We start from the raw sequence: 54,050 nt of genomic DNA, 5'->3' as shown, positions 1-54,050 counted from the left end.
GGCCCGACAACATGTTGCTCAACCTCAACGTGCCCGCCCGGCCCCCCGAGGCGATCGGGCCGTTGCGCTGGTGTCGCTCGGCGGTGCGCCGCTACACCGACCAGTTCGAGCAGCGGGTGGACCCCCGCGGGCACACCTACTACTGGCTGGCAGGGGAGGTGGTCAATGACCTCGAAGCCCAGGTTTCCGGGCCAGAAAGCTGGCCCACCGATGTTGCCCAGATCAATACCGGTGCCCCTTCGCTGACCCCGCTCCAACCCGACATCTTCTGGCGTGGGGTGACCCGCGACCTGCCGGATCTGAGTGGTCTGCTGGCTCAGGTGGAGCGGTAAACCCGCTGCAGCAGCCAGAGGCTGATCCACAGCCCAATCAGATGGGCAAACAGCACCTGGGTGTTGCCCAGTACGGACAGCATCTCGATCGAGGTGATCGGCAGCCCCACCACCCGGCCGGCGGTACCGGGGGCCGCCTGGATCTGGGCACCAAAGAACCCCGGCACCTGCTGGGAGGCTTGCACAAACAAGCTGCCGGCCAGGGACTGATAGCCAATCACCGCCAGGCTCAGACCGACCAAATCGGCGAGCAGGCCCCGTTTGATCAGTTTTGCCGTTTCGCCCTTGCTGGGCCGCACCGGAGAATTCAGGGCCCGGCCGCAGCGCACGATCAGCCCGCTCTGCCAGATGCACCAGAGCAGCAGCAGAAAGGCCAGGGTTGTCAGCGAAATTCCAGGCCCCAGGCCCAGGGCCCGGGAGGAATTGGCTGCCAAGCGGCCGCCAATGTTGTTGAACAGCAGGACGCCGACCACCACCACGGCCAGCACGACCTGGGCCCAGAGGCGTACCCAGCCCATGCGCCGCAGGGCTGCAGCGATCAGCTGTAGGTCGAGGCGGTCAGCCATGCAGCCAGTGCCGGTTTGTGCCCCAAAGGTGCCATGGGAAGATCGATTTGGCTTCCGTTGCCGTTGGTTTCCGTAGCGTTGATACCCCTGCGATCCCCCCAGGAAGCCCGCCGGCCGACAGCCATTGCCCTGGGCAGCTTTGATGGCCTGCACCAGGGCCACCGAAGGGTGATTGCCTCGGTCACGGATCTGCCCGCTCCCGCGCCCTCTTCCGTGCCTGCTCCCGTGCCCACTCCCGTCCCAACGGTGGTGAGTTTCTGGCCCCATCCGCGCGAAGTGCTGCACGGGGAGGCGCGGCTGCCCCTGGATCTGCCCGCTGAGAAGCTGCACCTGCTGGAGCCGCTCGGCATTCAGCAGCTGGTGCTGGTGCCCTTTACCCAGGAGTTGGCCGCCCTCAGCCCGGAGGCGTTTGTTCAGCAGGTGCTGTTGGACCAGCTGGGGGCCAGGCGGATTGCCGTGGGGGATAACTTCCGCTTCGGGGCCGGCCGCTGCGGCGACAGCCAGACCCTGGCGGCCATCGGCCAGCGCCATGGCATCGATGTGAAAGTGCTGCCCATGCTCTGGGATGGCACGGAGAGGGTGAGCAGCAGCCGCATCCGTCGGGCGCTGGCCGAGGGGGATGTGGCGGAGGCGCACCGGCTTCTCGAGCGGCCCTATCGCTTCCGAGGCCTGGTGGTGCCAGGGCGGGGACTGGGCAAAACCCTCGGTTGGCCCACCGCCAATCTGCAGGTGGACGGGCGCAAATTTCTCCCCCTCGAGGGGGTGTACGCCGCCGCGGTGTCAGTGGCGGGGGGGCCGATGCTGCCGGCGGTGATGAATCTCGGCCCCCAGCCAACGGTGGATCCGATGGCCCCCTCGGCGGTGGAGGTTCACCTGCTCGATCGCCGCCTGGAGCTTGTGGGTATGGAGCTGCAGGTGCAGCCGCTGCAGCTGCTGCGTCGCCAGCAGACGTTTGCCAGTTTCGAAGACCTCAGCAGCCAGATTGCGGCCGACGCCGACCGGGCCCGCGCCCTATGGGGCGGGGTAGGCGTGGGTGAGGCCCCAGCCGATGAAGGTGGCAATCCCGCCGAGCAGCAGAATCCCTGAGATCAGCACCAGCATCGGGTTGTCGGAATTGGCCTTGTCCACTCCGCCCGGCTCGCCTGCCATTGGCCCCTGCGCGATGGATTCCACCCTAGACAGCTTTGACCGTTCCGCCCGGGATCGTCTACTCGACGCCAACCTGGACCGGGCCCGGGAGGGCCTGCGGGTGCTGGAGGACTGGGCCCGTTTTGGCCTCGACCGGGGCGATCTGGTGGCCCGCACCAAGGACATGCGCCAGCGGCTGGGCCGGCTGCACCGGGATGCCTACAAATTTGCTCGCCATACGGCCACCGATCCGGCCGCTGGCCTGGGCCACCCGGCCCAGGCGGAGCGCCGCAGCCCCAGTGCCGTGGTGGGTGCCAATGCGGGCCGGGTGCAGGAGGCTTTGCGGGTGCTGGAGGAATTTGGCCGCAGCAGCGATCCAGATCTGGCAAAGGAGGCCGCCACCCTGCGCTACCTCCTCTACGACCTGGAAGTCGATCTGCTGCAGGCCTGTCGCCTCGCCGCCACTGGCGGGGGGGGGCGGCGCCAGGCGTTGGCCAGCTGCCGGCTCTATCTGGTCACCTCGCCGGTGGCCGATCTGGAGGGGGTGGTGGCCGCCGCCCTCGGGGCCGGAGTGCGCCTGGTGCAATACCGGGCCAAGGAGGCCGCCGGCCTCGACGACCTGCAGAAGCTCCGCCAGGCCCGCGCCCTGCGCCAGCTCTGCACCGCCCACGGCGCCCTGTTTCTGGTCAATGACCGGATCGACATCGCCCTGGCGGTGGAGGCCGACGGGGTGCACCTGGGCCAGGGGGACCTGCCACCGGCCATTGCCCGCCAGCTGCTCGGCCCCGATCGCCTGATCGGCCGCAGCACCCATGCCCTGGCCCAGCTGCAGCAGGCGGTGAGCGAGGGCTGTGACTACGTGGGGGTGGGCCCCGTGCATGCCACTCCCACCAAGCCGGGCCGGGAGCCCGTGGGCCTCGATTACGTGCGCCAGGCCGCGGCGGCCAGCCCGATTCCCTTTTTCGCTATCGGTGGGGTGGATGCCAGCAACCTGGCGGCCGTGCGGGCCGCTGGCGGCACCCGGGTGGCGGTGGTGCGGGCGATCACCGAAGCGGCCGATCCCGCGGCGGCCGCTGCCGGCCTGTTGGCAGAGCTCGAGGCCAGGGGATGATCACGCTGGTGGTGAATGGCGAAGCGCGCCGCTGTGCCGCCGGTCTCAACCTGGAGCAGGCCCTCGGGCAGCTGGGTTACCAGCCCCGGCTTGTGGTGGTGGAGTTCAACGGCACGATCCTGCCCCGCTCGGCCTGGACCGGGCAGCTGGTGGTGGAATCCGACGTACTGGAGGTGGTCACCATCGTCGGTGGTGGTTCCTAGATTCCTTCCATCTGCTTAAAGCGCCTTGGCGCGTTCCACCCCCCTCCTGCTGCGGCGCTGCGCCAGCCTGCTGGTTGTACCCGTGTTGGCCCTCACCCTCCTGCTGGCCCATCCCAGCCCCAGTTGGGCGGCCAGCGGCGGCCGGATCGGTGGCGGCAGCTTCCGCTCGGCACCCTCCATGCCCCGCAGCTATGGCGGGGGCGGCTATGGGGGTGGGGGTGGTTTTAACGGGGGCTACCGGGGCGGCTATGGCGGCGGTGGCATTGGCTTCCCCTTCCTGATTCCCCTCTTCGGTTTCGGCGGCGGCGGCCTGTTTGGCTTCCTGGTGCTGATGGCTGTTGTGGGCCTGCTGCTCAATGCCATCAAAGGCGGTGGCGGCCAGGCTGGGCCCCTTCCCTCTGGCCGCGGCTCCGAGCTCGCCTATGGCAGGCCGGATGGCCCCGTGACGATCAGCCAGCTGCAGGTTGGTCTTCTGGCCTCGGCCCGGGAGCTCCAACGGGACCTGCGACGGCTGGCAGGTAGCGCCGACACCGGGCGTGCGGCAGGCCTGCAGGCGTTATTGCAGGAGACCACCCTGGCCATGTTGCGCCACCCCGATCTCTGGGTGTATGCCAATGCCGAAGTGGGCCAGGTGCCCTTCGCCAGTGCCGAAGCCACCTTCAACCGTCTCTCGATGGGCGAACGCAGCAAGCTGCAGCGCGAGGTGACCAGCAATGTCTCCGGCCAGCGTTTCAGCGATGCCAGCGTTGTTTCAGGTGAGAGCGACGCCAGCAGCGATTTCATCGCCATCACCCTGCTGGTGGCCAGTCGCAACCGCCTCAATATCAAGGGGGCTGGCAGCGCCGATCAACTGCGGGATGCACTCCAGCAACTAGGCGCGGTCGGCGCAGATGACCTGATTGCGATTGAGGTGATCTGGCAACCAGAGGGTGCAGGTGAGGTGCTCAGCACCGAAGAACTGCTCACCGCCTACCCCCAGCTGCAACACCTTTAAATTCCTCTGATAAGTTACACGGATTGATGAGCCAACAGCTAGCCCATTGGGGCCTGGCTGTTGAGGATGCGTAGGGCCGCCATCGCTGCCCCGTAGCCATTGTCGATGTTCATCACCATCAACCCTGGGGCGCAGCTGGCCAGCATGCCGCTGAGGGCTGCCTGGCCGCCGGCGCTGACGCCGTAGCCCACCGACACCGGCACGCCGATCACCGGTTGGGGCAGGAGGCCGGCCAGCACCGTGGGCAGGGCCCCTTCCATCCCGGCGCAGGCAATCAGCACAGGGCAGCTGCGCAGCTCCTCCAAGCGATCGAGCAGGCGGTGCAGCCCGGCGACGCCCACATCCAGCACCAGCTGGACGGCAATTCCATGGCAGGCGAGGGCCAGCTGGGCCTCCGCCGCCACCGGTAGATCGCTGGTGCCGCCGCCCAGCACCGCCACCCGGCCCCGGCTGGGATCGGGGCTCGGCAGGCTGCCGGCCGTGAGGCAGCGGGCCTGCAGGTGTTGCTGCAACTGCAGCTCCCCCGCCAGGTTGGGCCCCAGCTCGAGGGCCACGGCATGGGCTTTTGCGGGCTCGATGCGGGTGGCGAGCGCCAGTTCACCGGCGGCGTGGGTGGCGATCAGGATCCGGGTGATCTGGTCGGCGCTCTTGTTTTCGCCCCAGATCGCCTCCACCATCCCCAGCCGCTGGCGACGGCCCAGATCCAGGCGGTGCTCGCTGCTCATGGCGCTGCTCATGGAGCTACTCATGGCGGTAGCAGTTCCCCTTCAAACACCAGGGGGAAGGGATTGCCCTGGCGCCTACCTGTGGCCTGGCGGGCCGCCTGCTCGAAGCGCTCCTGCACCGCATCCAACTCAGCCGGTGGGATTGCTTTCCACTGCTCCCGGCTGGCCCAGCGAATCAGCAGGGTGCCTTCCTCGGTGGCGGGGTCCCACAGCAACTGGCGATCGAGGAATCCTTTCTGTTGGGCCAGCCAGGGCTCCCAGCTGTTCGCTTCGGCGGCGATCCAGGCCTGGCGCGCTTCAGCCGGCACCTTCACGCGCAGGTGCTCGACCACGGCCACCTCAAAGCCGCCGTCGGGGCCATCCCGCCCGGCGATCGCCCTGTCGGGATGGCCTGCCAGCAGCATGGCCAGGCACAGCCCAAGGGCCAGCAACCTCGCCACCCCCCCAATCATTTCTGCAACAGGGCCACGGCGTGGCATGAGATCCCTTCCTCCCGTCCTTCAGCGCCCAGTTTTTCGTTGGTGGTGGCCTTGACGCCCACCTGGTCGGCCGAGAGCCCCATGCGGGCGGCGATCGCGGCGCCCATGGCCCCGATGTGGGGCTTGAGCCTGGGGCGCTCGGCCACGATCACGCTGTCGATATTCACCACGCTCCAGCCCCGCTCTGCCACCAGGGCCCCCACCTGCTCCAGCAGCACCAGGCTGTCGGCCCCCTGCCACTGGGGGTCTTCTGGCGGGAAATACAGGCCGATGTCGCCCAGGGAAAGGGCCCCCAGCAGGGCATCCATGATCGCGTGCACCAGCACGTCTGCATCGCTGTGGCCGTCAAGCCCCAGGCCGGCTGGATGATCCAGCCGCTGGCCACCCAGGATCAGCGCCCGACCCGGCACGAGGCGGTGGATGTCGTAGCCGTTGCCGATGCGTAGCTGCATGGGCCGCAGTGGGAGCGGCTTCAAACCCTATCGCCCAGAACCTGTAGGCGGTTACCTTCTCGGCCCATCACCTGCACGCCCTCGCCGAGTTGCAGTTGCCGTTCCGGCTCAAGGTTGATGGCTGCCCAGCTCTGCCCCTGCCAGCGCACCCGCCCAGCCTCTTCCCCCGGGCTGAAGCCGCTGATCACGCTGGCCCGATCGCTGCTGCCGCCTGGTGGAATCGCCCGCGTTCGGCGCTGCCTCGACCAGCCCTGCAGAGAGGGCAGCAGGGCCAGGGTCAGCCCTGCGAACACCCCTAGCTGGGCCAGCGGGCCAAGGGCCGGTACGGCGGCCAGCAGTAAGGAAAGCCCCAGGGCGGCCAGAACGGCGGGCAGCAGTCCGTCGAAATCGACCCCGAGCCAGCTGACGCCCAGCAGGATCAACGCCAGCAAAAACCAGGTCAGCGCGGCCATGGCAGGGGCGGGAGGGGCAGCCCGACCATGGTGCCTAGCCTGAAGCCAGTGCGAGGCCATTTCCATGGAAGCCCTGTTCGGTCTGCCCGCCCTGGTGCTGATGGCCCTGCTCGGGATCAACAGCGTCAAGGTCACCAGCGGCGGCCAGTCGCGGCTGGTGGAGCGCCTCGGCAAATACGACCGCCAGCTGCAGCCTGGCCTGTCGCTGGTGTTGCCGGTGCTCGAAAAGGTGGTGAGCCACGAATCGCTCAAGGAGCGGGTGCTTGACATCCCGCCCCAGCAGTGCATCACCTGCGACAACGTGGCGATCGAGGTAGATGCGGTGGTGTATTGGCAGCTGCTGGAGCACGCCCGCGCCTACTACGCCGTCGACAACCTGCAGGCGGCGATGGTGAACCTGGTGCTCACCCAGATCCGCGCCGAGATGGGCAAGCTCGACTTGGATCAAACCTTCACCACCCGCCAGGAGGTGAATGAGGTGCTGCTCAAGGAGCTGGATCAGGCCACCGATCCCTGGGGCGTGAAGGTGACCCGGGTGGAGTTGCGCGATATCCAGCCCTCCCGTGGGGTGCAGCAGGCGATGGAGCAACAGATGACCGCCGAGCGGGAGAAGCGGGCCGTCATCCTGCGCTCCGAGGGCGAGCGCGAATCCCAGCTCAATGCCGCCCGTGGTCGAGCCGAGGCGCTGGTGCTCGATGCCAGGGCCAAGCAGGAGGCACTGCTGCTGGAGGCCCAGGCCCAGGCCCAGCAGCAGACCCTGTTCGCCCAGGCCAGGGCCGACGCCGCCACCCGGCTGGCCGAGGCAATCCAGGCCAACCCTCAAGCCGCTGAGGCGATGCGGTTGCTACTGGCCGGCGACTGGATGGCCATGGGCGAGCAGATGGCCCATGCCCCCGGCGGCAGCGTGCTGATGGTGGATCCCCAGAGCCCGGCAGCCCTGCTCACGGCGTTGCGGGGTCTGCAGCAGGGCCAGAGCTGAGTGACACACAGCCAGCGGCAGCGGCGATGGTGGAAGAGCTCTTCTGGTTCGTAAAGATCAGGCACCAACAGCCCGTCCATGCCGATCCACGCTCACCTGGAGGTGACTGCCGGGAGTCAGTCCCAGGGACTCACGCAGCTGCCGGGGGATCGTCAGCTGACCCTTTGAGCTGAGCGTGATCATTCTCATTGTTCAACAGGAAGGCAGATTGCCTTACATGGGGTCGCTTCTCATCGGCGCCCTGGATGTAACCCAGTGCGCGTCGGCTACTGCTGGGGCTGCTGCTCCTGCCAGCGCGCATAAAGATCCGGCCGTCGCTCGCGGGTGCGCTGCTGCTGCTGCTCGAAGCGCCAGCGGGCGATGGCGCCATGGTCGCCGCTGCGCAGCACCGCCGGCACCTCCCGCTCCCGGAAGCTGGCCGGACGGGTGTAGTGGGGGTGCTCCAGCAGCAGGGCGCTGTGGCTTTCCTCCTCCAGGCTGGCCTGGCTTCCCACGGTGCCCGGCAGCAGCCGCACCACGCCGTTGATGATCACCGCCGCCGGCAATTCGCCGCCGGTGAGCACGAAATCGCCGATCGACACCTCCTCATCGGCCAGGGCACGGATGCGCTCATCGAAGCCCTCGTAGTGGCCGCAGATCAGCACCAGCTGGTCGTATTCAGTGGCCCAGCGGCGCAGGTCGGCCTGCTGCAGGGGTTTGCCCTGGGGGCTCATCAGCAGCACCCGCCGCCGCGGCAACACCGGAATCGCCTCCACCGCTGCAAACACCGGCTCGGGCTTGAGCACCATGCCCGCTCCGCCGCCGTAGGGCTCATCGTCGACCTTGCGGTACTTGTCGGGGGCGAAGTCGCGCGGGTTGTGGGTGTGCAGTGCTGCGATGCCGGCGCTAAAGGCGCGGCCGATCACCCCCAGGGCCAGCAGCGGAGCAAAGGCTTCAGGCGCCAGGCTCACCACATCCAGGCGCATGGGGCTCAGCTCACCGGGGCGGTGGGGCGACTCACCCGGCGGATCTCGGAGCTGAAGCTGGCCCGGCCCGGGCTGCCGTCGGCGCTGCTCTCCACGGTGCTGCGCAGCCGCAGGTTGGGCTTGGTGAACCAGATGCGCTCCCGCACCTCGGTGTCATTGGAGCGGATCGTGAGCTCCAGGCTGCCGTCGGGCCAGAGCTGCCAGCTGCCCTGCTGATCGCCGCTGCGGAAGTTGCCGTCAGCGCTGAAGTGCAGCTGCTGGGCCACGCCATCCTTGGGGCAGACCCGCAGGCCGCCGGCGCCGCCCGGAGCCTCGGGTTCCAGAAAGGACACCACCAGTTCGCCGCGCTCGCTGCTGTGCCAGGCGTCGCCGTCTTCCGTGTCGAGCTCAGCTGCGGCGCCCACCGCCGCCAGGGCGAACTGGCTGCGCAGGCCCATCCATTCGCCGGCGCAGTGGCGCAGAAAGCCGCCGATCTCCTCGGGAGGGAAGGGGGCGGTGTCGGTGAGTGACTCGGTGCTGGGCTCGCTCATGGCTGCGATTCTCTCAGCTGCCTGGGGCGGGTCTGGGGGGCAGCTCGGGGTATGGGTCCTCGGCGTTGAACATCGCCCAACATCGCCTCGATGTCATCGTCAAAGTCAGCCTTGAAATCGCAAGCCAGAACGGCTTCGGCAAGGACGACCGGCTCCGAATCGTCAGCCTGATTTGCGTGCATCGGTTCAGCGGTCAAGGTTGAGCCTCAGTCCCCCCGGTAGCCCAGTTCGCTCAGGCGGGCGGCGCTGCGGCGCCAGCCCGGCACCACCTTGACGAACAGTTCCAGGTACACAGGCCCCTCAAATATCTTCTCCATCTGCAGCCGTGCCCCCTGGCCGATGGTTTTGAGCATGCTTCCCCCCTTGCCGATCAGGATGCCCTTCTGGCTGGAGCGCTCCACCAGCACCGTGGCCAGTACGGCGGTGCGGGGGCCGTCGTCGACCACCCGCTCGATGCTCACCGCCACGGAGTGGGGCACCTCCTCGCGGGTCTGGTGCAGTACCTGCTCGCGGATCAGCTCGGCCATCAGCAGCTGCTCGGGCTGGTCGCTGACCGCATCGGCCGGATAGAGATGGGGCCCCTCGGGCAGCTCGGCGCTCAGGGCTGCTACCAGGGCCCCGGTGCCTTCGCCGCTGAGGGCGCTCACCGGGTGTAGGGGCCAGTCGCCCGCCAGCTCCCGGTAGCTGGCGGCCAGCGGCTCGGCCTGCTCCGGATCCACCAGGTCGTTCTTGTTGAGGGCCACGTGCACCGGCGCCCGGCAGTGCTTCAGCAGCTCCACGATGAAGCCGTCGCCCCGGCCCGCCGGCTCGCTGCCATCCACCAGCAGCAACACCACATCCACCTCGCCGATCGCCCCCCGGGCGCTCTGCACCAGGCGCTCCCCCAGCAGGTGGTGGGGCTTGTGGATGCCAGGGGTGTCGAGCAGCACTAGTTGGGCCGCCTCGGTGGTGAGGATCGCCCGCAGCCGGTTGCGGGTGGTCTGGGCCACCGGCGAGGTGATTGCCACCTTTTCGCCCACCAGCTGGTTGAGCAGGGTGGATTTGCCCACGTTTGGCCGGCCGATCAGGGCCACGAAGCCAGAGCGGAAGCCCTCTGGGCTGGTGGGCAGGGCCGGGATGGTCGCGGGGAACTCCATGGCTCCAGCCTCGCAGCCGGCAGCACCTGGCTGGCGATCTCGCCCATAGGCTGGAGCTGCGTGCTGCATCTCCGCCCAGAGATCTCCCCAGCGATGGCTCCAGCCCCGTCAGATGACTCCGCTGCTCCCCTCCAGCCCAGCTTCCAGCAGGCCATGGAGATCACGGCCCAGTGGCTGGCCCTCTGGGAGAACGGCGAACTCAGCGATGAGGTTCTGGCAGATCGGGTGGCTGAGTTGGTGGCCAGTCGGGATGGGGCCCGCGGCTTTTTCGTGGTGAGCCTGGCCGGTGACGGCCCCCTGATGGACCGGCTGCCTGAAGGCCTGTTGCTGCAACTGCGCCAGGCTGGCGCGGGCGTGGTGGATCTCTCGGTCCGCAACCTGGCGATGAGCACCGCCATGGCCTTGCACCACCAGCGGGCGGGGGATGGGGGGCAGCAGGCGGCGTCAGAGCGGGTGCGGGCGCGCTGCACCGAATTGCTGCGTGGCCTGGAGCCCCTGGCCGTCAAGCAGAGGCTGGAGATTCTGCTGGCTGCAACGGCAGGGGAGGGCGACGACGTGGCCTTCCTGGAACGCTGGGGGTACGACAGCGAGCAGAGAGCCGCCATTGCTGCCGCGATTGAGGCGGTAGCCGAGGCCTGAGCTGGGCCAGGATGACTGCTCCTTGGCTTGTCTCGATGGCCGCGTCCCGGCTGGTTCGTGCTTTGGCCATGGGGCTTTGCTCCGCTGCGCTGCTGGCCCCGCCAGCGGCCAGATCAATTGAAACCATCCGGTTGCGGTTGCCCCTGCTGGAGACCGACTTCCTCATCCGGGTTTCCGAATTGCGCAGCCCGGCGGCCCTGCTTGCTGGCGATAGCGATTTGGCCGAACTCGACCGGGCCACCAACGGGGTGATCGGTCAGAAGCTCAAAGCGGTGCTGCAGTCCAACCTGCCCCTGGAGCTGAAGGCCGTATTGCTCAATGCCAACGGATCGCCCCTGCTGGAGCAGGTGCTGCTGTTGGTGGGAGCCCTCGGAGACATCGACGGCCTGCCTGAGCCAATTGAGCCGGCCCAGTTTCACCGGGCACTGGAGCTGGCGGCCGCCAAAGGGGGGATCAGTTTGCTGGATGTGCTGGAGAATCTTCCTGGCGAGAGCGTCACGGTGGAGCTGGGCCGGCTGGGCTATTCGCTGCAGAGATTCCGGGCCCAACGCCGTCAGGCCGAACAGTTGATTGCCGCCTTGCCAGCGGTGAGCAGCAAGGGGCCCTGGCTGGAGGCCGGGAAGTTCGCCAGCGCGAGCCGGGAGCTCAAAATTGACGTGGCCCACCGTCCCGAGCCCCTGGCGGTGGTGATCTGGGAGCCGGCCGCCGGCGCAGCTGCCCCAGATCGCCTGGTGGTGATTTCCCACGGCCTCTGGGATGACCCCAGAAATTTCGAGGGCTGGGCTGCACACCTGGCTAGCCATGGCTACACGGTGGCGCTGCCGCGCCATCCCGGCAGCGATCAGAGCCAGCAGCGGGCCATGCTCTCAGGCAAGCAGCCGCCACCGAAACCGGCAGAACTGGCGCTGAGGCCCAAGGATGTGTCGGCGGTGATCGATGCGGCGGCCCAGGGTCAATTGAACTTCCGCCGGCCGGTGAACACCAAGGCGGTGCTGGTGGCTGGCCATTCCTGGGGGGCGACGACGGCCCTGCAATTGGCCGGGGCCAGGCCGACCTCCACCAGGATGCGGAAGCTGTGCGACGACCTGCGCCATCCCTGGCGCAATCTCAGCTGGGTGTTGCAGTGCAATTTTGTTGGTTCAGCCGACAGTGCCGCGCTTGCCGATCCCCGGGTGGTTGCTGCCGTGGCGGTGAGTCCGCCGATGCGGCTGTTGTTCGATGTTGACTCCGCCAAGGGGATGGGTGCCCCCGTGCTGGTGGTGAGCGGCAGCAACGACTGGGTTGTTCCCCCTGGTCCGGAAGCGATTGAGCCAGTGGGTCGGGCTGTGCGAACAACCAGTGAGGGCCACCGACTCGTGCTGGTCGAGGGGGGGACCCACTTCAATCTGCGTTCCTCCCTTACCACTGGCGGGGGGCCTTTGCGGGGTTTGATCCTGGCTTGGTTTAGTGCGGCCAGCCAGGCCCCAGCAGGAAGTCCGCCCCAGTTGCCCCCCGATGGCTGGGGGAGCAGCACCATGCCCCTGCGGGATGTCACCAAGCACCTGCCTGAGCCTGCCAACCAGCCATAAAAAAGCGCCCTTTACGGGCGCTGGAGGCTTGCTGCTTGAAGCAGGAAGCTTGTCTCAATCGCGCCGGCCGCCGCCGTTGAGGGCAATGATCAGCCGCAGGATAAAGATGAACAGGTTGATGTAGGTGAGATACATGCCCAGGGCGCCGGCCAGATACTGGTCGTCGCTATAGGTGCGGGGCATGGTGTAAAAGTCGACGAAGGCGGCCCCGACGAACAGCACGGTGCCGAAGCCGGCGATCAACAGCTCAAACGTGCCCCCGCTGAAGACTCCCGGAGCAAAAATACTGCCGACGATCTGCACCACCATGGCGATCAGCAGGCCGAGGATGCCCAGTCCCACCACGCCACTTAGGGCCTGGCCGACGTTGTCGCTCATGCGCCGACCAACCACTGATGCCACCACAAAGGTGATGCCGGTGGCCAAGGTGGCGGTGCCAATGGCGCCTACGCCAGCAGCGCTGACGGCGTAGGCCACGATGCCGCTCAGGGTGAAGCCGGTGATCAGGCTGTAGGTGGCCAGGATCGGCAGGGCGGTGCCGTTGTTCCCCTTCATGGCGGCGTTCTGGGCCACGAAGAAGAGGATGAAGTTGCCGATCAGGGCCACCCAGAACAGGGGCATGAAGATCGGGCTGCCGATCATCGAGAGGCCACCGACCACGCCAGCGGCGGTGAGCACCATGCCTCCGCCCACGTAGGGCAAGGCCTTGTTGACCACATTGGGCCCCACCAGGGCACTCGACTGGGCCTCGCGGATGGCTTGTTGGAAATTGCTGCTGGCCGGCATGGCGCACCAGAGGGAGGAAACTTCCATCATCCTGACAGCGCCCTGCAGGCAACGGGAGGCCCCGGGGGCCGAGGTTGGTGCGGATCTCCCTATCGAATCTGGTATTCCTACTCGATCTGGCGCCGCGAGCCGGGCCAGACCAGCACCGCGAGCACCGCCACACCGGTGCCGATGCAGGATTCGGCGAAGCGCAGCAGGGCATTCAGCCCCGGACTCAGCTTTGGATCGAGGCTGCTGGTGGCCTGGGTAACCACAATCGCGGAGATCGCCGACCAGAGCCCGCCAATCTTGGGCAGATAGCCAGGGAACAGACCGGTAAACCAGGTGACGAGCCCGTAGGCCACCAGGGCGGCCAGGGCAATTTCGGCGGGGATGGGCAGGCGCTCAGCCCTGTTCCTAGCTGGTGGCCAGTCCAGCCTTCAAAGAAGTGCTCAGGCTTCAGGGGCAGATTCTTCAGGGGCAGCAGCAGCTGCTGCTTCAGCTTCAGCCGCGGCGGCAGCAGCAGCTTCGGCGGCCTTGGCGGCAGCGGCGGCCTTGGTGGCGGCTTCGCGCGCTTCGGCCTGTTTCAGCTTGCCGACCACTTCGGCGGCACGCACGGTCTTAGCGACCAGCCCGCCCTTCTCCAGCAGGGAACGGACGGTGTCGGTGGGCTGGGCGCCCTGGCTCAGGCGGGCCCTGATCGCCTCGGTATCGAGACGGGTTTCCTTGGTGCGTGGGTTATAGATGCCCAGCTCCTCCAGCGGACGGCCATCGCGGCGGGAGGTGCTGTTGGTGGCCACGAGGCGGAAACTCGCTTCCCGCTTCTTACCAAACCGCTTCAGGCGGAGCTTAATCATCGATGCTTTGCCGCTAGGTGACCAAACAACCAATGTACCCGCTCGAGTGCTCAGAGCTGCCCGAACCCCTTGCGTTTCTTGGCTGGTTTGGTGGCAACTCGCCCTGGGGAGCCGGCTGCGGGCATGCCACCCATCGGGCCGGGCATTCCAGGCATCCCCGGCATCCCCGGCATCCCCGGCATGCCGCCGCCCCGGGTCATCTGTTGCATGAAGCCCCGCATCTTCTGGAAGTCGGCCAGCACCTTGTCGACATCGGCTGGTTTGTGGCCACTGCCTGCGGCGATGCGGCGCCGGCGCGAGGGCTGGGATGCCAGCAGTTCCGGCTGCTGGCGTTCGACCTCCGTCATCGAGCCGATCATCGCTTCGATCTTCTTGAGCTGCTCCTCCCCCTGCTTGAGCATGCCGTCGTCAATCTTGTTCATGCCGGGGATCAGCTTGATCAGTCCTCCGAGCGAGCCCATGCGCCTGATCATGCGCATCTGCTGGAGGAAGTCTGAGAAGTCGAAGCTGGCCTCCTGCAGCTTCTGCTGCATCTTGGCCACATCGGCCAGCTCCACCTCCTTGGTGGCCTTTTCCACCAGGGTGAGCACATCGCCCATGCCGAGGATGCGGCTGGCCATCCGTTCCGGGTGGAAGGGCTGCAGCGCCTCCACCTTCTCGCCGGTGCCGATGAACTTGATCGGCGCGCCGCTCACCTTGCGGATTGAAAGGGCGGCGCCACCGCGGGAGTCGCCATCGAGCTTGGTGAGCACGGCGCCGGTGATGCCCACTTGCTGGTGGAAGGCCCGGGTGAGCTCGGCCGCCTCCTGGCCGATCATCGAATCCACCACCAGCAGCACCTCGTCGGGCTGGCAGGCCTGGCGGATGCGGACCATCTCCTCCATCATCGACTGGTCGATCTGGAGGCGCCCGGCGGTGTCCACCAGCACGGTGTCGAAGCCTTCGGCCCTGGCCTTGTCAATGCCGGCCGCGGCGATGTCTTCAGGTTTGGCCTCGGTGCCAAGGCTGAACACCTCCACGCCGATCTGGGCGCCGAGGGTTTTGAGCTGCTCGATGGCCGCCGGCCGGTATACATCTGCTCCCACCAGCAGGGCCTTGCGCCCCTGTTCTTTGAGGTGCAGGCCGAGCTTGGCGGTGGCGGTGGTCTTGCCGGCGCCTTGCAGGCCAGCCATCAGCACCACCGAGGGGGCTCCGGCCTGGCCGCCGGCGGCCAGGGGGGCGTTCTCGCCGCCCATGGTGTCCACCAGCTGCTCGTGCACCAGCTGGATGAACTTCTGATCCGGGCTGACGCCGCGCACCACCTCGGCCCCGACAGCTTTGCGCCGCACCTCCTCAACGAAGTCCTCCACCACCGGCAGGCTCACGTCGGCCTCAAGCAGGGCCCGGCGCACCTGCTTGAGCGCCCCCTGCACGTTGGTTTCGGTGATTGAGGCCTGCCCCTTCAGGCTCTTGACCGCGTCCTCAAATCGCTGGGATAGCTCTTCAAACATTTAGTTGCCGCTCGGGGGGCAGAAGTGGGGGCCAGGCCCCGGAATTCAGATGATCGTAAAAACCGGGCTGCCCCCGGCAGCGATGGCTCAGGGGGCCTTGCTGAAGCTGGCAACGCGCCAGATGCCCCCCTCCCGGCCGAACACATAGCGGTTGCGCAGCTGCAGTTTGGTGGGCTCTCCCTCCGGATCGCCCTTGGCATTGAGGCGTTGGTCCGAGTAACTCAGGATCACCGTGGCGGCGATTCTGTTGGTGTCCCGCTCCTCAATCGTCAGTCCGGTGATGCTGGTGCTGATGGTCTGGGTTTCACCGCGGGCCTGGTCGGAGGCGCGCTCCGCTTCGAGCCGCCCCACCAGGCTTGCGCGGGCCAGGCCCTCCACGGGCATGCGGCTGTCCTTGCCGGCCAGGATGGCCGCCTTGGCATCCAGCCAGGCTTCCAGCAGGGCCTGTACCTGGGCTTCGCTCGGAGAGTCGACCCGCAGGGGGAGCTCTGCTGAAGCGGGGGCAGCAGCTGGGGCCGGCACCGGGGCTGGTGGAGCTGGCACCGGGGCGGGCAGGGGCGGCGGGGCAGGCTCGACAGCGATTGGGGTTCGGCTGGCACCGGGGGCCTGGGGCCGTAACCGCATCACCGCCGCGAGGGTCACAAGTGCCACGCCGACGCATACCGCCAGGAAGAGGCGCGATGGTCGCTGCAGTTGGGGCCAGCGCCAGCCAGCCAGCCAGGGCTCTTCTTCCCCGTCATCTTCATCTTCGTCTTGATCAAAACTCTGTGACCCGGCCGCCGCTGGTGAGCCGATGCCCCCAATGGAGGCCTGTGGATCAAGCAGGGGCTTGTCCCAGCTGTGGGGCCGGGTGGTGAAGGTCAGGGCGGGGGGGGTAGCAGCAGGACTGGTCGGCCGGTCCTGCTGCTCCACATAGGCCTGCACATCGCGATCGGCGAAGTAAGCCTCCAGATCCGGATCGGCCTCCAGATCGCGGTAGCCAGGCAGTACGTCCCGGCTGAGCCAGTCGCGGCAGTAAGCACACAGCTGGGCCAGGGGATCGGGGCTCTGCAGTTCGGCCCAGCGCTTGAGCTCCGGTGGGGCTGCCTGCTTGAAGGTGGCCTGGGCCCTTTCAACTTCCCCCAGCAGCAGCAACTGGCAGGCGATCAGCGGCTGGAGACCCTCCTGGCTGCTGGCTTCGAGCCGTTGGCGGGCGGCCGCAATCCGCTCCGGTTTGCGCTGGGCAAATCCGGAGGCGGTCAGGGCTGTGCTGGCGAGAAAATCAGCGGCGGCGGAGCTCGGCGCCCAGCGACTGAAGATATCGATCTGCTCCTGGACGGTGAGGAAGGCGCGGATCTGCTTGAAAAAGGCCTGGAATTCCTCCGGTCCCATGCTCGGGTCTCCGAATCCCTCGAGGCCGCCGCGGCGCTTGACCAGCTCCTCCAGCAGGGCCAGCCCCTCGGCCCGCTCGGCCTGGGCCGTCAGGTTGCGGCTGAGCAGGTCAAGTACCCGGTAGGGGCGCAGGTTATCGAGCTTGTCTTCCAGCTGCTGGCGAATGGCCGGTTGCTGGCCCATGCGCTGCAGAAGCTGCAGGCCCTTTTGCAGGATCTGGGCAGCCCCTTCATAACGACGTTGCCGGTGCAGGTCGGCGGCAGCGGCAAGACAGGCCTGTCCCGCCAGGATGGTGAGGTCGGCATCGCGGCTATTGCCGAGAATGGGTGCCTGGGGTGGCTCCAGGGCAGCGCAGACCAGCTCGAAGCACTCCAGGGCCTGGCCCGCTTCGAGCAGCAGCAGCAGACCAGCCACTTCCATGCCGGGCGAGATATCGAGGGCTGGCAGCACGGATTGGCCGCTGCTGGCAAGGGCCGTCAGGTCAGATTCGTAGGTCTGGCGCCTGCTCCCATCGCTGAGCAGGTCGGCACTGGCCCTGAGCAGCTCTTCCCTGGCCCTCAAGGTGTCCTGGGTCAATCCATGCTCTGGGGGGCGGTCGATCCGCTGCTGCAGGGTGAGCAGCAGCGACTGCAGGTCGCTGGTCGGGCTTACTCCGAGCAACCGGAAATGATCGATCGGCAGTTCCAATCCGGGCCCGTCGCTGGTGGGTGACTTTAGGCAGGGCAGGCGCTTATGACGCCAATTGTCAGGCCTGATGCAGCAGCACCTCTTAGAGTCGTCAGCAAGACGCAGGCGCACATGGGCAACGACATCGCTGCTGTACCTGGAGCCCCATCACCTGGATTTACAGCCAGTGGTGCTCCCGCCTGTTCTGCAGACGACACCAGTCTGGTCGGAGCCCATGCCGAGCGCCTGGAGAATCTCTACCCGTCGGTGCCCGCCAAGGTGACGCGCGACGAGGGTCTGATGCTCTACCGCGACATGACCCTGGGCCGGCGTTTTGAGGACAAGTGCGCGGAGATGTATTACCGCGGCAAGATGTTTGGCTTCGTGCACCTCTACAACGGCCAAGAGGCCGTAAGCACGGGCGTGATCAAGGCGATGAAGTTGCAGCACGACTGGTTTTGCAGCACCTACCGCGACCACGTGCACGCCCTCAGCTGCGGCGTGCCGGCCCGGGAGGTGATGAGTGAGCTGTTCGGTAAGGAAACCGGCTGCAGCAAGGGCCGCGGCGGCTCCATGCACCTTTTTTCCAAGGAGCACCACCTGCTGGGGGGCTATGCCTTCATCGGCGAGGGCATTCCGGTGGCCCTCGGCGCAGCCTTCACCAGCCGCTACAAGCGCGACGCCCTAGGGGATGCCTCCAGCGACTCCGTCACAGCCGCCTTCTTCGGTGATGGCACCTGCAACATCGGTCAGTTCTATGAGTGCCTGAACATGGCAGCCCTCTGGAAGTTGCCGATCCTGTTTGTGGTGGAGAACAACAAGTGGGCCATTGGTATGGACCACAACCGTGCCACGAGTGATCCTGAGATCTGGCGCAAGGCGGCGGCCTTCGGCATGGCCGGCGAAGAGGTGGACGGCATGGACGTGTTGGCGGTGCGGGCTGCCGCCCAGCGCGCCATCGAGCGGGCCCGGGCCGGCGAGGGCCCCACCCTGCTCGAGTGCCTCACTTACCGCTTCCGCGGCCACTCCCTGGCCGATCCCGACGAGCTGCGCGCCCAAGCGGAGAAGGAGTTCTGGGCGAAACGGGATCCGATCAAGGCCCTGGCTGTCCGCCTGATCGAGCAGAACCTCGCCTCAGCCGAGGAGCTCAAGGCGATCGAGCAGGAGATCGATGCCGAAGTGGCCGACTGCGTCGAGTTCGCCCTGGCGGCTCCCGAGCCCAAGCCCGCAGAACTTACCCGCTACATCTGGGCGGAAGACTGATCAATCTGTTTGATCAGTCTCTCTGATCAGCTTCTCAAAGTGTGGCGGGAATGCGCCGGGTCATGTTGCGCAGTTTGCGCAAGGCCTTGAGTTCCACCTGGCGAACCCGTTCACGGGACACATCCAATTGACGGCCGATTTCGGCCAGGGTGTGGCGCTCTTGGCCCTCGAGCCCAAAGCGCAGCTGAAGCACCTGGCGCTCCTGGTCGCTGAGCTGGCTCAACCAGCGCCCTAGCTGCTCTTGGTGCATCCCCCGCTCTACCCGATCCAGCGGCTCCTCCCCTGAGGAGTCGGCAATCAGATCCCCCAGGAAGCTGCGGCCCTCATCGCCGTTCACCGGCGCATCCAGGCTGGAGGTGGTAAGTGACTGGCGCAGCAGGCCGTCGAGCTCCTCGATTGGCATGGCCATCGCCTCGGCAATTTCCTGGCGGTTGGGCATGGCGCCCAGTTTGTGGGCCAGATCCAGGCTGACCTTGCGAATCGCTGTGAGCCTTTCACTCAGGTGCACGGGCAAGCGGATCGTGCGGGATTGGCAGGCGATCGCCCGGGTCATGCTCTGGCGAATCCACCAGAAGGCATAGGTGGAAAATTTATAGCCCCGGGTGGGATCAAACTTCTCCACGGCCCGCTCGAGCCCGAGGGATCCTTCCTGGATTAGGTCGAGTAATTCAAGGCCCTTGCCTTGATACTTTTTGGCCACACTGACGACTAAGCGCAAATTCGCCTTCATCATGCGTTGCTTGGCCCGCTTACCAATGCGAATCAGCTTATTTTCGTGATCAGTGAATTCTCTGGCAATCTCTCCAGCTTCTTCCTCTAGCAGGCGCATCATTGTTTGCACCTGATTGCCCAGTTCTATTTCTTCGGCCGCGGTCAACAGCGGCTCGCGGCCGATGGTCGCCAGATACCAGGTGATGGGGTCGCTACTTCGTCGCCGGGTGCCTTCGCTGGCCCTCTGGAGCGATGTGGTCATTAGAGCGCTGAGAGGGAGGATCCATTGAATATCTAACCAAATTCGCCGGGAGCAGTGTATTTTCGGTAACCCTTTAGCTTTCAATCGCAAAACAACACATGCTCCCTGGTGTTGTATTCAGCACAATCGGGCCAGCTGCTGCGCTACTGCCAAGGGGTTGGCGGCACCGTTCTGCCCGGCTGGGCTGAGTTGGCGCCCCGCCTGGGCGTGGGCCAGGGTTGCGGCCGCCAGCCAAACAGCATCGGCGGCGCCCGTGGCCGCCATGGCCATGGCCCCCACCCCGGCGACATGGCCGGCGAGCACGTCCCCCAGGCCTGCCCGGGCGCTGCTGGGGCTGGCCTCCAGCAGCTGCCAGCGGCGGCCATCGGGGGCGGCCACCACGCTGCGGGCTTCCTTCAGCAGCACACAGGCGCCACTGGTCCTGGCCGCTTCGCCAGCAGCGTCGAGGCAAACAGGGGCTGGGTTGCCGCTGAGCTCGGGAAACAGGCGGCTGAATTCGCCGGGGTGGGGCGTGATCCAGGTGGGCCCCTGGCGCTGCTGCAGCCAAGCGCAGGCATTGAGGCCCAGCCCCAGGATGGCCGGGCCACTCAGCCGGTTGAGGCCGTCGGCGTCGAGCACCAGCAGCCCCGGCCAGGCGAGCAAGTTGCGCCAAAAGGCACCTTCCTGCGACTCGGCGCCAGGGCCGATGCCGGGACCGACCAGCAGGGCGTCAAGCCGCTGGCGGTTGAGCTCGATGGGCCGATCCAGGCGCAGGTTGCCCTGGCCATCGCAGGGGAGGCTCTGGTCAAGCACCACGTGGGGGTATTGCTGCCAGAGGTCGGCTGCCAGGCAGGCGGGCAAGGCAGCGTGCAGGCTGCCGCAACCGCTGCTGCTGGCCCCGGCCAGGGCCAGGCTGGCGGCTCCCCGGAAGGCCTCGCTGCCGGCCAGCAGCAGCAGTCGGCCCCGCTGATATTTGCTGGCGGCCGGATCTAGGGGTGGCCTGGGCCGTTCGGCCAAATCCCGCTCGCCCAGCCCCAGCGGGGTGTGGTTTGGCAGGGCATGCAGCAGGCCCCCGGGCAGCCCCAGGTCGATTCGCTCCAGTTCCCCCACCGCCGCCAGGGCCTGGTCCTGCACCAGCCCGCTCTTGATCAATCCAATGGTGAAAGTGGTGACAGCCTGGGGCCGCATCGGGCCGGTGGCCCTGCCGCTGTCGGCGCAGAGGCCCGTGGGCACATCCACAGCCACCAGGGCCCCAGGCCGTTGCCGCTGGCGGGCCTCCAGCAGCACCCGGATCCCCTCGCCGGGGGGGCGTTGTTGGCCGATGCCCAGTAGGGCATCGATCCAGAGTTCGCTGCCGCATGGATCAGGCGCTTGGCTGAGCCGCTGGATGCCCAGCCACAGGCAGTGGCGCAGGTGCGCCTCGGTGAGTGGCTTGTGCCGTTCGAAGGGGCTCCAGATTGCGGTGGCCACTGACGCTAGGTGCAGTTCGCGAGCGATCACCAGCCCATCGCCGCCGTTGTGCCCCGGACCCACCAGCACCAGGGCACCGTGGCGGGCCAGATGGTCGCCATGCCGTTGCAAAAGCCTGCGGCTCAGCGCCAGCGCCGCCTTTTCCATCAGGGCTGCCACCGGCATGCCGCTGTGGAACAGCTGCTCCTCCAGGGCTGCCATCTCGGCACTGGTCACCAGCAGATGGTCGCCATCGCGGCGGGGCCAGGCGGCTTTGGCGGGTGTTGGCACCAACTCCTCAGGGCAGCTGGGTTTCATGATGGAAGCACTACCGCTGGCTGTCTGCCCTGTTGTCTGTCTCCGTTGCCAACTCTGGGAGCCCCGCTCTGGCCTCCACCCCTGCGGGTCGTGCCGCCCTAGAGCGGCTCCGGGCCTGGCCGGGTGAACGCCGGGTGGCGGTGGGTCTTTCCGGCGGTGTGGACAGCTCTCTTACAGCAGCATTGCTGGTGGAAGCGGGTTGGCAGGTGGAGGGGCTCACCCTCTGGTTGATGAGTGGCAAAGGTGCCTGCTGCGCCGAGGGGCTGGTGGATGCGGCGGGGATCTGCGAACAGCTCGCCATCCCCCACCATGTGGTCGACTTTCGCGAGCACTTCCAGGCCCAGATCGTCAATTTTCTGGTGGAGGGCTACGCGGCAGGCGTCACGCCCCTGCCCTGCTCCCGCTGCAACCGGGAGGTGAAATTCGGCCCGATGCTCCAGTGGGCCGAGCAGGAGCGGGGCATTGGCCGCATCGCCACCGGCCACTACGCCCGGGTGCACCACGGCGACCTGAGCGACAACGGCCGCCACCAGCTGCTGCGGGGTCGCGATAGCCATAAAGACCAGAGCTACTTCCTCTACGACCTGCCCCAGGAGGCCCTGGGCCGGTTGGTGTTTCCCCTGGGCGAACTCACCAAGGCCGACACCCGCCTCGAGGCCGAGCGCCATGGCCTGCGCACGGCCAAGAAGCCTGAAAGCCAGGACCTCTGCCTGGCGGATCACCACGGCTCGATGAAGGCCTTCCTGGACGCCTATTTGCCGCCTCGCCCCGGCGAGATTGTGCTGGTGGATGGCACGGTCGTGGGTGAGCACGACGGCATCGAGCACTTCACCATCGGCCAGCGCAAGGGATTGGGGGTGGCGTGGCGCGAGCCCTTGCACGTGGTGAGGCTGGATGGTGCCATGAACCAGGTGGTGGTGGCCCCCCGCGCTGAGGCTGCGCGGGCGGGGGCGGTGGTGGGAGCTGTGAATTGGGTCTCGATTGAGCCCCCGGTGGGTGGCATCGAGGTGGAGGTGCAGGTGCGCTACCGCAGCGCCCCAGAGCGAGCCCTGCTGACCCCCCTGCCCGCCACCGATGCCGACCGGGCGGCCCAGCGGCCCCACCGGGTTCAGCTGACCTTTGCCGAGGAGCAGTTCTCGATCACTCCCGCCCAGGCGGCGGTGTTCTACGACGGTGAGGTGCTGCTGGGCGGCGGCCTGATCCAGGCCGATCCCGCCCCAGCCACGGGATCTCACCAGTAGGGGTCGCTGGCGAGTTCCACGCTGAGTGCACCGCTGCGGCTGGCGGGAACGGTGGCGATGCAGGCACGCACCACCTGGCCGTTCACCTCGATTTCGCAGGCGCCGCAGCTGCCCCCCAGGCAGCCGGTGGGGATGGTGACCCCCGCCGTCTGGGCGGCGAGCAGCCAGTCGCACCCGACCAGGCACTGGCTGGTGTGGCCATTGGGCCAGCGGATAGTGACGGGGGAGGCGGCCATGGGCGGGTGGGTTAGGGGCCAAATAGGGGCTCGAGGTTCACATGGGCCTCAAAGGCATCGGCCAGCCGGTCCAGCAGGGCATCTCGCTGGCGGCTGTGGTGGGGTTGATTCTCCGGCAGCGGCGGCAGCCCGCCGCGCTGGCGCAGCTGGTTGAGCCAGCGGCGACGCCAGGGGCCGCTTTCAAACACGCCGTGCAGATAGGTGCCGGCCACCACGCCGCCCTGGGTGCCGTAGGGCTGCCAATGGCCCAGGTCCGGGTCGCTCGCCAGGGGCTGCAGGCCGCTGGCCGCCACAGGGGTGCTGATGCCGCGGTGCAGCTCGAAGCCCTCCAGGCTGAGGCCCTCCCCTGGCCAGAGTGCCTGGCTGCTGCGCTGGCGCAGGGCCTTGGCACCGCCGAAGCAGGTGTGCAGCGGCAGCAGGTCGAGGCCCGGCACGGGCCCACCCGCTGGGGTGCCGGTGTCGCCGCCCTCCAGGCCCTCGGGATCCCGCAGTTCCCGCCCGAGCAGTTGCAGTCCGCCGCAGATGCCGAACACCTGGCCGCCATCGCCGGCGTAGGCGCGCAGCGCCTCCCCCAGGCCGGAGCGCTGCAGGGCCGCCAGGTCGCGCAAGGTCTGTTTGCTGCCCGGCACGATCACCGCATCGGGGGCCCCCAGCGGCTCCCCCGGCGCCAGCCAGCGCAGCTGGACGCTGGGTTCGGCCTCCAGGGGATCGAGGTCGGAGAAGTTGCTCAGCGACGGCAGCTTCAGCACGACGATCTCCAGCGCGGCGTCCCGCTTGCGGCCGCGGCGCTCCAGCAGATCGAGGGAGTCTTCCGGGGGAAACAGCTCATCGAGCCAGGGCATCACCCCCAGCACGGGCACGCCGGTGTGGGCCTCCAGCCAGCGGCGTCCTTCGTCAAACAGCTCGCGGCGGCCACGGAAGCGGTTGATCAGCAGGCCGCGGATCAAGGGCCGCTCCACCGGGCGCAGCAGGGCCAGGGTGCCCACGATCTGGGCGAACACACCGCCCCGTTCGATGTCGGCCACCAGGAGGCAGCGGGCCCTCAGAAACTGCGCCAGCCGCAGGTTGGTGAGGTCGCGGGATTGCAGGTTCACCTCCACCGGGCTGCCGGCCCCCTCCAGCACCAGGCGCCCCCCCGGATGGGCCGCCTGCAGCTCGCTCAGGCCGGCGCGGATAGCAGCCCAGCCCGGCCGGAACCAGTCGCGGTAGTAGTGCTCGGCGCGGCATTGCCCCACCGACTGGCCCAGATGGATCACTTCGCTGGTGGAATCCCCCTGGGGCTTGAGCAGCACCGGATTCATGCTGTGGTGGGGCTCCAGCCCGGCGGCCCAGGCCTGGAGGGCCTGGGAGTAGGCCATTTCGCCGCCCACCTGATCCACCCAGGCGTTGTTGCTCATGTTCTGCCCCTTGAAGGGCAGTGGCGTTTCACCGCGGCGCCGCAACACCCTGCAGAGGGCGGCCGTCATCAACGACTTGCCGGCACCGCTGCTGGTGCCCAGAACCATGAGGGGGGTGTGGTTCTCGCTCATCAAATCCGGGGCCTGTGCTGCCGAAGCCAGTGCTTGAGGCGCATCAGCACACCTCCGGGCGGGATGTCGTCGCTCCAGGGGGCAATGGTGTTCCGCCCCATCGGGGTGAGGCGCACCCGTTCGGTGAGGCCCTGGCCGTCCACTTCGCGGCGCAGCACACCGAGCTGGATCAGCCAGATCAGGAGGTCTTCGGTGCGGTTGGCGTTCAGGCTGAGGCGGCTGAGTTGCTGCTGGTTGGGGTGGGCAGCGATCTGTGTGCTGCTCAATGCCTGGCCATCCAGCAGTTGATAAAACGACAGCCGAAAGGGGAGGCAGCGCACCGCCTTTCGGGCCCGCTGCAGGGCGCGTTGCTCTTGTTGGCTGGCGGTGCTCACACAACACAGGTGGCTGCTGCCATTCTCATGGCCAGCCCATCCCCTCCGCTGTGCTGCTGCTGGCTTCTGCGTCTCCGGCCCGTCGCCGCCTGCTGGAGCAGGCCGCCATTCCCCACCGCGTGCAGGTGAGTGGTGTGGATGAAGACGCCATCCACCACACCGATCCTGCCCAGCTGGTGCAACTGTTGGCCAAGGCCAAGGCTCAGGCCGTGCGGGAGGCCTGCACGGATAGCTCGATCACGGCGGTGTTGGGCTGCGATTCAGTGCTGGCCTTTGAAGGGGAGGTGTTCGGCAAGCCTCTTCACGCTGCAGAGGCGATCGATCGCTGGCGACGGATGGCTAGTGGTTGGGGTGAGTTGCACACCGGCCACTGTTTGTTGGTGGCCGGTGCGGCGCGGGAGTGTCCAGCTCCGGATATCCATGGATATCCGACCACGGAATGCCTGGCCACCATCACCACCCGCGTGCAGTTCGCGCCGCTCACCGCCGCAGAGATCGAGGCCTACGTGGCCACCGGAGAGCCGCTCCAATGCGCTGGCGGCTTTGCTTTGGAGGGGCGTGGTGGTGCGCTGGTGGAACGGATCGAGGGCTGTTTCTCGAATGTGATCGGGCTGAGCTTGCCGTTGTTGCGGCGCTGGCTCCTGGCGATGGGCGTCAGTTAAGGAGTGTGTTGGCGTGCTTCTGTGGTCAACACCGTTTTCTCGTTGCAAGGCAGCGCAAGGCTCTTCCTAACCCGCGACCGCGAAGCCCGAGCAGAATGGACTGCATGGGGTATTCAATTGGCGATTCCCCACAGCGTGATCCGCAACTGTTCACCGCGACTCGAACCCTCTTTGGTCGCCCTAGCGCCATGACCAGCTCAACGCCCACAACCATTCGCCAGCGGCTTGTGGCCCATAGGCCCGAGGTGCTCGCCCTCGCCCAGCGCCATGGTGCAACCAACCTGAGGGTCTACGGCTCGATCGCTAAAGGGCAGGAGCACCCAGGTAGCGACCTGGATCTTCTGGTCGATCTAGCGGAGGATCAGTCTCTGCTCGGGTTGATCAGTTTCCGGCAAGAGCTTGAAGATCTCCTGGGATGCCTGGTGGATGTCACAGAAGCAGAAACACTGCACCCGTTGATCCGTAATGAAATTCTGGATCAGGCTCAGTTGCTGTGAGCAAAGATCGCCTCTATCCCGAAAGTATTCGTGATTGTTTGGAGCGCATCGCGGATTACACTGCTGCTGGTGAGAGCAGCTTTATGGCCTCTCGTCTGATTCAAGATGGCGTGATTCGCAATCTCGAGGTGATCGGTGAAGCCACCAAGAATCTCAGCCCGGAGCTCCGAGCGGCCAGTCCTGAGATTCCTTGGCGGCAGATAGCCGGCATGAGAGATGTTCTGACTCATGACTATCTCAAGGTCAATCTGGCCCGAGTTTGGCGGACTGTTGATATCGACCTTCCTCCACTTCAGGAGGCAGTCCTGAGGCTGCTCCAGGCATAACGCTTGGCACAACGTCTGGTGGAAGCAGCTGTACGGCTTCGGCGCAATCGCGGCTGACGGCGTAGCTGAACTGCTGAGGCCCGCGAGTCGGCAACGACCAGGTGCCAACCCGTTCCCAGTTCATCCACACCGTCAGGGAGCGCGCCCGCGAAGGTCTACCCATTACCACTCGGCCGGCTCGATGGTGCTCTCTCGCGGCCACACCACCACTTCGAGGTTGAGGGCGGCCAGGAGTAGCAGGAGGCGCTCCACGGTGAGACGACCCGGTTGCAGTTCGAGCTGAGAGAGCCGGGCTTGGCTCATGCCACCGGGTTTGAGAGCTAGCTCTTGCTGGTTCATCCCCTGCTCCAGTCGGGCACCACGGAGCAGCATCCCCAACTGCGCAGGGGCGCGAATCACCTGCTCAACCGCAGCCATGGTTTACACGGATTCTCAATAAACGAATCGCATCAAGATCCTCAATAATTGGCATTTATTGCGAATCCGAGTGAGCGTGGAGGAGCTTGCGCTGTCGGGCTTGCCTGTGTCAGGCGGTTCTGGTTGATGTCCATGGGCGCAGGAATTCCTCCAGTTGCACTTCGCCTGGAGCGGACCAGAACCATCTAGTGCTCATCAACGATTTCAACGTCTTCTGGCCCTGCTTCTGTCCAGACCAAGCAGAGCCTGAGCTGGTGGTTGACGCGGATGTAGTGCTGCTGCTGGCCCTGGTGTCCGACGACAATCAGGTCAAGGCTCAGGCGGTGATCGATGCCTGCACGCATGCCACCATCACCACCCGCGTGCAGTTCGCGCCGCTCAGCCCCGCAGAGATCGAGGCCTACGTGGCCACCGGAGAGCCGCTCCAATGCGCTGGCGGCTTTACTTTGGAGGGGCGCAGTGGTGGGCTGGTGGAACGGATTGAGGGCTGTTTTTCGAATGTGATCGGCCTTAGCTTTCCGCTGCTGCACTGTTGGATGGCCCAGATTCCTGCATGAGGCAACCTTCCACCACGGCTTTTTATCCAGTTGTTCAGAGTTCCAGCTTTGAACATTGGCGCGCTTGCCTGCAGCAGGTGATGGGCGACTGCCGCGTCAGCTGCTTGGATCACGATCGAGATGTGTTTCAGGCCAGCATCCAAGTGGCGGCGGCTGGGCCGCTAACCCTGGTGGAGCTGCGCGGAGAGGGTGGTGGCTTGGAGTTGCTGCGGCGTCAGAACCCGGACATGGCGGTGCTCTGGATTCCGGAACTCGGTTGCATGCTCGAGCGCCAGGCCGACTGTCCTGATGAGTTGATCACCAGCCCGGGTCAGGCCCTTTGGATTGCACCCGGTGCAGAACTGCATGGGCTGAGCTCAGCCAACACCAGTGGTGTTTCCATCATCGTGCCTGTGACGGTGCTGGAAGGGTTGGGTGATCAAGGCGGAGAGACTGCCGTGCTCGATCCCTTTCGCACCAACCGCCAGCCCACGGTCGTGGCCCTGCTGCGCCAAGCACGTGAGTTTATTGATGAGGCGCGTCTGCATCCCCATTGGCTGGATCACAGTGCCGGTGCTTTCTGGCAGGCCTTGATCAATCATCGGCTGGCAGCCGGCTCTGCGTCTCTGATCCCACCACACGATGACCTCACCAACCGCTTCCTGGAATTGGTGCAAAGCCAGCTCACGGAGGAACCTCAACCTCGATTCGCCTTAGGCAAACTTGCACTGGATCTGCACTGTTCAGCGCGAACGCTACAGACCCGGTTACGCTCAGATCTTGATGCCTCACCCCGTGAGGTGTGGACGGCTCTCCTAAACCAGCACCGGTTTAATAGCTGATGCTGGTTCGATCGGACTAGCTTCGGCTGATCAGCAAATCACCAGCGCAGCTTGAGCCCCCCGCCGTAGCTGAGCTCGTTGCCATTGATAGTTCCGGATCCCTTGAGTCTTCCAGCTTGTTCGATGGTTGTATTGGATTGGATGGAGCCATTGATTTCAAGTGTTCCTGACTTGACTGTTGTTAAGCCCGAATACGTGTTGGACCCATTCAGGCGAATGGCTCCGCCCGTGCTGCCTGAATCTGCAATGAGTAGGTTGCCTGGGATGCCATTGGCTGCGTCTGTGAAGGCCCCGCTGAACGTGGCGGTGTTGCCAGCGGAGTCGATTTGATTGGTGTTGGAGTTGTCGACGGTGAAGTCCAGGGAGTAGGTGGGGTTTGTTTCGTCAATCGTGAGGGTTCCGCCTTTGGATGCTGCCACTAGCGTTTTCCCTAGATTGCTGCTCTTGTTATTGGCGTTTCCTGTATCGACATTCCCTGAGCTGATGATAGGGGCTGCTTCAAGTGCCACGTCAACGTGTCGTTGATCAGCTTGCTAATGTTGAAAATGCTGTAAAGCGTTAGTTTTGGTGTGCTGTATGTCACTTGCGATCGCTGCGCGTTGATCCTTTCGACGAGTCCGTTTGTCGATTGAAATGATGTAAAGCTGGCCGCAAAAGCTTTGTTGCTGCCACTGGGTGTGAAGTAAAACTCCTCGCCGCTATCGGGCCCGCTGATCAGTTTCCCCTTGAGGACGCTGGTTGCGTAATCATAGTTGTTCCACCACTTTTGTTTCTCAAGCAGCGTTTTGTATTGGTTGTAGGATCCTGTTGTTGTGGTGATGGTGATTGACCGGTCTTGTGCCTCTCCCGGTGGTCTGTACAAGATTTCGTATTGATCGGCTCCTGCTGGCATGGCGAGCGCAGCAATGAGCACAGGAGTTAGGGAGAGTGCTCTCTGCATTGATGACTTGATTTGGACTTCTTGTTGTTTGATTTTAAAGAGAGAACGAGGCTTGCAACTGAGTCTTGCGTTGTCTCATGAATTGGAAGGCTTCGGTCTTCGCTATCTCGTGAGCTGCTGTTTGCACGCCATCCGTCCATGAAGTGGCCCTTGCAGCTTGATAGCTGCTCAGGGCTTGGCGCAACCTCTTGGATAGGGAAGCCGCGCATGTTTGCCCACGCAGATGCTGTTGAGCCCACCGACTTCATTGAGGGAGCTGAAGCCGTATTCCTTCAGTCCCCACATTGTTCCCGAAGTAATCTCGCGCATCTCTAATCCACCTGATGGGTCACGGGCCTGGCTGATCGGTACCCACTGAAAGATCGGTTGATCACCGTGGGCGAACTACACCTTCAAGCTGTTGGGGATGTTGCCCATTGCGCTAACGGCGCACCAGGAGGGGTAGCCATTGATGGTGCAGGGGGTCTTGTAGTGGCTGCTTCTGACAGCGGGTGCTTCATCCCGTTGTGCATGGGCCGCTGCTGAGATCACCACCATCCCAACCACGATGAGTGCCCGGCACAGCTTGGTGGCATTGCGGTGGGTGTTCGTCATGGCTCGGAGGGCCTGGGCCCAGGCAGCTCTTGGATCCGCTCCATCTCAGCATCAACGCCGCACGGCGGTGCTTAGCGGATCGTGTTGCATCAGATCAGCGCAGCACTGTTGCCATCGCCGCTTGGCCGTGGCTATGGCCTGGATAGTGCTCAAGATCCCCTCCAATGAAGTCTGTTGCGCTGTTGATGGCTGGAAGCCTCCTGGTTGGTAGTGGCTTCAGAATGCATGCCTCGGCCATGGAGCCGATTGTGCTGGCCACCACCACACCAGAGGTGCAGCAGCCTGTGGCTCAAGAACAGAACCACCTGCAGGCCGCGTCATCGGAGATGCGCCAGGGCGTCACGCGTGATGGCGATCTGCCGCTGGAATTCAAGAAGCCCACAGGCCCGAAGGCTCATCACGTGATCAATCTGAGCTTTTAGGCGTTTCATCACTCAGCCCCAGCAGCTGCTGCACGGTTTGAAGAATCTTGCGGCTGCTGCTGGCCACGCGTTCGAGGTCTTGCAGCGTGCTGAGCAATAAGGGCTGGCTCTGTTGCAGGAGTTGCTGAGCCTGGCGGGAGGTTTGCTCGGCGCTGCTGCCGGTTGAACGCAGCTGTTGCAGTGTCTGCCGCAGCTGAGGTGTGGTGATTGCCGTTTCCCGTTCTAGCGTGGAGGCCAGCTTGTTGATCCCGCGAAGGGTGGCGGGGATCTCATGGCTGGTGAGGCTCGTTGTGTTTTTGAGCGTCGCCAGCAGTTCGGTTTGCGTGTCGATCAAGCGATGCATCAGGTTGTTGATCGCTACGGGTTGCACATAGGGCAAGGTGCGCTCTGCCAATTTGGCGCCAGGTTCAGTGGCCTGTGGATCCGCGCTGATGATCACGAAGTGATCACCCACAACGCCTTCTTGGCCAAGGCTGGCCATGCTTTTGGGGCCAATCAGATCAGCATGCTGTTCTTGCACCCGCAGGGTGACTTTCACCTTGGCATTGGGTTCGAGCTGTAGGGCCAGCACCTTGCCCACGGGGATGCCTGAAATGCGCACGTCCTGCCCGGAACGCAGCCCTTCGGCATTGCTGCTCAACAGATGCAACAACACCCAGCGTGTGCCCCATTGCTGTTCGCGTGCCATCCCCACCACCAACGCAACTGCCAGCACCAGGCCGGAACCCAAGAACACATAGCGCTCGCGGAGGCTGTTCGGGGGGATGGTGGGACTCATTGCGGGCTTGCGCTTAGGTGCAAGGGATCGATCACGCTGATCCATAGCAATTTGAGTGATAGCAGCAAGAGAAATCCTTCGGCGAGCTGATCGCTCACCAAGAGGCCTGGATCCTGGCCGCGCAGCAGAGCACGCCGGCTACGCCATTGGCACCACCCACTCATTGCGGCAAGAAACACGCCTGCCCGCAGGCACGAGCGGGCTACATCCGGCAGCAGAACTCCATAGAGCAGATCACGAAATTCACCCACCAGATCGCTACGCGGCGTTCCCAGCACCCCGCCACACATCGCGGCTGCCAGAAACAGCAACTGGAGCAGAGCGCCCGCAAGACCTGCCGCTGCGAGCCGCTCAACGCGGTAGGCGTCTCCCACGACTTGAAGACGCTGGATCCAACGGGGCAGGAGCAGTGCCAGCGCAAACAGCGCCACCATCATGGGCCCCACCAGCTGCAGCACTAGCAGGATTAATAACTCCAGGCTGAAGCGGCTGGTTTGTGCCAGTGGCCCGCTGGCCAGCTGCACAATTCCAAGACCCACCACGAAGCCGGCGACAATCACAGGACCACCGCAACGCTCGCCATAGCGCTCAGCCAGCTTGGCCATCGCGGAGAGGCTCTGAAGGCCAGCCATCGCTTTCATGATTCCCTTGATCATTCCGTGATGTGCGTGCACCAGGCACGGCTTACCGCGAGGGCCAGGGCACGCACGGTTGGCTACTCAATTGCGCTGTGGCCGATGAAGCCGATGTGACGTCCCAGGTCGCTCTTACTGGAAAAGAGTATTGAGCAGGTTGCCGAGGGCATTGCCCACAGCGGCATCGCGGTTGCTAGTGGTGTTGCGGTTGGAATTCTCTTGGGTGGCCACCAGCTTGTAGTTGCTGAAGCGGAAGATACCGGTGTTGCCGTGGTCGATGAAGGTCACCGGCCAGGTGCCACCAAAACCATCACGAGTCTGGAAGCCCCCACCCACTTGCTGGAAGGTGTAGGTGTTGCCGTTCTGAAGTTGCATCTCGTAGCGGTTCTGGCCGCCCTGGCTCACCTGCTTGAGTAGGCAGGGGCCGTCGTAGACGCGTTGGCTACCGCGGCTGAGGCTGCAAAGCCCTGTATCTCGGCTCACCTGGGCCTGGCCGGGCCTGGTGCTGGAGCCGAACAGCTGATTGGTGAGTCCGGCTGCCACGTTGCGTTCACCCCATCCGTCGTTCCAGCAGGTGCGCTTGGCCACGCTGCAGGCCTGGCCAGTGCTCAGGCGGAAGTCGCGGCTGCTGGTTTGGCTGAGGTTTTTGGACAGATGGTTGGCGGCCTTCTTGCCGTACACCTCTGAGGTGATCCCGATGGAGGGCCCGTAGCTATCGTAGCAGGTTTTGCCAACCGAGTCGCACACCACGCCAGGACGCGGGTAGCTGAGGCTGGCGGGTTGGGCGAGGGCGGCGCTGCTGATCACCAAAGGGAGGGCTGCTGCCAGGGTCAGCGTGTGTCGGCGCATGGCGAGCAGATCCTTGAGGTGATTGGCAAACCCTAGTGAGCAAGAGTTTGGTTGTCTTGTCTCCTGCTGAGTCTTGCGCTGACAATCCTGGTTGGTGTCATCACAATGACGCCAACCAGGATCTTGATTACCCAGCTCGCTCCGCGCACCGCGAGCCTGGGCCGTAGACTGGTACGCACATACCAGTTCAGTCATGGCGCGCAACGTCATCCAGTTCCAGAAAGGCCTTTCACTGCCTGACTTCCAGCGGCTCTACGGCACCGAGGTGCAATGTGAGGCTGCTTTGGAGAAGGCGCGCTGGCCCGGTGGGTTCCGCTGTCCCCGCTGCAATGGCCATGAGCATGGGCTGGTCTATGGCCGCAGGCTCAAGCGCTATCAGTGCCGCAGCTGCGGCCATCAGGCCACGCTCACGGCTGGCACGATCATGCAGGCCACGAAATTGCCTCTGACCACCTGGTTTCTGGCCTTTTACATGATCGGGCAGGCCAAAACAGGGATCTCCTCGCTGGAGCTCAGCCGCCACCTGGGCGTGAACTACGACACCGCCTGGCTGCTGCACCACAAGATTCTGCGGGCGATGGCTGATCGGGAGGAGGCTTACCTGCTGCGGGGAAAAGTCCAGATCGATGATTCCTACCTCGGCGGAGAACTGCCGGGCGGCAAGGCAGGTCGGGGTTCAGAGAACAAGATCCCCATCGTCGCGGCCGTCTCCTTGAATGAGGCGGGCCGGCTGATTCACGCCAGGATCACAGCCGTGAGTGGCTTCAGCTCAGAGGCCATCGCTGAGTGGGCCAAGCGCCATCTGGCGCCCGGCAGTCAGGTGCTCTCCGATGGCCTGGCCTGCTTTCGTGCCGTGACCACGGCAGGCTGCAGCCATCACGCCATCGTCACCGGTGGGAAGCACCCAAACGACTTGCCGCAGTTCCGTTGGATCAACACCGTGCTGGGCAACCTCAAGACCGGCTTCAACGGCACCTTCCACGCTTTCAATTTCGACAAGTACGCCAGGCGCTACCTGGGCGGCTTCTGCTTCCGGTTCAACCGGCGCTTCTCGATGGTTGCGATGACTGATCGCATTGCCAATGCGGTCTGTTGCTGCATGCCCTGCACGGAGCGGGATCTCAGGGTTGCGGAGGCTTGTCCGCCGACAATGAAGTTGGCCGGTCGGCGACAAGCTCGTTGGCCGGTGGGGTGAGTGCTGGAGACCCTGGTGCCGATGCGCAGGGACCAGGTGATGCCGGCACCACTGACAAGCCACCAACGCAATCTGTTCATGACGAAACGACGAGGCGGCAGCAGCCAGGAGGCTGCTGCCGCGGCGGCGGGCATCTCAGTGCGCAGTGCTCGCCGGATTGAATGCAATCAGCTGCAGCCGCGGGCGAACCAGCCCCGTGGCCGCACCCGCCCCGATCCGCTGGTAGGGGTATGGGAGGAGGAGCTGGTGCCGTTGCTGCAGCGCTCACCCGCGCTGACGCCGATCACGCTCCTGGAGCATCTGCAGCAGCAGAAACCTGATGTGGACTGGATTCCGCTACAGCGCACCCTGCAGCGCCGGGTGCGGGAGTGGAAGGCACTGCACGGCCCGGCGCCGGAGGTGATCTTCCCTTTGAGCTATGAGCCTGGCGAAATTGCCTTCTGTGACTTCACCCAGCTCAAGGGGGTGGAGGTGACGATCGCCGGCCAGGTGTTCCCCCATCTGCTGTTCCACTACCGCCTGGCCTGGAGCGGCTGGAGCTATGCGCAGGTGGTCCAGGGCGGCGAGAGTTTTGCAGCCCTCTCCGAGGGTCTGCAGAACGCTCTGGCTGCCTGCGGCGGGGTGCCAGGTGAACTGCGCACCGACCGGTTATCAGCAGCGTGCCGTAACCGCAACGGCAGTTTCAGCTCCGACATCACCCGCCGTTATCACGCCCTCTGCAGCCACTACAGCCTGGCCTACAGCCGCAACAACCTGGGGGTGGCGCATGAGAACGGCCGTGTGGAGAGTCCCCATGGCCATCTCAAGCGGCGGATCGAGCAGGCGTTGCTGCTGCGCGGCAGCAGTGATTTCGAGTCGCTGGCTGAATACCAGGCTTTTCTGGCCGCGGTGATTGACCAGTACAACAGGCCGCGCCTGATCCGGCTGGAGCAGGAGCAGGCGGCGCTGCGGCCACTACCGCGGTTTCGTTTTGCCGACTACGACATTGAACAGCTCACGGTGCGGCGCACCAGCACGATCGAGGTACGCAGAGTCGTGTATTCGGTGCCGCCGCGGCTGATCGACCAGCGGCTGACGGTGCGGATCTTCCACGACCGGCTGCAGCTGCTTCTGGGCCGGCAGATCGCCTGCGAACTGGAGCGGCGCCACGGCGGTGTCGAGCGTCATGGGCGGGCGTGGAGCATCGATCTGGAGCACCTGATCGATGCGCTCAGGCGAAAACCCCGGGCATTGCTGCACTGCAGTTACCAGCGGGAGCTGTTCCCCGATGAGCGCTGGTGGCAGCTGTGGCAGCAGCTGCGCAATGGCGGTGACCGTGACGCCGCCGCCCGATTGATGGTCGAGGCGCTGTATGTGGGCTGCCGCCTGGCGGGCTACGAGCCAGTGCTGGTTTGGCTCGAGAAGGCCCATCAACGGCAGGGGCTGTCGCTGGCGGCGCTGCAGCAACGCTTCCGGCTGCCGCCCCATCGCCCCCACCCGCCGCAACGCATTTCCCAACACACGCTGCAGAGCTATGACGACCTCCTTGCCCTCCATCCCGCGGCCCCAGGCGGCGGAAGCCGCCCTGCCGATCCTGCTGCGACAGCTGCGGTTGGCATGGATCCGCTGCCACTGGCAGAGCATCGCCTCGCAGGCTGAGGGCGAGGGCTGGAGCCCCAGTCAGTTTCTCTATGCCCTGTGCGAGCAGGAAATGGAGCAACGCCAGCAGGCCCGCCAGCACCGGCTGCTGCGCGCGGCCCAGCTGCCCTGGAGCAAAGCGCTGGCGGACTACGACCATGGCGGCCGGATCGAGGCGCACCGATGGCAGGAACTGGAGGCCTTGAGCCGCCAGAGCGAGTGGCTGCAGCGGGGCGAGAACGTGCTGCTGTTCGGCCCCAGCGGTGTGGGCAAGACGCACCTGGCGGTCGGCATCGCCTTGGCGCAGATCGGCCTGGATCAGGCCTGCCGCTTCTATCCCGCCACGAGCCTGGTGCAGGAGCTGCAGAAGGCCCGCGCCGAATACAACCTGCCGGCAGCGCTGGAGCGGCTGGATCGCTACCCGCTGCTGCTGATCGATGACATTGGCTATGTGCGGCGGGATGAACAGGAGAGCAGCGTGCTGTTTGAGCTGATCTGCCACCGCTACGAGCGCCGATCGCTGCTGATCACCGCCAATCAGCCGTTCACCGCCTGGGATGAGATCTTCCCCAGCAGCTCAATGACCGTGGCGGCGGTGGACCGGCTGGTGCACCACTGCCACATCGTCGAGATCAGCGGCGACAGCCACCGCCGCGCCCAAGCAAGCCGGCGCAGCGGCAGCAAATAGCCACAGCAGCCGTAGAGAAGCGGAGAACAGCCCGGGAGATTGTCGTCCGGCGACAACCTGGTGCCGATGGTGCCAGACCCCGGCGGGGAGCTCCGCGCTGCCGGCGGACTGTGCGGTCCGCCGGCTCGTGCGCTCCAGGGCAAGGCTCAGCAGAGGTCTCGGCGCCTAACCGGCCAACGTGGTTGTCGCCTGGTGCCGATCAGAGGAAGTCAGTGCTGGCAATGGCTCGGACTGATGTGTGGCTCAGTTTTCGTGTCGCCTCCAGCGTCATCGCCCCCCAGTTGTCGCCGGCGACAACTGGGGGGCGATCAGTTCCCCTCACCGGCCAACTTGATTGACGCCAATCGGCCAAGGGGGTTGACGCGGGACAATCGGTGCGGAAGCTGTCGTAGAAGCGCCAACTGAGTATCTGCTCACGTAGCAGCATCACCTCCGGTTGTTGATCAGGATCAAAGCCGCGTTGAAACAGTGATTGATCGGGATGGTGTTGAGGCCCTGAGCTGCTGAGCACAGCCCTGGGGTGGAATCCCTCGCCCGCCCAGATCCATTCCCCTTTGAGCTGGGGATCAAGGGCAAAGGCGCTCTGTCGTTCCTGTGGGTAACCCAGTTCCACGGCATAGGAGAAGGGCTCGGCCGCAAACCCCAGCCGCAGCCGCACCGCCTGTTGGCGCGGACCTCCTTGAACGGGCTGCTCGCCTTGGCGCATCGCCCGGCTGAGGCGCTCCGGTCCAGCCCACATCACGGCTGGCAGGCCTCCCTCCTGGGCCAACGCTCCCACCATCGTTCCTCGAGCTGCGGCTGTGAGCAATCGCAGGGCCCGGTAGAGGTTCGATTTGCCACTACCGTTGGCGCCGGTGACCAGCGTGAGCTGGCCGAAGGGCACGACCACGTTCTGCAGAGAGCGATAGCCGCTCACGGCGAGACGGTGAATCATCGCGTTTGTTCAGCCTGCACCCTCATCATTCCCTTCTGCTCACACGTTGTCCTCTGGCTGCAGGATCGATCGCAAGGGCCATGCAAGCCACCACTTCCTCGTGCCTGAGATTGTGCGCGCATTGGGCATCAGCAAGGTAGCCGTTGACCAGCTGCGCCGTTTGAAAGATTGAATCATTGATTGCTGAGCAGGGGAATGCTCAAAACATTCCCCTGCAGCTCTCACCAGCGCAGCTTGAGCCCCCGCCATAGCTGAGCTCGTTGCCATTGCTCCAGAAGGCACCACCCACGCCGGCATAGAGGGAAAGGGTTTCAGAGGTTTCGTACTCGAGTGAGAGGCCTACATCAAGGGCATTGGCACCACGGTTCTGACCGAGCACATCAATGGAGCCAAGAGCCGGCACTTCGGCGAAGGAAGCGGTGAGCTGGTGCTCCTCGTTGGAATCACCGTTGAAGTCGCACTCGTAGCCGAGGGAGAGGCGCGGGATCAGGCGTGATGTTTTGCCAGTGACGATTGGCGTCTCGATCTGGAAGCCGATGCCGTAGATGAGGGAATCGGCGGTGTGTGAGTTGAGGGCCAGGTTGAGGGAGTCAGCGCCGGTTCCCGAGAACGCTCCTTGGTTGTGGAGGGCGTAGGAGAAGAAGGTGTTGGGCTTGATGCGCACAGCGGAGCGGCTGGTTTTGTCGGAGGAGAGCACCCAGTCGTATTCGGCTGCCAGAGCTGCGGTAAAGCCATTGCCGCTCCAGTTGGCATTGGCGGTGCGGTTGATCCCCCCGAAGTTGATGTTGCGGTCTGATTCGTACTGGAGGTTCATGTAACCGGCCAGCGCCGTGAACTTCCAGCTCTCGGATGGGCGATAGATGCCCCATGCAGCACCGGAGTAGGTGGAGGATTCGATGCGAACGTCGGCGTATTCGTAGTTGTAGAGGTTGGCACGCCCGTAGCCAAAGGCAGCACCAGCACTCCAGTTGCGATTGAAGTCGTACTGGAGGCCGTAGGAGCTGGAGAAGATGTTGTAGTCGAGGGAAGCGAGATCGTTGGTGCCTTTGAGGGTGGCTTGGGTGTTGGTGCCATCGATCAGGAGCGACCAGGGCGTGAGCCTTTGAACGGTGCGCGGCTTGCAATCGGGCTGGAGCTGCTGGGCTCCATCGGCACGGGGCTCGACGTTGCCATCAACAGTGCAGACCTCTTCTTCTGCAATGAAGGGAATGGCCTTGGTGCCAGAGGTGAGGGCGAGTGTGTTGGCACGAAACTGCTCCATCGCTTCCAGGGCCACCGATTGCATGGAGGCGTAGGGCTCAGCGGAGATGGAGTGGAGGGCTTGGTTGAGCTGTTGCCGGGTGGGAACAGCAAACAGCGCAGCGATCACATTGGCGAAGTCAGGCGTGACGAGCGCTGCACTGGTTTGATTGGTGGTGTAGCCGGTTGTGCCGATTGCCTTGCCACCCGTTACACCAGATGTGACAGCTGCACTGACAGAAGCCCAGCCTGCATCGAGTGCCTTGGCAATAGCCACTGTGTTGTTGTTATTGCCAGAAGCCCCTGTGCCAGGCTTGTTCTGCTGCTGACAAGCCGATGCAGAACCACCGTTGCTGGTGCAGGTGTTGGTGTTGGAGTTGGGATTGCCGGATGAAGCTGTTGTAATTGCCCCACCAGTGTTCTTGACGTTGGCAATGGTTTCCTTTCCGGGCAGCTTGGTGGTATTCGGATTTAGTGGTTGACTGGTTGTGGGATCATTCATTACCCAGGCGAATTGCAGCTTCGTGCAATTCTTTTGAATATTGGGATCCGAGCTGGTGCAGGTGGCGTAGTAGTTGGGATCGATTTTGCCAAAGAGTTTGTCTGTTTCGCGCGCGAAGGTGAAACCAGATGATCCAATAACATTAAGACTGGTTGTCAGGCCAATTTCACCTCCAGTTGAATCGGCACCGGTAACGTCAATAGCGGTATAGATCTTGTTGGCAGAGATGGGTGCACCTTGATAGGAGCTGATGTTCAGCTTGCCTCCCAGGAGTGCAACACGGTTAGGGCCTGTGATCTTCAGCAGGTCAGAGTCTGATCCGTTGACATCGATATTGAGGCTGGCGCTGGGATTTGATATACCCTGGATGTAATCACCATCCACGGTGAGCGTGCCGATACCATTGTCGCCCGGGGATACATTGCCTTCATTCCATACGTTTGCCGTGATCACACCATCGCCACTAACCTGGCCGGTTGATGTGATGGAAAGATTGCCGTTTGCCACATCTAATGCGAAAGGATTAGTTGTATATCGCTTTAGCTTAAAGTCCTTTGAGTTGATTTTGGCCCTTCCCTCGATCTGTAGGTCGGGCGAGGTGGCTGCTCGTTGTTGTGTTGTTGCTGAGCGAAGAAGCACGGATGAAGTGTTGGTGAAGGTTGTTTCGCCGGACCCCCGCAATGTGATTGGCTTGTAATATTTTCCAAAATCGTCAAAATGACTAATTGAGTTTGATGAGCCGTCAAGTCGACCTGCGATCAATGAGTCTCGGTCGATTTCAATGACTGTGGGTGCTAGGAGTTTAATCGTGGAATCTCTAGATCCGTCAATTCTTCCGGCCTTGATATTTAGGGACTCCTGAAAAAGCCAAATCGACTGCAGCGCAGCTTGTTTCAGCGATCTAAATTTGATAAACTGGGCTCGTTCAGGGCAATTGACGATTGCTACAACTGCTGAGCACTGCAGATGTACCAGAAACGCCATAACGGGCAGCTCTCAATCGAGGATTTCCATCTGCCTTTTGGCGGCACGTTGGACACGGACAATCGCTGGGTAATCTTCTCCTCCCTGATGCCATGGGAAGAGTAGGAGGAATCATATGCACCTCAGTTCAATCCCACCACTGGCGCCCCAGCAAAGCCTGTACGGCTGGCATTTGGTGCGCTGTTCATCAAGCAGCGGCTTGGTCTGACCGACGAGGAGACCGTTGAGCAGATCCGAGAAAACGCTTACATGCAGTATTTCCTTGGCTATGCCGGCTATTCCAGCAAGGCACCATTCGACCCATCAATGATGGTTCATTTCCGCAAGCGTTTCTCCGAAGAGGAGCTCACCCGGATCAATGAACTCATTGCCGAGCGGGGCAAGGCCATGCTGATGGAGGTTGTGGCGTCACAACAAGATGACGACGACACTAACGATCCAAGTGCCTATGCTGACAACCAGCTCTCACTTGACGACTTTGTGAAGCCGGCCGATTGGCCAGAAGGCAAGAATTGGGGAACACTCAGCATTGACGCCTCGTGCACACCAGCCGACATTACCTATCCAACTGATTTGAAGTTGCTCAACGAAGCGAGGGAGTCGACCGAACGGATCATCGACGATCTCTGCGAACAGAATTCAGACCTACGGAAACACAGTCCCCGATATGACCGTGGCAAGGCGCGTGCCAATTTCCTCAGGGTTGCTAAGCAGAAAAAGCCGCGTCGCCGCAAAATCAAAGCCACGATACGACGCCAGCTGGACTATCTGCAGCGGAATCTTGATGCTATTGATGCCCTGATCCACTCCGGGGCAATGCTTTCGGGCTTGAAGACCCATTGGTGGCAGAAGCTCCTCGTGATCAGCGAGCTGCACCGCCAGCAAAGCATCCTGCTGTACTCGAAAACGCGCAGCATGCCCGATCGTATCGTGAACTTGGTTCAGCGACACGTTCGGCCCATGGTTCGTGGTAAAACGAGAGCTGCTGTTGAGTTTGGCGCCAAAATTAGTGTTTCTGTGCGAAATGGCTTTGCCTTCCTGCACAGGATCAGCTGGGATCCATACAACGAATCCGAAGACTTAATTCCACAGGCCATGAAATACAAGCAAGAGCATGGCTGCTACCCCGAGCGAATCTGCGCTGATCGAATCTACATCAATACCAAGAACCGAAACTTCTGCACTCGGAACGATATACGGTTCTCTGGTAAGCGATTGGGGAGGCCGCCGAAGAATCCAGAGATCAGTGCTGCTCACAAGCAGCAGCTAAGCGCTGACCAGCGGAGGCGAAATGAAGTGGAGGGATGCTTTGGATCAGGGAAGAGGAAGTATTCACTGGACTTGATTATGGCTCGGCTGAGCAAAGGTGCAGAGAACTCAATCTCCATGGCCTTTGTGGTGATGTGCGCAGAGAAGATCCGGAGGCTCCTCCGCCTCTTTTTTATCACTATTTTTGCCTGGTTATGTACCTGGAAATGGCCAGGTAGTCTCTGGATGGGGCTCAGGAACATTTGGCAGCTTGAAACAAACCAATCACTGGCCACTGGATAACCGTGCGTTTGGGCTGCCTACGCCCTGCTATTTGGCTGCGATCGGATCCAGGTTGCGGTTCTTTTTTCAGGAGTCCCTTTTTACTTCCAAGGATGATGGGAGAGGGGCCGCTGCCGTGGATGACTCACTGACGAATAGTAGTCCAGAGTTAATATTAAAATCGTTCGTAACGGTTAGTCGCTGGCTTGGGTCTACTGGGGCGAATTGAAAGGATGCTTGCCATGGGATTTGCGCGTTAATAATTAGGTTATTGGTTGAGTAAGTATTTTTCGCATATACGGCTCCAAAGTTGTTAATGGTGGTGTTGCCACTGACTATTGTATTTCCAAGGAAGATGGCTTGAGCCGCCGGTACAGATTGGCTGCTCGCTGTTACCTCCAGCCCCCCGATACTTATGGAGTTAGTGTCTGTACCCAATTCTATCAAAGGAGACACATTGGGGGCTGTTGGTGCGGTGTTAGTAATTGTAAGTTTTCCTGTCCCCGTGAATGTGCCGCTAAAAGCTGACTGATTGTTATTAAGGTCAATGGTGCCATCCTGAGGGAGTGTAAAGTCTTGAGTGTAGGTCTTTTGGCTTGGTCGACTGTAAGTGTACCTCCTTCGAACTGAGGTAGTAATTGGCCTGAATTTAGGTTGCTACTTACGTTGTTATTGGTGCCATTAATGTTTCCCGCTGGATTGATTGGAGTAGCCGTTGGTGCTCCAAATGCCCATGGGAAAACGTTGTCATTGGTTGTAGACGTTCCAAAATCTAACGCCCCGGGACAGGAGGTTGGAGAGGAGCAAAAACCATATATATTGCCTTTTAATTCGTATGCGAAGTTAACTGTCTCTTGGGCTCCGTATTGTGCATTCCAGCTCTCGCTAAAGGGGACCTCGAAAAATCAAGAATTTCACACCTACAGCCGCTTGCAAAAAAAAACGCCTTGCGGCGCCAAACGATCTAATAATTTGCACAACAAAACGACTAAATTGAATCAGGCAGCCTCATGAAAATTATTACTCATGCGAGTGCAAATGCACGATTTGCTCTTAGAAGATATCGCAAGAAGTTAAATGTCAGATTCTTGAGACCCCACCATGCTTTGTTTTTCTCAAGCCCAATCTTTCTAGTCATCTTGCCACCCATAGACATGGTCATGCAGCCAAAAACATGTTCCACACAAGCTCTAATTGCTGATTTAATACGGTTACGCTCTTTGGCTGCGTCGCTTAGCGGGTGATTGCGGCTGCCTTTTTCGTGAATGCAACTTTCAAAACCGCCAAGATCCAGTAGGTCTTCAAAGCGCTCGCCTGCAAAGGCAGAATCTGCCCAAACATAATCATCTGTGTTCTCAGGATCGAGGAGCATCGGCAGCATCTGACTGTCATGGATATTGGCCGGTGTCACGGCATAGCGTCTGATAAATCCATGTTCAACGTCGATACAGATACTGTTCTTGTAGCCATAGTGATTGATGCCGTTCTTTTTAACCCATCGCGCATCTAAGTCCTTTTGCTGCAATCGATTTGGGTTTTCGTCCCATCCTTCAGGCATGCGATTCTCTTTAATCTCCTTGTTGTCTTCTCTGCTATTCCGCTGCCGTGGCACTGGAACCAACGTTGCATCAATTATCTGCCCGCCACGGGCTTCGAGGCCTTGGGACCGGAGATAGGCCTCAAACTTTTCAAACAGCTCTTCGATTACCCCAGCCTTACGAAGCCTTTCTCTAAAAAAGGCGATAGTAGTAGCATCGGGAATATCGTTCATTACGCCTAAGCCAACAAACTCTTCAAAAGAACGGCGATCATTTACCTGGAACTCAGTGTCATCATCGCTCAAATTGAAAAGCTGTTGGAGCACCAGCATTTTGAAGAGGATCAGAGGATCAATTCTCCGCCGACCAGCATTGCTTTTCCGCTCTTGCGCATAACCTCTTTCGAGCAGTGGGCGAAATGATTCCCAAGGAATCGACTGGGAAAGTCGCTCAAGAACAGGTTTTTTAGTTTTGAGCTTTTCAACCCTCTGCTGCTCGTCCCAGAAGCCTCTCTGGCCCATACCAGGTATGCAATTAACTATCCAAATTATAAGCTATTGTCGCCTCAACGCAAGGGCTGGTCGTATTTTTCGAGGTGCCCTAAAGACTTTGGCGAGTGCCCTGTCGTTCCACCAGGGAGAGGTTTTGTATCTGGGGTCCTGTTGTGCAGTATCCCAGGATTGCTTGTTAGGCCCGTAGCCAACAGTGTAGGTTTTGTTGTTGACGGTTATTGTATTGGGGTTCGCTGATGCGGCTTGTGGGTTGCCTAGGTAGCAGAGCGCCAATGGAACAAGGGTTGTGCCCATGAGTGAGTGCAGTGAGACTCTTTTGGCGTTGCTCAAGACTTGATTCTTCCACTTTCTCTATTTTATTTTGCGGCAGGCTGCATGTCATTATTTCTTAGGCACTTCAATAACTGGCCCTTTTTCGGGGCTAAGGGTCAGCAGGATTTGGGGGTTGCGGCCTGCAGGAATGCACTGGAGCCCACGCTTTTATGAAATCTCCGCAGAAGATCGGAATCCGACACTAGCGAGTAGACGCTGTGTCCATCACCTCGGCTTGCACGTGTTCTCTCTCGCCTTTTCTGATTGTTTTTGGTGAGTACTGTTTCGGATTTTTTCTTCGCTACAGCTTGATAAATAACTACCCAATTCCAGATAAAAAAGCCCCCGCCTTGCGGCGAGGGCTGAGGGTCGTTCGCTGATCTGAGATCAGTCGAGGTCGGGCATGGCCAGAGTGGGCTCGGCCTGACGGTCGATCCCCTTCTCGAAACCGGCAGCGGCGGCGCGGGCGCGGCCTGCGTGCCAGAGGTGGCCCACAAGGAAGAAGAAGGCGAGCACAAACTGCGTGGACGCGAGCCATTGGCGGATGTTCACGAAGTTCACCGAGTTGGGCTCGGTGATGATGCCGCCTACCGAGTTAAGGGAAGCGTTGGGGGCGTGGGTCATGTATTCAGCTGCCCGGCGCACCTGCCAGGGCTGAATGTCGTTCTGGAGCTTGTCGAGGCTCAAGCCGTTGGGGCCCCGCAGGGGCTCGAGCCAGGGGCCGCGGAAGTCCCAGAAGCGCATGGTTTCACCGCCGAAAATGATCTCGCCGGTGGGGGAGCGCATCAGGTATTTACCCAGACCGGTAGGGCCCATGGCCGAACCGATGTTGGCGCCGAGGCGCTGGTCGCGCACCAGGAAGGTGAAACTCTGGGCCTGGGAGGATTCGGCGTTGGTGGGGCCGTAAAACTCCGAGGGATAGGCGGTGTTGTTGAACCAGATGTAGGCCGAGGCGATGAAGCTCATGAAGCTCAGGGCGCCCAGGCTGTAACTCAGGTAGGCCTCACCATTCCAGATGAAGGCACGGCGCACCCAGCCGAAGGGCTTGGTGATCGCGTGCCAGATGCCACCGAAGATGCAGATCAGGCCGATCCAGATGTGGCCACCGATGATGTCTTCCATCGAATTGACCCCGATAATCCAGCCCTCGCCACCAAAGGGGGCGCGGGTGAGATAACCAAAGATCACCCCGGGGCTGAGGGTCGGGTTGGTAATCAGGCGCACATCCCCACCGCCCGGGGCCCAGGTGTCATAGACGCCGCCGAAGAACATGGCCTTGAAGACCAGCAGCAGGGCGCCGACGCCGAGCAGGATCAGGTGATAACCAATGATGTTGGTCATCTGGTTTTTGTCGCGCCAATCCTGGGAGAAGAACGAGGAGTAGTTCTCGAGGATTTCCGGGCCACGCAGGGCGTGATACAGACCGCCCAGGCCGAGCACGGCCGAGCTGATCAGGTGCAGCACACCGACCACAAAAAACGGATAGAGATCGGTCACCTCACCGCCGGGGCCGACGCCGTAGCCAAGGGTGGCCACGTGGGGGAACAGGATCAGGCCCTGTTCGTACATGGGCTTGTCAAAGGTGAAGTGACTCACCTCGAACAGCATCATGGCCCCAGCCCAGAAGACCATCAGGCCAGCGTGGGCCACGTGAGCACCGAGCAGGCGGCCGGAGAGGTTGATCAGGCGGGCGTTACCAGCCCACCAGGCATAACCGGTGGAGTCGAGGTCTTTTCCCCCGACCACCAGATTGGAATTAAAGGGCGTTTCCACGGGGCAGAACCTCTTCAGGGAAGACGAAGTTTTCATGCGGCTGGTCAGCCGGTGCCATCCAGGCACGCAGACCCTCATTCAGCAAGATGTTCTTGGTGTAGAAGGTTTCAAATTCAGGGTCCTCAGCTGCGCGGATCTCCTGGGACACGAAGTCGTAGGCGCGCAGGTTGAGGGCCAGGCCGATGATGCCGATGCTGCTGGTCCAAAGACCCATCACCGGCACAAACAGCATGAAGAAGTGCAGCCAGCGCTTGTTGGAGAAGGCGATCCCGAAGATCTGGCTCCAGAAGCGGTTGGCGGTGACCATTGAGTAGGTCTCCTCTTCCTGGGTGGGCTCGAACGCCTTGAAGGTGTTCGACTGATCGCTGTCCTCAAACAGGGTGTTCTCCACCGTGGCGCCGTGGATGGCGCACAGCAGGGCACCGCCGAGGATGCCGGCCACTCCCATCATGTGGAAGGGGTTGAGGGTCCAGTTGTGGAAGCCCTGCAGGAAGAGCAGGAAGCGGAAAATGGCCGCTACCCCAAAGGAGGGTGCAAAGAACCAGCTGCTCTGGCCCAGGGGGTACATCAGGAAGACACTGACGAACACCGCAATCGGACCGGAGAAGGCGATGGCGTTGTAGGGGCGGATGCCCACCAGCCGGGCAATCTCGAACTGACGCAGCATGAAGCCGATCAGGGAGAAGGCACCGTGCAGGGCCACAAAGGGCCAGAGGCCACCGAGTTGGCACCAGCGCACGAAGTCACCCTGGGCCTCGGGGCCCCAGAGCAGCAGCAGGCTGTGGCCCATGGCATCAGCGGGGGTGCTGACGGCGGCGGTGAGAAAGTTGCAGCCCTCCAGGTAGGAGCTGGCGATGCCGTGGGTGTACCACGAAGTAACAAAAGTGGTGCCGGTGAGCCAGCCGCCAAGGGCGAGATAGGCGGTGGGGAACAGGAGCAGGCCTGACCAACCGACAAAGACAAAGCGGTCGCGCTTGAGCCAGTCATCGAGGACGTCGAACCATCCCCGCTGTGGCGCGCGCCCTAGAGCGATCGTCATGGTGATGAAACGGTGCGGAAAACCCGCGGAAACTGAAGGATTACCGGGCGATGGTAACAACGCTGGGGCGGATCGCGAGGCGCTTCGCAATGGGCTGCAACGGCAGCTCCAGGCCACGCTGCGACCCGTCAAGATAACCGTGATTGACTGCATGCCCCCATGGCTCCTACCCCAGTGACCGAGTCACTTGAGCTGCCGGTGTTGGGATCGCGGCGCCTCTCCAACGTGCTGGTGGCCCTGGTGGTCACCGTTGGAGGGATCGGCTTCCTGCTCACCAGTGGCTCCAGCTTCCTTGGCACCGATCTGCTGCCAATCGGCCACCCGGCCGAATTGATCTGGGTGCCCCAGGGATTGGTGATGGGTCTCTATGGCCTGGCGGCCATGGCCCTTTGCACCTACCTCTGGGTGGTGATCGGCATCGACGTGGGGGCTGGCAGCAACTGCTTTGACCGCTCGGCCGGTGTGGCCACGATCAGTCGCCGCGGTTTCCGCCAGGCCATCAGCGTGGAAATCCCCCTGCGGGACATCCAGGCGGTGAAGGTGGAGGTGCGTGACGGCCTCAGCCCACGCCGCCGCCTGGCCCTGAAGGTGCAGGGTCGCCGTGACATGCCCCTCACCCGCGTGGGTGAACCGCTGCCCTTGGCCGATCTGGAGCTCTCCGGTGCCCAGCTGGCCCGCTTTCTGGGCGTGCCCCTGGAGGGAGTGTGATGGCAAGGATTTGGTTGAGTCGTCTTTTTCTCGGCGGCTTGCTGCTGCTGGTGCCCTTCAGCCTCGGAGCCTGTGCCGCTGATGGCGGCAGCCCCGATCTGGGCTGCAGTACCTCCAGCACCCCCTGCCTCAAGGGCACGGCCACGGTGGCCTTGCAGACCAGTAAGGGGGAGGTGCAGCTCCAGCTAGATGGCGCCGCTGCTCCCCTGACGGCTGGCAATTTCGTCGATCTGGTCAACCGGGGCACCTACAACGGCACCGTGTTTCACCGGGTGGTGAGGGAGCCGGTGCCCTTCGTGGTTCAGGGGGGGGACCCTGCCAGCGCCGATCCCAAGGTTTCGGCCAGCCAATACGGACTCGGCAGCTTCCTGGATCCGGCCAGTGGCGAAGCCCGCCTGATTCCCCTGGAGATCAAGCGCAGCGATGAACCCGCTCCCCGCTACGGAGAGCCGGTCACCGCCCCAGGGGTGACCAGCAAGCTGGATCTGGTCCACCAGCGTGGAGCCGTGGCGATGGCCCGCTCAGCCGATCCCAACTCCGCCAGTGCCCAGTTTTATGTGGCCCTCCAGGCCCTGCCTGAACTCGATGGCCGCTATGCGGTTTTCGGCCGCGTCAGCAAGGGGATGGAGGTGGTTGACCAGATCCGCCAAGGAGACAAGCTGATCAAGGCCTCCGTGGTGGCCGGCGGGACCCTGGTGCAGGGCAAACCCTAGGCAGGCACCCGCTTGTTGGATGCGGAAATCTTCAGGAAGGCCGTGTTCACCCCGGAGGCCCGCTCCAGGGCAACCTTGCCCGTGCGCGCGATCTCGAGGATGCCGAAGCTCTCCATCACCTGCTCCAGGGCCACCAGTTTGCCTGGATCGCCCACCACCTCCAGGGTCAGGGCATCGTCGGCTACGTCGACCACATTGGCCCGGAAAACCTGCACCAAATCCAGGATGGCGCTGCGGCTTGCGGCCGGCGCCGAAACTTTCAGCAGCATCAGCTCCCGCTCCACTGCAGGGATTTTGCTCAGGTCGATCACGCCCAGCACGTTGACCAGCTTGTCGAGTTGCTTGGTCATCTGCTCGAGGGTGTGGTCGTCACCCTCCACCACCATGGTGAGACGGGAGATGCCTGGTCGTTCGGCAGGCCCCACCGCCAGGCTCTCGATATTGAAACCCCGCCGGGCGAATAGACCGGAGATGCGACTCAAGGCCCCGGATTCGTCTTCCACCAACACCGAGAGGGTGTGTTTCATTGGCTGAGTAACCTGCTGCGCTGGCCAGAGGTTCCAAATTACCGCCCAGGGATGGCGGCGGGGCCGCACCCTGGTAGCTGGGCAAGCCATTGCAGAAGCAAGGAGTTGAAGGCGTCGGGGTGCTCGTCATGGGGGCAGTGGCCGCTGCCCTCGATAAGTTCCAAGGGCAGGTCGGGTCGCAACCGCCCCACCTGCTCGGCCACCAGCACGGGCACCAGGCGGTCTTCAAGACCCCAGATCAATAGCAGCGGCTGGCTGAGCCGCTTCAGCAGGGCCGGTGCGGTGGCGGCCTGGGGCCTCAGCGCCATGGCGATGCTCATCGCCCGCAGGGCCCTTACGGCTCCGGGTCGCCTGGCGGGTTTGGCAATCACCCGGTGCAGTTCCCCGTCGCCGATCACTCCGGTGCGGTAGGCCGATTGGATGCCTAGGTCGAGCAGGGGTGAATGGGCCAGCAGCGGCACCAGCAGCTCCAGCGGCAGCAGCCGGCAGAGCAGGTTCACCAGCCAGCGCCGCAGGCGCCGCAGCCAGGGCCTGCGGCGGGGATGGCTGCCGGCCGGCGGCAACATCAAGCTGGGATCGGGCAGGGGCGCTGCCACGACGGCCCGCACCAGATTGGGGAAGAACACGGCACAGCTGAGGGCTACCAACCCTCCGAGCGAATGGCCCACCAGCACCACCGGGACCTGCACCACCTGCTCGATGAAGGCCCGCAGCTGTCTGGCCCAGAGGCGGTTGTCAAGCCAAAGGGCTGGTTGGCTGGAGGCTCCAAAGCCAATCAGGTCGAGCCCATACACCCGCCAGCCCGCGGCGGCCAACACCGCGGCGTTGCGACGCCAGTGGCCGCTGCCGGCGGCGAAACCGTGCACCAGCACCAGGGCCGGCGAGGCCCTATCCCCCAGCACCCGCCAGTGGCAGGTTTGCCCAGCCCAGCGCCACTCGGCGTGAACCCCCCAGTCGGCACCGCTATTTCCGTGGCCGCTGGCCGAGGGGTCAGGCTGGTTGCTCCGAGTCATTGGTCGATCCCCTGGGCAAGCAAGCCGACGCTCACTATTGCGAAGGGTTGGCCCGGCTGCAGCCTGGCGGGGGCTTTTTTCGACCGGAATCTCGCCCCTCCCGTGATCTGGGGGTGCTGCTGGCGCGCCGGTTGGCTGAGCGGGGGCCGCTGCGGGTGCTCGATGCGATGGCCGGCTGCGGCATCAGGGGCTTGCGCTATGGCCGGGAGGCGGGGGCAGCGGCGGTGTGGGTCAACGACGCCGATCCAGACCGGTTACCCCTGCTCGAGGCGAACCTGGCTGGCCAGGCCGGACTGCGCTGCACGGCTCTCACGGCCCAGCACCTGCTGGCGGATTGTCTGCAGCGGCAGGAGCGCTTTGAGTTGGTGGATCTGGACGCCTTTGGCTGCCCCACCCCCCTGCTGGCCCTGGCGTTGGAGGCGGTGGCCTGCGATGGCGCCCTCTATCTCGCCAGCACCGATGGCCGCTCCCCTACCGGCCATGACCGCCCCGCGGCGATTCGCAAGCTGGGGGCGGCCGCCCGGGCCCATCCCGCCAGTTGGGAGCTGGCCCTGCGCCTCCAGCTCGGCAGTGTGGCGCGGGCGGCCTGGGCACTGGGGCGCGGCCTCGAGCCCCTGTTCAGCTTCAGTGAGGGCCGCACCTTCCGCACGGCGGTGAGGCTGCGGCGCCGGGCCAGCCGCGCTCAGGAGGCCCAGTTGGGGATGGTGGCCCATTGCCATGGTTGCGGCGACCAGCAGGTGCAGGAGCTGATTCGGCTGCGCCAGTGGCAGGGGTGCCTCTGCCCTGCAAACCAGGTGCCGCCGCTGGCCATCAGCGGACCGCTCTGGATCGGGCCACTGCAGGATCCAGCCTTCCTGGCCGCGATGGCCGCCGCCGACAACTCGATTCTTGGGCCAGGCAGTGCCCGTTTGCTCGCCCAGTTGGCTGCCGATCCAGGCCTGCCTGCCCGCTGCTGGCCCACAGCGGAGCTGGGCCGCCGCCTCGGCAGCGGCCCGCCGCCGCTGGCCGACCTGGTTGGCGCCCTGCGGACCAAGGGTTGGCTGGCTGGGGCCAGCGGAGTGATGCCGGGCCAGTTGCGCAGCGATGCTCCCTGGGGGGAGATTTTGCAGACTGGTGGCCAATTAGTTGGAATTGCTCCGGGCGCTGCTAGATAGGGAAATGTTTGCCCGTCGGCCCATGGCCTCTGAAATCTTCGGTACCGCCGCCCTCTTCTGGGTGTTGATCCCGATTGGCTTGGCGGGTGGTGCCCTGCTTTTGAAACTGGCTGACAACGACTGAGCGTCCCTGGCCCTGACGTTTGGGCTCTGCGTACCCCTAGGCTCAGGCCCGCTTGATCTTTGGCAATGCGGGTTCTGGTGGTTGGCGGAACGGGCACCCTGGGGCGTCAGGTTGCTCGCCGCGCCCTCGATGCTGGCCACCAGGTGCGCTGCATGGTGCGATCCCCACGCAAGGCATCCTTTTTGCAGGAGTGGGGTTGCGAGCTCACCCGCGGTGATCTGCTCGAACCCGAGAGCCTGGTCTATGCCCTTGAAGGGCAGGAAGCTGTGATCGATGCGGCCACGGCCCGGGCCACCGATTCAGCCAGTTCCTATGACATCGACTGGGGCGGCAAACAAAATCTCTTCTCCGCCTGCAAGGCCGCCGAGCTGAAGCGACTGGTGTTTGTGTCCCTGCTGGATGCGCACCAGCACCCCGAAGTGCCGCTGATGAATATCAAGGCCTGCAGTGAAGACTGGCTGATGGCCTCGGATCTGGACTACACGATCCTGCGGGGGGTGGCCTTCATGCAGGGGGTGATCAGTCAGTTTGCGATTCCCGTGCTCGAGAGCCAAACGGTATGGGTAAGCGGTGCGCCCACCCCGATTGCATACATGAATACCCAGGACATGGCCCGTTTTGCCGTGGCGGCCATCGACCATGCCGAAACGGTGCGCCAGGCCTTCCCGGTGGTGGGTCCGCGCGCCTGGACCACCAGTGAGATCACCCAGCTCTGCGAGCGATTTACGGGTAAGGAGGCCAGGGTGTTTCGGGTGCCGCCGACCCTGTTGGGGCTGATGCGTTCGGTGACAGGCTTCTTTGAGGCGAGCCTCAACGTGGCAGAGCGGTTGGCCTTTGAGGCGGTTACCGGGGGCGGCCAGGCCCTCGATGCGCCGATGGAGGCCAGCTACGCGGCCTTCGGCCTCGACCCTGCCGAAACCACTGGGCTGGAGGCCTATCTCAAGGAGTACTACGACACCATCCTCAAGCGCCTGCGCGAGATGGAAAAAGACCTCGACAAGGAAGCCAAGAAAAAGCTGCCCTTTTAACAGTTCAGGCGTACTATTCAGTAGGGGCTGGTTTGTTCTGTCTTTGCCTGCCCCTTTCCCTGCCCTGCCCTGCGCTTTACCCAGTAACCAAGATGTCGGTTGCCCAGATCAAGAACCTCCAGCGTCGATTGGCCAACCTCGAGGCCGAGGCCATCGAAGAGCTCAACCGGGCCTGCGGCCATGAACTCTGGCAGTCACTCGGTTTTGATGCCTTTGATGGTCTTGACGACGGCGACCGCCGTGCCCGGGCGAACTACTACTACGGCCAGCTGCAAACCGTAAGAGAGCTCAAAGATGTGGTGGGCTGAGTCCCCCTAAGCCCCGGGGCCGGGAGCATGCCTCAAAATCTGGTCCAGCCGTTCCGATTCGGTGCTGCTGGCAAGGCGCCATTCGCCCGGGGCCAGGCCGGTCAAATCCAGCGGCGGCTTGCCATCGAGCAGGTCAATGGCGACTCGGATCAGGCGCAGGGTGGGCAGGCCAACCGAGGCGGTCATCCGCCTCACCTGACGGTTGCGGCCCTCGCGCAGCTCCAGCTCGAGCCAGCTGGTGGGCACGTTGATCCGGTGGCGAATCGGCGGCTCCCTTGCGGGCAGCGCCGTTGCCGCCAGCTCTGCGGCGGGCAAGGCCCGGCAGCGGGCTGGCCGGGTGCGCTGACCCTGGATCAAGACGCCCTGGCATAGCTGGCCCAGGCCTGCCTGCAGCTGGGCGGCATTGCCCTCCACCTGGGCCCAGTAGCGGCGCCAGTGGCCGAAGGTTGGATCGGTGAGGCGCTGTTGCAGCCGTCCTTCGCTGGTAAGCAGCAACAGCCCTTCGCTGTCTGCATCGAGCCGCCCGGCCGCATAAACCGCTGGGATCTCGATGAATTCCGCCAGGGAGCGCCAGCGGCTGGCCGGTTCTGGGCTGAACTGGCTCAACACCCCATAGGGCTTGTGGAAGAGAAGGGTGGTCAGGGTCCTGAGCTCAGCTGGTCTGACGGGCCTTCCAGAGATTCACCAGGCCAATGGAGATCAGCAGCAGCCCCAGGTCCATCGAAAGCGGCGGCAGAACCATGACAGAGCCGGCGAGGCAGAGGAGTTCAGACCCTATCGCCCGGAGCGGCTGCAATTAAGCTGATGGCAGCGATTCATTCCCAAGCCAGCGCCCCCGCATGATTGAGACCTCCGGTGTGATTGAAAAGGAGCAGGGCAACGGGTTTTACCTGGTAACCCTGGAGCAGCCGGCTGGTCACCAGTGCCTCTGCCGCGCGGCGGGCAAGCTCACCAAGTTCCGGATCAAGCTGCTGGCGGGCGACAAAGTGCTTGTCGAGATCAGCCCCTACGACCTCACCCGTGGCCGGATCACCTATCGGGAGCGCAACGCGGCCGCCGGTCCGCGTCCGGGCGGCAACCGTCCAGGCGGCCCCCGGCGTCGCTAGGGCCCCAGCAGGCCTTCGATGGCGCTCTTGAATTCGCTGCGCTGCTTCACGCCGCGGAAGGTTTGCCTGAGCTCCTTCTGGAAAAAGAGCTGCACCGTGGGTGTGCCCGTTACCCCGGCCTGGGCGGCGATCTCCTGATCGGCTTCGATGTCTATTTCCACTCCCTGGGCGGCACCGCCGAGTTCGCCGAGCACCCGCTTGAGCTGGGGCTTGAGCACGTGACAGGGCCCGCAGGTGGGTGAGGTGTAGACCACCAGCAGGGGCTTATTGCTGTCGTGGTAGAGCTTGCGCAGGGCATAGCCGCCCTTCTGCCAGAGGGCAGCGGGGTCGTAGTTGGTTTCGTCGCTTTCGGCCGTGCGCCGCGGTTCCCCCACTTCGGCGGGATTGACGGGCTCGTGGCTGACGGTCACCGCCAGATCGTGATGGCTGAGCCAGCGTTCGGCGGCCAGGGCCGCCTGACAGCCGCTGCCGGCCGCGGTGATGCCCTGGCGCCATTCGGCATCGGCCACATCGCCGGCCGCAAACACTCCCTCCATGCTGGTTTCAGGGCGGCCGGGCCTGGTCACCAGGTAGCCGTGCCCATCTACCTCCAGCTGGCCTGTGAGCAGGCGGGTGTTGGGGGTGTGGCCGATGGCATAGAAGAGGCCCTTGATGGCCAGTTCCTCGCTGGCGCCGCTGTTGACATCGCGGAGGGTGATGGCTTCCAGCCAGTCGCCGCCGCTGGCGTCGGCCACCTGGCGGTTCCAGTGCACCGTGATGGCGGGGTTGGTAAGCACCCGGTCGGCCATGGCGCCGCTGGCACGTAGCTTTTCGCCCCGCACGATCAGGTGCACCTGGCTGCCGTATTTAGTGAGATACACCGCCTCTTCGCAGGCGGAATCACCGCCACCCACCACGGCCAATTCGGCCTGGCGGAACTGGGGGGTGGCGCCATCGCAGATGGCGCAGGCACTGATGCCCTTGCTCCAGAACAGCTCTTCGCTGGGAAGCCCAAGTCGGTTGGCACTGGCGCCGGTCGCCAGGATCAGGGCCTGGGCCTGGATGGTTTGGCCTTCGGCGGTGATCAAGTAGGGCCGCTGGGAGAGGTCGATGGCAGTGGCATCCGCCTCCACCAGGCGGGTGCCCCAGCGCACGGCCTGGGCTTTCATCTTGTCCATCAGCTCAGGGCCGAGGATGCCGTCGGGAAAGCCCGGATAGTTTTCAACGTGGGTGGTGGTCATCAGCTGGCCGCCGGGAAT

General features: G+C 63.6%; 60 protein-coding genes and 2 pseudogenes (2 of these 62 running past the window's edge). 28 read left to right on the top strand and 34 right to left on the bottom strand.

Features of this window, described 5'->3' with window-relative positions; all coding sequences use genetic code 11:
* Window positions 1-332, top strand: the 3' end of a protein-coding gene (surE, locus tag H8F27_RS03200) for a 5'/3'-nucleotidase SurE (protein ID WP_197151177.1). The gene continues 481 nt to the left of window position 1, outside the view; 332 of the gene's 813 nt are visible here — the last part of the coding sequence; the start codon falls outside the window, past its left edge; its stop codon occupies window positions 330-332.
* Here the strand turns inward: surE and H8F27_RS03195 are convergent.
* Window positions 317-898 carry a DUF3611 family protein gene (locus tag H8F27_RS03195; RefSeq protein ID WP_197151176.1) on the bottom strand — a complete coding sequence of 194 codons (582 nt, stop codon included), beginning with the start codon at window positions 896-898 and terminating at the stop codon, window positions 317-319. The genes surE and H8F27_RS03195 overlap by 16 nt on opposite strands.
* Before the next feature lie 78 nt (window positions 899-976).
* Between H8F27_RS03195 and H8F27_RS03190 the strand changes: the two genes are divergently transcribed.
* The 4 genes from H8F27_RS03190 to H8F27_RS03175 all read left to right on the top strand — a co-directional run bounded on the left by H8F27_RS03190 (window position 977) and on the right by H8F27_RS03175 (window position 4,334).
* Entirely contained in the window at window positions 977-1,984 is a 1,008-nt protein-coding gene (locus H8F27_RS03190) for a bifunctional riboflavin kinase/FAD synthetase (protein WP_197153336.1), read from the top strand.
* Window positions 1,985-2,060: 76 nt separating this feature from the next.
* Window positions 2,061-3,137 carry a thiamine phosphate synthase gene (locus H8F27_RS03185; protein ID WP_197151175.1) on the top strand — a complete coding sequence of 359 codons (1,077 nt, stop codon included), beginning with the start codon at window positions 2,061-2,063 and terminating at the stop codon, window positions 3,135-3,137.
* The gene (gene thiS, locus H8F27_RS03180) at window positions 3,134-3,340 is read left to right on the top strand and encodes a sulfur carrier protein ThiS (protein WP_197151174.1); all 207 of its coding nucleotides are present in this window, start codon (window positions 3,134-3,136) and stop codon (window positions 3,338-3,340) included. Before H8F27_RS03185 ends, thiS begins: the two co-directional genes overlap by 4 nt.
* A 25-nt stretch (window positions 3,341-3,365) precedes the next feature.
* Window positions 3,366-4,334: a DUF1517 domain-containing protein gene (locus tag H8F27_RS03175; RefSeq protein ID WP_231596489.1), complete on the top strand. Its 969-nt coding sequence runs from the start codon at window positions 3,366-3,368 to the stop codon at window positions 4,332-4,334.
* A gap of 38 nt (window positions 4,335-4,372) precedes the next feature.
* Here the strand turns inward: H8F27_RS03175 and larB are convergent, their stop codons facing one another.
* Genes larB through H8F27_RS03155 form a run of 4 tightly spaced genes read right to left on the bottom strand, consistent with a single transcriptional unit; the run spans window position 4,373 to window position 6,442 of the window.
* The gene (larB, locus tag H8F27_RS03170) at window positions 4,373-5,083 is read right to left on the bottom strand and encodes a nickel pincer cofactor biosynthesis protein LarB (RefSeq protein ID WP_231596488.1); all 711 of its coding nucleotides are present in this window, start codon (window positions 5,081-5,083) and stop codon (window positions 4,373-4,375) included.
* Window positions 5,080-5,463, bottom strand: a complete 384-nt coding sequence (locus H8F27_RS03165; RefSeq protein ID WP_197153333.1) for a TIGR03792 family protein — start codon at window positions 5,461-5,463, stop codon at window positions 5,080-5,082. Before H8F27_RS03165 ends, larB begins: the two co-directional genes overlap by 4 nt.
* Before the next feature lie 44 nt (window positions 5,464-5,507).
* Complete coding sequence (gene ispF / locus H8F27_RS03160) at window positions 5,508-5,990, bottom strand: 2-C-methyl-D-erythritol 2,4-cyclodiphosphate synthase (RefSeq protein ID WP_197153332.1); 483 nt, start codon at window positions 5,988-5,990, stop codon at window positions 5,508-5,510.
* A 20-nt stretch (window positions 5,991-6,010) separates the two neighbouring features.
* Window positions 6,011-6,442: an NfeD family protein gene (locus H8F27_RS03155; RefSeq protein WP_197151173.1), complete on the bottom strand. Its 432-nt coding sequence runs from the start codon at window positions 6,440-6,442 to the stop codon at window positions 6,011-6,013.
* Window positions 6,443-6,506: 64 nt separating this feature from the next.
* On the opposite strand from H8F27_RS03155, the gene H8F27_RS03150 reads away from it, so the two are divergent.
* Entirely contained in the window at window positions 6,507-7,421 is a 915-nt protein-coding gene (locus tag H8F27_RS03150; RefSeq protein ID WP_197151172.1) for an SPFH domain-containing protein, read from the top strand.
* A 57-nt stretch (window positions 7,422-7,478) separates the two neighbouring features.
* Here H8F27_RS03150 and H8F27_RS18170 read toward each other — a convergent pair whose 3' ends face one another.
* From H8F27_RS18170 to H8F27_RS03135, 3 genes are all read right to left on the bottom strand, one after another.
* Entirely contained in the window at window positions 7,479-7,604 is a 126-nt protein-coding gene (locus H8F27_RS18170) for an AbrB/MazE/SpoVT family DNA-binding domain-containing protein (protein ID WP_197151171.1), read from the bottom strand.
* 83 nt (window positions 7,605-7,687) lie between these two features.
* A complete protein-coding gene (gene trmD / locus H8F27_RS03140; protein WP_197151169.1) occupies window positions 7,688-8,386 on the bottom strand; it encodes a tRNA (guanosine(37)-N1)-methyltransferase TrmD in 699 nt (232 codons plus the stop codon).
* Between the two features lie 5 nt (window positions 8,387-8,391).
* Window positions 8,392-8,916, bottom strand: a complete 525-nt coding sequence (locus H8F27_RS03135; RefSeq protein WP_197151167.1) for a phycobiliprotein lyase — start codon at window positions 8,914-8,916, stop codon at window positions 8,392-8,394.
* A gap of 65 nt (window positions 8,917-8,981) precedes the next feature.
* Between H8F27_RS03135 and H8F27_RS03130 the strand changes: the two genes are divergently transcribed.
* A complete protein-coding gene (locus H8F27_RS03130) occupies window positions 8,982-9,119 on the top strand; it encodes a hypothetical protein (RefSeq protein WP_197151166.1) in 138 nt (45 codons plus the stop codon).
* Window positions 9,120-9,122: 3 nt separating this feature from the next.
* Here H8F27_RS03130 and era read toward each other — a convergent pair whose 3' ends face one another.
* A complete protein-coding gene (gene era, locus H8F27_RS03125) occupies window positions 9,123-10,052 on the bottom strand; it encodes a GTPase Era (RefSeq protein WP_197151164.1) in 930 nt (309 codons plus the stop codon).
* Between the two features lie 93 nt (window positions 10,053-10,145).
* On the opposite strand from era, the gene H8F27_RS03120 reads away from it, so the two are divergent.
* Window positions 10,146-10,691, top strand: coding sequence for a hypothetical protein (locus H8F27_RS03120; protein WP_197151163.1), 546 nt, complete (start codon window positions 10,146-10,148; stop codon window positions 10,689-10,691).
* A 35-nt stretch (window positions 10,692-10,726) separates the two neighbouring features.
* A complete protein-coding gene (locus H8F27_RS03115; protein ID WP_197151162.1) occupies window positions 10,727-12,259 on the top strand; it encodes an alpha/beta fold hydrolase in 1,533 nt (510 codons plus the stop codon).
* Between the two features lie 54 nt (window positions 12,260-12,313).
* On the opposite strand, the gene H8F27_RS03110 is transcribed toward H8F27_RS03115, so the two are convergent.
* From H8F27_RS03110 to H8F27_RS03090, 5 genes are all read right to left on the bottom strand, one after another.
* Window positions 12,314-13,045, bottom strand: coding sequence for a Bax inhibitor-1 family protein (locus tag H8F27_RS03110; RefSeq protein ID WP_197153331.1), 732 nt, complete (start codon window positions 13,043-13,045; stop codon window positions 12,314-12,316).
* 107 nt (window positions 13,046-13,152) lie between these two features.
* Window positions 13,153-13,389 carry a hypothetical protein gene (locus tag H8F27_RS03105; protein WP_197151161.1) on the bottom strand — a complete coding sequence of 79 codons (237 nt, stop codon included), beginning with the start codon at window positions 13,387-13,389 and terminating at the stop codon, window positions 13,153-13,155.
* Window positions 13,390-13,476: 87 nt separating this feature from the next.
* Window positions 13,477-13,881 carry a 30S ribosomal protein S16 gene (gene rpsP / locus H8F27_RS03100; protein WP_197151160.1) on the bottom strand — a complete coding sequence of 135 codons (405 nt, stop codon included), beginning with the start codon at window positions 13,879-13,881 and terminating at the stop codon, window positions 13,477-13,479.
* Between the two features lie 50 nt (window positions 13,882-13,931).
* A complete protein-coding gene (gene ffh / locus H8F27_RS03095) occupies window positions 13,932-15,371 on the bottom strand; it encodes a signal recognition particle protein (RefSeq protein WP_197151159.1) in 1,440 nt (479 codons plus the stop codon).
* 87 nt (window positions 15,372-15,458) lie between these two features.
* Window positions 15,459-17,429 (bottom strand): ARC6/PARC6 family protein, encoded by a 1,971-nt coding sequence (locus H8F27_RS03090; protein WP_197151158.1) that lies wholly within the window; start codon window positions 17,427-17,429, stop codon window positions 15,459-15,461.
* Window positions 17,430-17,540: 111 nt separating this feature from the next.
* Here H8F27_RS03090 and pdhA point away from each other — a divergent pair, with 111 nt between their 5' ends.
* A complete protein-coding gene (pdhA, locus tag H8F27_RS03085; RefSeq protein WP_231596487.1) occupies window positions 17,541-18,671 on the top strand; it encodes a pyruvate dehydrogenase (acetyl-transferring) E1 component subunit alpha in 1,131 nt (376 codons plus the stop codon).
* Window positions 18,672-18,705: 34 nt separating this feature from the next.
* Here pdhA and H8F27_RS03080 read toward each other — a convergent pair whose 3' ends face one another.
* Both H8F27_RS03080 and H8F27_RS03075 read right to left on the bottom strand, forming a co-directional pair.
* Window positions 18,706-19,644 carry an RNA polymerase sigma factor, RpoD/SigA family gene (locus H8F27_RS03080; protein ID WP_197151157.1) on the bottom strand — a complete coding sequence of 313 codons (939 nt, stop codon included), beginning with the start codon at window positions 19,642-19,644 and terminating at the stop codon, window positions 18,706-18,708.
* A 117-nt stretch (window positions 19,645-19,761) separates the two neighbouring features.
* The gene (locus tag H8F27_RS03075; RefSeq protein WP_255517730.1) at window positions 19,762-21,363 is read right to left on the bottom strand and encodes an NAD(P)H-hydrate epimerase; all 1,602 of its coding nucleotides are present in this window, start codon (window positions 21,361-21,363) and stop codon (window positions 19,762-19,764) included.
* Window positions 21,364-21,458: 95 nt separating this feature from the next.
* Here H8F27_RS03075 and mnmA point away from each other — a divergent pair, with 95 nt between their 5' ends.
* On the top strand, window positions 21,459-22,631 hold the full coding sequence (mnmA, locus tag H8F27_RS03070) for a tRNA 2-thiouridine(34) synthase MnmA (RefSeq protein WP_370594486.1): 1,173 nt from the start codon (window positions 21,459-21,461) through the stop codon (window positions 22,629-22,631).
* Here mnmA and H8F27_RS03065 read toward each other — a convergent pair.
* From H8F27_RS03065 to H8F27_RS03055, 3 genes are read right to left on the bottom strand one after another with little or no spacing between them, the layout of a single operon-like run.
* Window positions 22,622-22,867, bottom strand: a complete 246-nt coding sequence (locus H8F27_RS03065) for a 2Fe-2S iron-sulfur cluster-binding protein (RefSeq protein WP_197151155.1) — start codon at window positions 22,865-22,867, stop codon at window positions 22,622-22,624. The two genes, mnmA and H8F27_RS03065, sit on opposite strands and share 10 nt — an antisense overlap.
* Before the next feature lie 11 nt (window positions 22,868-22,878).
* Complete coding sequence (locus H8F27_RS03060) at window positions 22,879-24,372, bottom strand: cobyric acid synthase (protein ID WP_197153328.1); 1,494 nt, start codon at window positions 24,370-24,372, stop codon at window positions 22,879-22,881.
* Window positions 24,373-24,395: 23 nt separating this feature from the next.
* Entirely contained in the window at window positions 24,396-24,770 is a 375-nt protein-coding gene (locus H8F27_RS03055) for an Npun_F0494 family protein (protein WP_197151153.1), read from the bottom strand.
* Window positions 24,771-24,820: 50 nt separating this feature from the next.
* Between H8F27_RS03055 and H8F27_RS03050 the strand changes: the two genes are divergently transcribed.
* The 3 genes from H8F27_RS03050 (at window position 24,821) to H8F27_RS03040 (ending at window position 26,255) form a co-directional block, all read left to right on the top strand.
* Window positions 24,821-25,432, top strand: coding sequence for a nucleoside triphosphate pyrophosphatase (locus tag H8F27_RS03050; RefSeq protein ID WP_197151152.1), 612 nt, complete (start codon window positions 24,821-24,823; stop codon window positions 25,430-25,432).
* 245 nt (window positions 25,433-25,677) lie between these two features.
* On the top strand, window positions 25,678-25,929 hold the full coding sequence (locus tag H8F27_RS03045) for a nucleotidyltransferase family protein (RefSeq protein ID WP_231596485.1): 252 nt from the start codon (window positions 25,678-25,680) through the stop codon (window positions 25,927-25,929).
* Window positions 25,926-26,255 carry a DUF86 domain-containing protein gene (locus tag H8F27_RS03040; RefSeq protein WP_197151150.1) on the top strand — a complete coding sequence of 110 codons (330 nt, stop codon included), beginning with the start codon at window positions 25,926-25,928 and terminating at the stop codon, window positions 26,253-26,255. Before H8F27_RS03045 ends, H8F27_RS03040 begins: the two co-directional genes overlap by 4 nt.
* A gap of 162 nt (window positions 26,256-26,417) precedes the next feature.
* Here the strand turns inward: H8F27_RS03040 and H8F27_RS03035 are convergent, their stop codons facing one another.
* A complete protein-coding gene (locus tag H8F27_RS03035) occupies window positions 26,418-26,672 on the bottom strand; it encodes a helix-turn-helix transcriptional regulator (protein WP_197151149.1) in 255 nt (84 codons plus the stop codon).
* A 344-nt stretch (window positions 26,673-27,016) separates the two neighbouring features.
* Between H8F27_RS03035 and H8F27_RS03030 the strand changes: the two are divergent.
* Window positions 27,017-27,229, top strand: a pseudogene (locus H8F27_RS03030) (Maf family protein); the annotation flags it as partial.
* The gene (locus tag H8F27_RS03025; RefSeq protein ID WP_197151148.1) at window positions 27,226-28,050 is read left to right on the top strand and encodes a hypothetical protein; all 825 of its coding nucleotides are present in this window, start codon (window positions 27,226-27,228) and stop codon (window positions 28,048-28,050) included. The pseudogene H8F27_RS03030 and the gene H8F27_RS03025, both read left to right, overlap by 4 nt.
* Before the next feature lie 38 nt (window positions 28,051-28,088).
* On the opposite strand, the gene H8F27_RS03020 is transcribed toward H8F27_RS03025, so the two are convergent.
* Together H8F27_RS03020 and H8F27_RS03015 are read right to left on the bottom strand one after the other, a co-directional pair.
* On the bottom strand, window positions 28,089-28,559 hold the full coding sequence (locus tag H8F27_RS03020) for a hypothetical protein (protein WP_197151147.1): 471 nt from the start codon (window positions 28,557-28,559) through the stop codon (window positions 28,089-28,091).
* 815 nt (window positions 28,560-29,374) lie between these two features.
* Window positions 29,375-29,584, bottom strand: a complete 210-nt coding sequence (locus tag H8F27_RS03015) for a hypothetical protein (RefSeq protein ID WP_197151146.1) — start codon at window positions 29,582-29,584, stop codon at window positions 29,375-29,377.
* 221 nt (window positions 29,585-29,805) lie between these two features.
* Between H8F27_RS03015 and H8F27_RS03010 the strand changes: the two genes are divergently transcribed.
* Window positions 29,806-30,006, top strand: coding sequence for a hypothetical protein (locus tag H8F27_RS03010; protein ID WP_197151144.1), 201 nt, complete (start codon window positions 29,806-29,808; stop codon window positions 30,004-30,006).
* On the opposite strand, the gene H8F27_RS03005 is transcribed toward H8F27_RS03010, so the two are convergent.
* From H8F27_RS03005 to H8F27_RS02995, 3 genes are all read right to left on the bottom strand, one after another.
* Window positions 29,990-30,784, bottom strand: coding sequence for an MlaD family protein (locus H8F27_RS03005; RefSeq protein ID WP_197151142.1), 795 nt, complete (start codon window positions 30,782-30,784; stop codon window positions 29,990-29,992). The genes H8F27_RS03010 and H8F27_RS03005 overlap by 17 nt on opposite strands.
* A complete protein-coding gene (locus H8F27_RS03000; protein WP_197151140.1) occupies window positions 30,781-31,389 on the bottom strand; it encodes a hypothetical protein in 609 nt (202 codons plus the stop codon). The genes H8F27_RS03005 and H8F27_RS03000 overlap by 4 nt, the downstream gene beginning before the upstream one ends.
* A 162-nt stretch (window positions 31,390-31,551) precedes the next feature.
* Entirely contained in the window at window positions 31,552-32,268 is a 717-nt protein-coding gene (locus tag H8F27_RS02995) for a YcgJ family protein (protein WP_197151139.1), read from the bottom strand.
* A gap of 193 nt (window positions 32,269-32,461) precedes the next feature.
* Here H8F27_RS02995 and H8F27_RS02990 point away from each other — a divergent pair, with 193 nt between their 5' ends.
* From H8F27_RS02990 to istB, 3 genes are read left to right on the top strand one after another with little or no spacing between them, the layout of a single operon-like run.
* A complete protein-coding gene (locus tag H8F27_RS02990; RefSeq protein ID WP_197151137.1) occupies window positions 32,462-33,463 on the top strand; it encodes an IS1595 family transposase in 1,002 nt (333 codons plus the stop codon).
* Window positions 33,464-35,101 carry an IS21 family transposase gene (istA, locus tag H8F27_RS17425; protein ID WP_231596227.1) on the top strand — a complete coding sequence of 546 codons (1,638 nt, stop codon included), beginning with the start codon at window positions 33,464-33,466 and terminating at the stop codon, window positions 35,099-35,101.
* Entirely contained in the window at window positions 35,055-35,768 is a 714-nt protein-coding gene (istB, locus tag H8F27_RS02985) for an IS21-like element helper ATPase IstB (RefSeq protein WP_231596186.1), read from the top strand. Before istA ends, istB begins: the two co-directional genes overlap by 47 nt.
* Window positions 35,769-35,967: 199 nt before the next feature.
* Here istB and H8F27_RS02980 read toward each other — a convergent pair whose 3' ends face one another.
* On the bottom strand, window positions 35,968-36,702 hold the full coding sequence (locus H8F27_RS02980; RefSeq protein ID WP_197151136.1) for an AAA family ATPase: 735 nt from the start codon (window positions 36,700-36,702) through the stop codon (window positions 35,968-35,970).
* Window positions 36,703-36,901: 199 nt separating this feature from the next.
* A complete protein-coding gene (locus tag H8F27_RS02975) occupies window positions 36,902-39,427 on the bottom strand; it encodes an autotransporter domain-containing protein (RefSeq protein ID WP_197151134.1) in 2,526 nt (841 codons plus the stop codon).
* Between the two features lie 117 nt (window positions 39,428-39,544).
* Between H8F27_RS02975 and H8F27_RS02970 the strand changes: the two are divergent.
* Window positions 39,545-40,978: pseudogene (locus tag H8F27_RS02970) on the top strand (IS5 family transposase); the annotation flags it as partial.
* 1,003 nt (window positions 40,979-41,981) lie between these two features.
* Here the strand turns inward: H8F27_RS02970 and H8F27_RS02965 are convergent.
* The 3 genes from H8F27_RS02965 to psbD all read right to left on the bottom strand — a co-directional run bounded on the left by H8F27_RS02965 (window position 41,982) and on the right by psbD (window position 46,131).
* The gene (locus H8F27_RS02965; RefSeq protein WP_197148811.1) at window positions 41,982-43,016 is read right to left on the bottom strand and encodes an IS5 family transposase; all 1,035 of its coding nucleotides are present in this window, start codon (window positions 43,014-43,016) and stop codon (window positions 41,982-41,984) included.
* A gap of 690 nt (window positions 43,017-43,706) precedes the next feature.
* Entirely contained in the window at window positions 43,707-45,128 is a 1,422-nt protein-coding gene (gene psbC, locus H8F27_RS02960; protein ID WP_370594460.1) for a photosystem II reaction center protein CP43, read from the bottom strand.
* Window positions 45,076-46,131, bottom strand: a complete 1,056-nt coding sequence (gene psbD / locus H8F27_RS02955) for a photosystem II D2 protein (photosystem q(a) protein) (protein WP_197151129.1) — start codon at window positions 46,129-46,131, stop codon at window positions 45,076-45,078. Before psbD ends, psbC begins: the two co-directional genes overlap by 53 nt.
* 159 nt (window positions 46,132-46,290) lie before the next feature.
* Between psbD and H8F27_RS02950 the strand changes: the two genes are divergently transcribed.
* The gene (locus H8F27_RS02950) at window positions 46,291-46,839 is read left to right on the top strand and encodes a photosystem I assembly protein Ycf4 (protein ID WP_197151128.1); all 549 of its coding nucleotides are present in this window, start codon (window positions 46,291-46,293) and stop codon (window positions 46,837-46,839) included.
* Window positions 46,839-47,552 (top strand): peptidylprolyl isomerase, encoded by a 714-nt coding sequence (locus H8F27_RS02945; protein WP_197151126.1) that lies wholly within the window; start codon window positions 46,839-46,841, stop codon window positions 47,550-47,552. The genes H8F27_RS02950 and H8F27_RS02945 overlap by 1 nt, the downstream gene beginning before the upstream one ends.
* On the opposite strand, the gene ilvN is transcribed toward H8F27_RS02945, so the two are convergent.
* Complete coding sequence (gene ilvN, locus H8F27_RS02940; RefSeq protein ID WP_197151124.1) at window positions 47,549-48,079, bottom strand: acetolactate synthase small subunit; 531 nt, start codon at window positions 48,077-48,079, stop codon at window positions 47,549-47,551. The genes H8F27_RS02945 and ilvN overlap by 4 nt on opposite strands.
* Before the next feature lie 38 nt (window positions 48,080-48,117).
* Window positions 48,118-49,092, bottom strand: a complete 975-nt coding sequence (locus tag H8F27_RS02935; protein WP_197151117.1) for an alpha/beta fold hydrolase — start codon at window positions 49,090-49,092, stop codon at window positions 48,118-48,120.
* Here H8F27_RS02935 and H8F27_RS02930 point away from each other — a divergent pair.
* The 4 genes from H8F27_RS02930 (at window position 49,092) to H8F27_RS02915 (ending at window position 51,706) form a co-directional block, all read left to right on the top strand.
* Entirely contained in the window at window positions 49,092-50,246 is a 1,155-nt protein-coding gene (locus H8F27_RS02930; protein ID WP_231596484.1) for a N2,N2-dimethylguanosine tRNA methyltransferase, read from the top strand. The two genes, H8F27_RS02935 and H8F27_RS02930, sit on opposite strands and share 1 nt — an antisense overlap.
* Before the next feature lie 22 nt (window positions 50,247-50,268).
* Window positions 50,269-50,370: a cytochrome b6-f complex subunit PetM gene (petM, locus tag H8F27_RS02925; RefSeq protein ID WP_197151115.1), complete on the top strand. Its 102-nt coding sequence runs from the start codon at window positions 50,269-50,271 to the stop codon at window positions 50,368-50,370.
* Window positions 50,371-50,435: 65 nt separating this feature from the next.
* Window positions 50,436-51,398: an NAD(P)H-binding protein gene (locus H8F27_RS02920; RefSeq protein WP_197151113.1), complete on the top strand. Its 963-nt coding sequence runs from the start codon at window positions 50,436-50,438 to the stop codon at window positions 51,396-51,398.
* A 92-nt stretch (window positions 51,399-51,490) separates the two neighbouring features.
* Complete coding sequence (locus H8F27_RS02915) at window positions 51,491-51,706, top strand: hypothetical protein (protein WP_197151111.1); 216 nt, start codon at window positions 51,491-51,493, stop codon at window positions 51,704-51,706.
* A 6-nt stretch (window positions 51,707-51,712) separates the two neighbouring features.
* On the opposite strand, the gene H8F27_RS02910 is transcribed toward H8F27_RS02915, so the two are convergent.
* A complete protein-coding gene (locus tag H8F27_RS02910) occupies window positions 51,713-52,348 on the bottom strand; it encodes a pseudouridine synthase (RefSeq protein WP_197153325.1) in 636 nt (211 codons plus the stop codon).
* Window positions 52,349-52,545: 197 nt separating this feature from the next.
* Between H8F27_RS02910 and infA the strand changes: the two genes are divergently transcribed.
* Window positions 52,546-52,812 carry a translation initiation factor IF-1 gene (gene infA / locus H8F27_RS02905; RefSeq protein WP_094560946.1) on the top strand — a complete coding sequence of 89 codons (267 nt, stop codon included), beginning with the start codon at window positions 52,546-52,548 and terminating at the stop codon, window positions 52,810-52,812.
* On the opposite strand, the gene trxB is transcribed toward infA, so the two are convergent.
* On the bottom strand, window positions 52,809-54,050 hold the 3' portion of the coding sequence (gene trxB, locus H8F27_RS02900) for a thioredoxin-disulfide reductase (RefSeq protein WP_231596482.1). 162 nt of this gene lie beyond the right edge of the window; the window shows 1,242 of its 1,404 coding nt (coding positions 163-1,404); its start codon lies beyond the right edge, outside the window; its stop codon occupies window positions 52,809-52,811. The genes infA and trxB overlap by 4 nt on opposite strands.

The organism is Synechococcus sp. CBW1108, from assembly GCF_015840335.1.
Lineage (GTDB): Bacteria > Cyanobacteriota > Cyanobacteriia > PCC-6307 > Cyanobiaceae > Cyanobium_A.
The sequence above is the reverse complement of the archived record's forward strand: the minus strand, read 5'-3'. Positions and strand labels throughout refer to the sequence as shown.

Coding starts and splice junctions, on each gene's coding strand:
- H8F27_RS18170 (WP_197151171.1), bottom strand. CDS start 7,604: ATGATCACGCTCAGCTCAAAGGGTCAGCTGACGATCCCCCGGCAGCTG.
- H8F27_RS03010 (WP_197151144.1), top strand. CDS start 29,806: ATGCATGCCTCGGCCATGGAGCCGATTGTGCTGGCCACCACCACACCA.
- H8F27_RS02920 (WP_197151113.1), top strand. CDS start 50,436: ATGCGGGTTCTGGTGGTTGGCGGAACGGGCACCCTGGGGCGTCAGGTT.
- H8F27_RS03060 (WP_197153328.1), bottom strand. CDS start 24,372: ATGGTTCTGGGCACCAGCAGCGGTGCCGGCAAGTCGTTGATGACGGCC.
- trmD (WP_197151169.1), bottom strand. CDS start 8,386: ATGCGCCTGGATGTGGTGAGCCTGGCGCCTGAAGCCTTTGCTCCGCTG.
- H8F27_RS03165 (WP_197153333.1), bottom strand. CDS start 5,463: ATGCTGCTGGCAGGCCATCCCGACAGGGCGATCGCCGGGCGGGATGGC.
- larB (WP_231596488.1), bottom strand. CDS start 5,083: ATGAGTAGCTCCATGAGCAGCGCCATGAGCAGCGAGCACCGCCTGGAT.
- H8F27_RS02945 (WP_197151126.1), top strand. CDS start 46,839: ATGGCAAGGATTTGGTTGAGTCGTCTTTTTCTCGGCGGCTTGCTGCTG.
- H8F27_RS03185 (WP_197151175.1), top strand. CDS start 2,061: ATGGATTCCACCCTAGACAGCTTTGACCGTTCCGCCCGGGATCGTCTA.
- ilvN (WP_197151124.1), bottom strand. CDS start 48,079: ATGAAACACACCCTCTCGGTGTTGGTGGAAGACGAATCCGGGGCCTTG.
- H8F27_RS03115 (WP_197151162.1), top strand. CDS start 10,727: ATGGCCGCGTCCCGGCTGGTTCGTGCTTTGGCCATGGGGCTTTGCTCC.
- H8F27_RS03155 (WP_197151173.1), bottom strand. CDS start 6,442: ATGGCCGCGCTGACCTGGTTTTTGCTGGCGTTGATCCTGCTGGGCGTC.
- ffh (WP_197151159.1), bottom strand. CDS start 15,371: ATGTTTGAAGAGCTATCCCAGCGATTTGAGGACGCGGTCAAGAGCCTG.
- H8F27_RS03135 (WP_197151167.1), bottom strand. CDS start 8,916: ATGAGCGAGCCCAGCACCGAGTCACTCACCGACACCGCCCCCTTCCCT.
- H8F27_RS03000 (WP_197151140.1), bottom strand. CDS start 31,389: ATGGCCAAGCTGGCTGAGCGCTATGGCGAGCGTTGCGGTGGTCCTGTG.
- H8F27_RS03065 (WP_197151155.1), bottom strand. CDS start 22,867: ATGGCCGCCTCCCCCGTCACTATCCGCTGGCCCAATGGCCACACCAGC.
- H8F27_RS02950 (WP_197151128.1), top strand. CDS start 46,291: ATGGCTCCTACCCCAGTGACCGAGTCACTTGAGCTGCCGGTGTTGGGA.
- petM (WP_197151115.1), top strand. CDS start 50,269: ATGGCCTCTGAAATCTTCGGTACCGCCGCCCTCTTCTGGGTGTTGATC.
- H8F27_RS03120 (WP_197151163.1), top strand. CDS start 10,146: ATGGCTCCAGCCCCGTCAGATGACTCCGCTGCTCCCCTCCAGCCCAGC.
- H8F27_RS02975 (WP_197151134.1), bottom strand. CDS start 39,427: ATGGCGTTTCTGGTACATCTGCAGTGCTCAGCAGTTGTAGCAATCGTC.
- H8F27_RS02935 (WP_197151117.1), bottom strand. CDS start 49,092: ATGACTCGGAGCAACCAGCCTGACCCCTCGGCCAGCGGCCACGGAAAT.
- H8F27_RS02995 (WP_197151139.1), bottom strand. CDS start 32,268: ATGCGCCGACACACGCTGACCCTGGCAGCAGCCCTCCCTTTGGTGATC.
- H8F27_RS02915 (WP_197151111.1), top strand. CDS start 51,491: ATGTCGGTTGCCCAGATCAAGAACCTCCAGCGTCGATTGGCCAACCTC.
- H8F27_RS03035 (WP_197151149.1), bottom strand. CDS start 26,672: ATGGCTGCGGTTGAGCAGGTGATTCGCGCCCCTGCGCAGTTGGGGATG.
- psbC (WP_370594460.1), bottom strand. CDS start 45,128: ATGAAAACTTCGTCTTCCCTGAAGAGGTTCTGCCCCGTGGAAACGCCC.
- era (WP_197151164.1), bottom strand. CDS start 10,052: ATGGAGTTCCCCGCGACCATCCCGGCCCTGCCCACCAGCCCAGAGGGC.
- thiS (WP_197151174.1), top strand. CDS start 3,134: ATGATCACGCTGGTGGTGAATGGCGAAGCGCGCCGCTGTGCCGCCGGT.
- H8F27_RS03005 (WP_197151142.1), bottom strand. CDS start 30,784: ATGAGTCCCACCATCCCCCCGAACAGCCTCCGCGAGCGCTATGTGTTC.
- H8F27_RS02990 (WP_197151137.1), top strand. CDS start 32,462: ATGGCGCGCAACGTCATCCAGTTCCAGAAAGGCCTTTCACTGCCTGAC.
- H8F27_RS02980 (WP_197151136.1), bottom strand. CDS start 36,702: ATGATTCACCGTCTCGCCGTGAGCGGCTATCGCTCTCTGCAGAACGTG.
- H8F27_RS03110 (WP_197153331.1), bottom strand. CDS start 13,045: ATGCCGGCCAGCAGCAATTTCCAACAAGCCATCCGCGAGGCCCAGTCG.
- infA (WP_094560946.1), top strand. CDS start 52,546: ATGATTGAGACCTCCGGTGTGATTGAAAAGGAGCAGGGCAACGGGTTT.
- H8F27_RS03080 (WP_197151157.1), bottom strand. CDS start 19,644: ATGACCACATCGCTCCAGAGGGCCAGCGAAGGCACCCGGCGACGAAGT.
- H8F27_RS03195 (WP_197151176.1), bottom strand. CDS start 898: ATGGCTGACCGCCTCGACCTACAGCTGATCGCTGCAGCCCTGCGGCGC.
- H8F27_RS03015 (WP_197151146.1), bottom strand. CDS start 29,584: ATGACGAACACCCACCGCAATGCCACCAAGCTGTGCCGGGCACTCATC.
- rpsP (WP_197151160.1), bottom strand. CDS start 13,881: ATGATTAAGCTCCGCCTGAAGCGGTTTGGTAAGAAGCGGGAAGCGAGT.
- psbD (WP_197151129.1), bottom strand. CDS start 46,131: ATGACGATCGCTCTAGGGCGCGCGCCACAGCGGGGATGGTTCGACGTC.
- H8F27_RS03150 (WP_197151172.1), top strand. CDS start 6,507: ATGGAAGCCCTGTTCGGTCTGCCCGCCCTGGTGCTGATGGCCCTGCTC.
- H8F27_RS03025 (WP_197151148.1), top strand. CDS start 27,226: ATGAGGCAACCTTCCACCACGGCTTTTTATCCAGTTGTTCAGAGTTCC.
- ispF (WP_197153332.1), bottom strand. CDS start 5,990: ATGCAGCTACGCATCGGCAACGGCTACGACATCCACCGCCTCGTGCCG.
- H8F27_RS02965 (WP_197148811.1), bottom strand. CDS start 43,016: ATGGGCCAGAGAGGCTTCTGGGACGAGCAGCAGAGGGTTGAAAAGCTC.
- pdhA (WP_231596487.1), top strand. CDS start 17,541: ATGGGCAACGACATCGCTGCTGTACCTGGAGCCCCATCACCTGGATTT.